This window comes from Streptomyces sp. NPDC017448, from assembly GCF_044330565.1.
Lineage (GTDB): Bacteria > Actinomycetota > Actinomycetes > Streptomycetales > Streptomycetaceae > Streptomyces.
On sequence record NZ_JBIRLM010000002.1, the window covers coordinates 213,832 to 269,768 of the forward strand.

Annotated in this window: 49 protein-coding genes and 1 pseudogene (2 of these 50 only partly in view); 22 read left to right on the forward strand and 28 right to left on the reverse strand. The window is 73.9% G+C overall.

The window, feature by feature from the left end:
* The 4 genes and pseudogenes from mgt to ACH4K1_RS05700 all read right to left on the reverse strand — a co-directional run.
* Positions 1–69, reverse strand: a pseudogene (gene mgt, locus ACH4K1_RS05685) (macrolide-inactivating glycosyltransferase) (it extends 1,186 nt beyond the left edge of the window).
* Complete coding sequence (locus tag ACH4K1_RS05690; protein ID WP_398086977.1) at positions 69–1,373, reverse strand: ABC transporter substrate-binding protein; 1,305 nt, start codon at positions 1,371–1,373, stop codon at positions 69–71. Before ACH4K1_RS05690 ends, mgt begins: the two are co-directional and overlap by 1 nt.
* Entirely contained in the window at positions 1,373–2,242 is an 870-nt protein-coding gene (locus ACH4K1_RS05695) for a carbohydrate ABC transporter permease (protein WP_398087441.1), read from the reverse strand. Before ACH4K1_RS05695 ends, ACH4K1_RS05690 begins: the two co-directional genes overlap by 1 nt.
* 11 nt (positions 2,243–2,253) lie before the next feature.
* On the reverse strand, positions 2,254–3,315 hold the full coding sequence (locus tag ACH4K1_RS05700) for a carbohydrate ABC transporter permease (protein WP_398086979.1): 1,062 nt from the start codon (positions 3,313–3,315) through the stop codon (positions 2,254–2,256).
* Positions 3,316–3,457: 142 nt separating this feature from the next.
* On the opposite strand from ACH4K1_RS05700, the gene ACH4K1_RS05705 reads away from it, so the two are divergent.
* Positions 3,458–4,324 (forward strand): phosphotransferase enzyme family protein, encoded by an 867-nt coding sequence (locus ACH4K1_RS05705; RefSeq protein WP_398086981.1) that lies wholly within the window; start codon positions 3,458–3,460, stop codon positions 4,322–4,324.
* Positions 4,325–4,565: 241 nt separating this feature from the next.
* On the opposite strand, the gene ACH4K1_RS05710 is transcribed toward ACH4K1_RS05705, so the two are convergent.
* Positions 4,566–5,279: a 3'-5' exonuclease gene (locus ACH4K1_RS05710; protein ID WP_398086983.1), complete on the reverse strand. Its 714-nt coding sequence runs from the start codon at positions 5,277–5,279 to the stop codon at positions 4,566–4,568.
* Between the two features lie 194 nt (positions 5,280–5,473).
* Positions 5,474–6,709, reverse strand: a complete 1,236-nt coding sequence (locus tag ACH4K1_RS05715; protein ID WP_398086985.1) for an SAV2148 family HEPN domain-containing protein — start codon at positions 6,707–6,709, stop codon at positions 5,474–5,476.
* A 416-nt stretch (positions 6,710–7,125) separates the two neighbouring features.
* On the opposite strand from ACH4K1_RS05715, the gene glgX reads away from it, so the two are divergent.
* Both glgX and treY read left to right on the forward strand, forming a co-directional pair.
* Positions 7,126–9,255: a glycogen debranching protein GlgX gene (gene glgX, locus ACH4K1_RS05720; RefSeq protein ID WP_228988921.1), complete on the forward strand. Its 2,130-nt coding sequence runs from the start codon at positions 7,126–7,128 to the stop codon at positions 9,253–9,255.
* A gap of 77 nt (positions 9,256–9,332) precedes the next feature.
* Positions 9,333–11,705, forward strand: coding sequence for a malto-oligosyltrehalose synthase (gene treY / locus ACH4K1_RS05725; protein ID WP_398086987.1), 2,373 nt, complete (start codon positions 9,333–9,335; stop codon positions 11,703–11,705).
* Between the two features lie 165 nt (positions 11,706–11,870).
* On the opposite strand, the gene ACH4K1_RS05730 is transcribed toward treY, so the two are convergent.
* A complete protein-coding gene (locus tag ACH4K1_RS05730) occupies positions 11,871–12,902 on the reverse strand; it encodes a cytochrome P450 (RefSeq protein ID WP_398086989.1) in 1,032 nt (343 codons plus the stop codon).
* Between the two features lie 118 nt (positions 12,903–13,020).
* Positions 13,021–13,992 (reverse strand): FHA domain-containing protein, encoded by a 972-nt coding sequence (locus tag ACH4K1_RS05735; RefSeq protein ID WP_398086991.1) that lies wholly within the window; start codon positions 13,990–13,992, stop codon positions 13,021–13,023.
* A 504-nt stretch (positions 13,993–14,496) separates the two neighbouring features.
* Here ACH4K1_RS05735 and ACH4K1_RS05740 point away from each other — a divergent pair.
* A complete protein-coding gene (locus ACH4K1_RS05740; RefSeq protein ID WP_398086992.1) occupies positions 14,497–15,408 on the forward strand; it encodes a GNAT family N-acetyltransferase in 912 nt (303 codons plus the stop codon).
* Here ACH4K1_RS05740 and ACH4K1_RS05745 read toward each other — a convergent pair.
* Both ACH4K1_RS05745 and ACH4K1_RS05750 read right to left on the reverse strand, forming a co-directional pair.
* A complete protein-coding gene (locus ACH4K1_RS05745; RefSeq protein WP_398086994.1) occupies positions 15,380–16,510 on the reverse strand; it encodes an alpha-L-fucosidase in 1,131 nt (376 codons plus the stop codon). The two genes, ACH4K1_RS05740 and ACH4K1_RS05745, sit on opposite strands and share 29 nt — an antisense overlap.
* Positions 16,511–16,525: 15 nt before the next feature.
* Positions 16,526–17,920 carry a GH1 family beta-glucosidase gene (locus ACH4K1_RS05750; protein WP_398086996.1) on the reverse strand — a complete coding sequence of 465 codons (1,395 nt, stop codon included), beginning with the start codon at positions 17,918–17,920 and terminating at the stop codon, positions 16,526–16,528.
* A 195-nt stretch (positions 17,921–18,115) separates the two neighbouring features.
* Here ACH4K1_RS05750 and treZ point away from each other — a divergent pair, with 195 nt between their 5' ends.
* Both treZ and ACH4K1_RS05760 read left to right on the forward strand, forming a co-directional pair.
* Positions 18,116–19,876 (forward strand): malto-oligosyltrehalose trehalohydrolase, encoded by a 1,761-nt coding sequence (treZ, locus tag ACH4K1_RS05755; protein ID WP_398086998.1) that lies wholly within the window; start codon positions 18,116–18,118, stop codon positions 19,874–19,876.
* Between the two features lie 209 nt (positions 19,877–20,085).
* Positions 20,086–20,724 (forward strand): SMI1/KNR4 family protein, encoded by a 639-nt coding sequence (locus ACH4K1_RS05760; RefSeq protein ID WP_398086999.1) that lies wholly within the window; start codon positions 20,086–20,088, stop codon positions 20,722–20,724.
* Positions 20,725–20,866: 142 nt separating this feature from the next.
* Here ACH4K1_RS05760 and ACH4K1_RS05765 read toward each other — a convergent pair whose 3' ends face one another.
* Positions 20,867–22,012, reverse strand: a complete 1,146-nt coding sequence (locus ACH4K1_RS05765) for a M24 family metallopeptidase (protein WP_398087000.1) — start codon at positions 22,010–22,012, stop codon at positions 20,867–20,869.
* A gap of 44 nt (positions 22,013–22,056) precedes the next feature.
* On the reverse strand, positions 22,057–22,794 hold the full coding sequence (locus ACH4K1_RS05770; RefSeq protein ID WP_398087002.1) for a nucleoside/nucleotide kinase family protein: 738 nt from the start codon (positions 22,792–22,794) through the stop codon (positions 22,057–22,059).
* Between the two features lie 142 nt (positions 22,795–22,936).
* Between ACH4K1_RS05770 and ACH4K1_RS05775 the strand changes: the two genes are divergently transcribed.
* A complete protein-coding gene (locus ACH4K1_RS05775) occupies positions 22,937–23,329 on the forward strand; it encodes a VOC family protein (protein ID WP_398087003.1) in 393 nt (130 codons plus the stop codon).
* A gap of 113 nt (positions 23,330–23,442) precedes the next feature.
* Here the strand turns inward: ACH4K1_RS05775 and ACH4K1_RS05780 are convergent, their stop codons facing one another.
* The 6 genes from ACH4K1_RS05780 to ACH4K1_RS05805 all read right to left on the reverse strand — a co-directional run bounded on the left by ACH4K1_RS05780 (position 23,443) and on the right by ACH4K1_RS05805 (position 32,586).
* Positions 23,443–24,369: a LysR family transcriptional regulator gene (locus ACH4K1_RS05780; RefSeq protein WP_398087004.1), complete on the reverse strand. Its 927-nt coding sequence runs from the start codon at positions 24,367–24,369 to the stop codon at positions 23,443–23,445.
* 83 nt (positions 24,370–24,452) lie between these two features.
* The gene (locus ACH4K1_RS05785; protein ID WP_398087006.1) at positions 24,453–25,652 is read right to left on the reverse strand and encodes a glycine C-acetyltransferase; all 1,200 of its coding nucleotides are present in this window, start codon (positions 25,650–25,652) and stop codon (positions 24,453–24,455) included.
* A gap of 30 nt (positions 25,653–25,682) precedes the next feature.
* A complete protein-coding gene (gene tdh / locus ACH4K1_RS05790) occupies positions 25,683–26,711 on the reverse strand; it encodes an L-threonine 3-dehydrogenase (protein ID WP_398087008.1) in 1,029 nt (342 codons plus the stop codon).
* 375 nt (positions 26,712–27,086) lie between these two features.
* The gene (locus ACH4K1_RS05795; protein ID WP_398087010.1) at positions 27,087–29,366 is read right to left on the reverse strand and encodes an ABC transporter substrate-binding protein; all 2,280 of its coding nucleotides are present in this window, start codon (positions 29,364–29,366) and stop codon (positions 27,087–27,089) included.
* Position 29,367: 1 nt separating this feature from the next.
* On the reverse strand, positions 29,368–31,758 hold the full coding sequence (locus tag ACH4K1_RS05800; protein ID WP_398087011.1) for a bifunctional serine/threonine-protein kinase/ABC transporter substrate-binding protein: 2,391 nt from the start codon (positions 31,756–31,758) through the stop codon (positions 29,368–29,370).
* A gap of 9 nt (positions 31,759–31,767) precedes the next feature.
* Positions 31,768–32,586: a hypothetical protein gene (locus tag ACH4K1_RS05805; protein ID WP_398087442.1), complete on the reverse strand. Its 819-nt coding sequence runs from the start codon at positions 32,584–32,586 to the stop codon at positions 31,768–31,770.
* Positions 32,587–33,041: 455 nt separating this feature from the next.
* Here ACH4K1_RS05805 and ACH4K1_RS05810 point away from each other — a divergent pair, with 455 nt between their 5' ends.
* The 6 genes from ACH4K1_RS05810 to ACH4K1_RS05835 all read left to right on the forward strand — a co-directional run bounded on the left by ACH4K1_RS05810 (position 33,042) and on the right by ACH4K1_RS05835 (position 40,778).
* Entirely contained in the window at positions 33,042–35,537 is a 2,496-nt protein-coding gene (locus ACH4K1_RS05810; protein WP_398087013.1) for a GTPase-associated protein 1-related protein, read from the forward strand.
* Positions 35,538–35,971: 434 nt separating this feature from the next.
* Entirely contained in the window at positions 35,972–37,063 is a 1,092-nt protein-coding gene (locus tag ACH4K1_RS05815) for a PP2C family protein-serine/threonine phosphatase (RefSeq protein ID WP_398087015.1), read from the forward strand.
* A gap of 420 nt (positions 37,064–37,483) precedes the next feature.
* Positions 37,484–37,906 (forward strand): hypothetical protein, encoded by a 423-nt coding sequence (locus tag ACH4K1_RS05820; protein WP_398087017.1) that lies wholly within the window; start codon positions 37,484–37,486, stop codon positions 37,904–37,906.
* 409 nt (positions 37,907–38,315) lie between these two features.
* A complete protein-coding gene (locus tag ACH4K1_RS05825) occupies positions 38,316–38,606 on the forward strand; it encodes an STAS domain-containing protein (RefSeq protein ID WP_398087443.1) in 291 nt (96 codons plus the stop codon).
* Positions 38,603–39,538, forward strand: coding sequence for an anti-sigma factor RsbA family regulatory protein (locus ACH4K1_RS05830; RefSeq protein ID WP_398087019.1), 936 nt, complete (start codon positions 38,603–38,605; stop codon positions 39,536–39,538). The genes ACH4K1_RS05825 and ACH4K1_RS05830 overlap by 4 nt, the downstream gene beginning before the upstream one ends.
* Before the next feature lie 475 nt (positions 39,539–40,013).
* The gene (locus ACH4K1_RS05835; RefSeq protein WP_398087445.1) at positions 40,014–40,778 is read left to right on the forward strand and encodes a GNAT family N-acetyltransferase; all 765 of its coding nucleotides are present in this window, start codon (positions 40,014–40,016) and stop codon (positions 40,776–40,778) included.
* Positions 40,779–40,885: 107 nt separating this feature from the next.
* Here the strand turns inward: ACH4K1_RS05835 and ACH4K1_RS05840 are convergent, their stop codons facing one another.
* On the reverse strand, positions 40,886–41,347 hold the full coding sequence (locus tag ACH4K1_RS05840; protein WP_398087020.1) for an ATP-binding protein: 462 nt from the start codon (positions 41,345–41,347) through the stop codon (positions 40,886–40,888).
* Between the two features lie 154 nt (positions 41,348–41,501).
* Here ACH4K1_RS05840 and ACH4K1_RS05845 point away from each other — a divergent pair, with 154 nt between their 5' ends.
* Complete coding sequence (locus tag ACH4K1_RS05845; RefSeq protein WP_398087022.1) at positions 41,502–42,389, forward strand: Scr1 family TA system antitoxin-like transcriptional regulator; 888 nt, start codon at positions 41,502–41,504, stop codon at positions 42,387–42,389.
* Positions 42,386–42,637: a DUF397 domain-containing protein gene (locus tag ACH4K1_RS05850; protein WP_398087024.1), complete on the forward strand. Its 252-nt coding sequence runs from the start codon at positions 42,386–42,388 to the stop codon at positions 42,635–42,637. The genes ACH4K1_RS05845 and ACH4K1_RS05850 overlap by 4 nt, the downstream gene beginning before the upstream one ends.
* Before the next feature lie 40 nt (positions 42,638–42,677).
* Here ACH4K1_RS05850 and ACH4K1_RS05855 read toward each other — a convergent pair whose 3' ends face one another.
* On the reverse strand, positions 42,678–43,271 hold the full coding sequence (locus ACH4K1_RS05855; protein ID WP_398087025.1) for a 1,4-alpha-glucan branching protein: 594 nt from the start codon (positions 43,269–43,271) through the stop codon (positions 42,678–42,680).
* Positions 43,272–43,558: 287 nt separating this feature from the next.
* Here ACH4K1_RS05855 and ACH4K1_RS05860 point away from each other — a divergent pair, with 287 nt between their 5' ends.
* Positions 43,559–44,017: a hypothetical protein gene (locus tag ACH4K1_RS05860; RefSeq protein ID WP_398087027.1), complete on the forward strand. Its 459-nt coding sequence runs from the start codon at positions 43,559–43,561 to the stop codon at positions 44,015–44,017.
* A 38-nt stretch (positions 44,018–44,055) separates the two neighbouring features.
* Here the strand turns inward: ACH4K1_RS05860 and ACH4K1_RS05865 are convergent, their stop codons facing one another.
* The 5 genes from ACH4K1_RS05865 to ACH4K1_RS05885 form a co-directional block, all read right to left on the reverse strand.
* Positions 44,056–44,535: a hypothetical protein gene (locus ACH4K1_RS05865; protein WP_398087029.1), complete on the reverse strand. Its 480-nt coding sequence runs from the start codon at positions 44,533–44,535 to the stop codon at positions 44,056–44,058.
* A gap of 184 nt (positions 44,536–44,719) precedes the next feature.
* Complete coding sequence (gene msrB, locus ACH4K1_RS05870; RefSeq protein ID WP_398087031.1) at positions 44,720–45,127, reverse strand: peptide-methionine (R)-S-oxide reductase MsrB; 408 nt, start codon at positions 45,125–45,127, stop codon at positions 44,720–44,722.
* Positions 45,128–45,137: 10 nt separating this feature from the next.
* Positions 45,138–46,532 (reverse strand): UDP-N-acetylmuramate--L-alanine ligase, encoded by a 1,395-nt coding sequence (gene murC / locus ACH4K1_RS05875; RefSeq protein ID WP_398087033.1) that lies wholly within the window; start codon positions 46,530–46,532, stop codon positions 45,138–45,140.
* A gap of 76 nt (positions 46,533–46,608) precedes the next feature.
* Positions 46,609–47,061 carry an indole-3-glycerol phosphate synthase gene (locus tag ACH4K1_RS05880; protein WP_398087035.1) on the reverse strand — a complete coding sequence of 151 codons (453 nt, stop codon included), beginning with the start codon at positions 47,059–47,061 and terminating at the stop codon, positions 46,609–46,611.
* Between the two features lie 163 nt (positions 47,062–47,224).
* Positions 47,225–48,061 (reverse strand): pyrimidine reductase family protein, encoded by an 837-nt coding sequence (locus tag ACH4K1_RS05885; RefSeq protein ID WP_398087036.1) that lies wholly within the window; start codon positions 48,059–48,061, stop codon positions 47,225–47,227.
* Positions 48,062–48,098: 37 nt separating this feature from the next.
* On the opposite strand from ACH4K1_RS05885, the gene zapE reads away from it, so the two are divergent.
* The 4 genes from zapE (at position 48,099) to ACH4K1_RS05905 (ending at position 52,348) form a co-directional block, all read left to right on the forward strand.
* A complete protein-coding gene (gene zapE, locus ACH4K1_RS05890; RefSeq protein WP_398087038.1) occupies positions 48,099–49,193 on the forward strand; it encodes a cell division protein ZapE in 1,095 nt (364 codons plus the stop codon).
* Positions 49,194–49,285: 92 nt separating this feature from the next.
* Positions 49,286–49,711: an OsmC family protein gene (locus ACH4K1_RS05895; protein ID WP_398087039.1), complete on the forward strand. Its 426-nt coding sequence runs from the start codon at positions 49,286–49,288 to the stop codon at positions 49,709–49,711.
* 302 nt (positions 49,712–50,013) lie between these two features.
* Positions 50,014–51,387: an alkaline phosphatase PhoX gene (locus tag ACH4K1_RS05900; RefSeq protein ID WP_398087041.1), complete on the forward strand. Its 1,374-nt coding sequence runs from the start codon at positions 50,014–50,016 to the stop codon at positions 51,385–51,387.
* 241 nt (positions 51,388–51,628) lie between these two features.
* Positions 51,629–52,348 carry a polysaccharide deacetylase family protein gene (locus ACH4K1_RS05905; protein ID WP_398087447.1) on the forward strand — a complete coding sequence of 240 codons (720 nt, stop codon included), beginning with the start codon at positions 51,629–51,631 and terminating at the stop codon, positions 52,346–52,348.
* Positions 52,349–52,394: 46 nt separating this feature from the next.
* Here the strand turns inward: ACH4K1_RS05905 and ACH4K1_RS05910 are convergent, their stop codons facing one another.
* The 3 genes from ACH4K1_RS05910 to ACH4K1_RS05920 all read right to left on the reverse strand — a co-directional run bounded on the left by ACH4K1_RS05910 (position 52,395) and on the right by ACH4K1_RS05920 (position 54,897).
* Positions 52,395–53,489, reverse strand: a complete 1,095-nt coding sequence (locus ACH4K1_RS05910; RefSeq protein WP_398087043.1) for a hypothetical protein — start codon at positions 53,487–53,489, stop codon at positions 52,395–52,397.
* 336 nt (positions 53,490–53,825) lie between these two features.
* The gene (locus ACH4K1_RS05915; protein WP_398087045.1) at positions 53,826–54,062 is read right to left on the reverse strand and encodes a hypothetical protein; all 237 of its coding nucleotides are present in this window, start codon (positions 54,060–54,062) and stop codon (positions 53,826–53,828) included.
* A gap of 160 nt (positions 54,063–54,222) precedes the next feature.
* Positions 54,223–54,897, reverse strand: coding sequence for an AIM24 family protein (locus ACH4K1_RS05920; RefSeq protein ID WP_398087046.1), 675 nt, complete (start codon positions 54,895–54,897; stop codon positions 54,223–54,225).
* A 71-nt stretch (positions 54,898–54,968) separates the two neighbouring features.
* On the opposite strand from ACH4K1_RS05920, the gene ACH4K1_RS05925 reads away from it, so the two are divergent.
* Together ACH4K1_RS05925 and ACH4K1_RS05930 are read left to right on the forward strand one after the other, a co-directional pair.
* Positions 54,969–55,718: a peptidyl-tRNA hydrolase gene (locus ACH4K1_RS05925; protein ID WP_398087047.1), complete on the forward strand. Its 750-nt coding sequence runs from the start codon at positions 54,969–54,971 to the stop codon at positions 55,716–55,718.
* Positions 55,719–55,902: 184 nt separating this feature from the next.
* Positions 55,903–55,937: the 5' portion of a DUF692 domain-containing protein gene (locus tag ACH4K1_RS05930; protein ID WP_398087448.1), read on the forward strand. It continues 1,330 nt past the right edge of the window; 35 of the gene's 1,365 nt are visible here — the first part of the coding sequence; the start codon lies at positions 55,903–55,905; its stop codon lies beyond the right edge, outside the window.

Genomic DNA, 55,937 nt, shown 5'->3' on the forward strand with positions numbered 1-55,937 from the left:
GGGGATTCCGTCATGCCGGCGACCCTAAGCGAGACGAGACGTCTCGTGCAATCTTTTTCCTCTCCGGATCAGCGTTGGTAGCGGGCCAGCACCCGGTTCCCGTCCTCCACCAGCCGCCGGCCCAGCTCGTCGGCGTCGATCGCGCCGCTGTAGAACTCCTGGTACGCGGGGGTCGCCACCTTGTCCTTCCACTCGGGGTAGCCGCGCACCGACTGCGCGGGCGCGGGCCGCAGCCCCTTCGCCAGGGCGGCGCCCACGGCCCAGCCGTGCTCGGCGGAGCGGAGCGACGGGTCGGCCAGCGCCCGCGTCCCGGTGGGCAGCATCCAGTCGCCGCGCGCCAGGCGCACCATGTTCGGGGGCCGCAGCAGGAAGTCGATGAACGCGACGGCCTCCTCCTTGTGCGGGCTCTGCTCCGCCACCGACAGCGTCTGCGGGCTCACGCCCTGGACCGCGCCGCCGGCCCCGGCGGGCATCGGCAGGACCGTCCAGTCGAACCCTTCGGGGGCCTGCTGGATGATCTGCTGACGGTAGGAGAAGCCGAGCGGGAGCATCGCGTACTTGCCGCCGAAGAAGCCGGGCAGGGCGTCGGAGCCGCCCATGCCCAGCGCGCTGCGCGCCGCGCTGCGGTCGGTGTTGACCTGGTCGTGGATGGTGCCGGGCACCACGCCGTCGCCCCGCCGGAAACGCAGGACCGCCTTGCCGTCGCCGTCCCGGTGGAAGAGGCGACCGCCGCCGGACAGGCCCAGGTTGAGGGTGACGGAGACCGGTTCCTTGAGCGGCCAGGCGACCCCGTACCGCCCCTTCCCGGTCAGCGCCTTCGTCACCCGGCGGAACTCCTGCCAGCTCCAGGGGCGCTCCGGGGTCGGGAACCGCGCGCCCGACGCCTTCAGCAGCTCGGTGTTGGCGATCAGGACCCGGGGCTCCTGGAGGAAGGGCACCCCGTGGACGCCCTCGCCGAACGTGGTGGTGCGCCAGGACCGCTCGGGGATGTCGGCCTTGAGCCGGGCGGGCAGGTAGGGGCGGAGATCGGCGAGGTAGCCCCCGTACGCGAAGTCGGCCAGGTCGTCCGAGGCGTCGTGGATGACGTCGGGGGCCTCCCCGCCCTCGAACGAGGTGAGCAGCTGGTCGTGGACGCTGTCCCAGCTGCCCTGGACGTACTCCACCTGGACGTCGGGGTGGGTGGCGTTCCACTCCTTCACCAGGCGTTTGTTGGCGTCGACGGACTCCTTCTGCCAGGCCAGAGACTGGAACCGGAGCCGGATCGTGCCGTCCGCGTCCCGTCCGCCGCCGCCGCCGCCGTCACCGGAGCAGCCGGTGAGCAGCAGAGCCAGGACGGCGACGGCGGCAGCCGCCCGCCGGACCGCGGCGCGCATCAGTTCTTCACCGCCCCGGCCGCCATCCCGCCGGTGATCCGCCGCTGGATGAAGGCGAAGAGGACGAGGGAGGGCAGGGTGGCGAGGAACGCGGCGGCGGCGAGCGGGCCGAGGTCGGCCACGCCCTCCGCGCCGAGGAAGTGGGTGAGGACGACCGGCAACGTCTGCTTCTCCGGGGTCTTGAGCAGGACGAGCGCGAAGAAGAACTCGTTCCATGCGGTGATGAACGCGAACAGCGCGGTGGCGACGAGGCCGGGGGCGAGCAGCGGGGCGACGACCGAGACGAGGGTCCGCACCCGCCCCGCCCCGTCGACGGCGGCCGCCTCTTCCAGCTCGGCCGGCACGGCCCGTACGTATCCGGCGAGCATCCACAGGGCGAAGGGCAGCGACCAGACGACGTAGACGAGGACCAGGCCCCCCAGGGTGTTGATCAGATGCAGGTTCTTCAGGACCAGGAAGAGCGGAATGATCACCAGGACGAACGGGAACGCCTGGCTGACCACGACCCAGCCGGTCGCCGCGGTGGCGAGGCGGCCCCGGTGGCGGGCCATCGCATAGGCCATCGGGGTGGCGATCACGACCGTGATCAGGGCCGCGCCGACGGCGGCGATCAGGGAGTTGGCGGCGGCCTGGAGCAGCGGCTGCTCGTCGAACGCCTGCCGGAAGTTGTCCAGGGTGGGCTGCTCAGGGATCCAGGTGGGATGGAGCGAACCCAGTTCACGGGCGGGTTTGAAGGCGGTCGAGATCAGCCACACGAAGGGGAACGCGAGGAAGACCAGGTAGGCCAGGAGGGCCAGGTACTGCCCGGCCCGGGCGGTCCTGCCGGTACGCAGCCCGGTGGGCTCCCGCCTTCCGGAGCCGCGCTTCATCGGTCCTCGTCTCATCGGTCCTCCCCTCCCCCGAGGCGGCCGACGAGATAGAGGGCGAGGAGCACGGAGATCACCGCGACCATCACACAGCCCATCGCGGCGGCGTAGCCGAACTGCCCGTAGCGGAACGCCTCCTCGTACGCGAAGAGCATCGGCAGCCGGGTCCGGCCGCCGGGCCCGCCGCTGGTCAGCACGTAGACGAGGGCGAAGGAGTTGAAGTTCCAGATCAGGTTCAGCGCGGAGACAGCGAGGGCGATGGGCCTCAGGGCGGGCCAGGTGACGGTACGGAACCGGCGCCAGGCGCCCGCCCCGTCCAGGGCCGCCGCCTCGTGGAGTTCGCGCGGGGTGTTCTGGAGCCCGGCGAGCAGGGCCACCGTGGTCTGCGGCATCCCCGCCCAGATGCCGACGAGGATCACGGCGGGCAGCGCGGTGGCGAGGCCGGTCAGCCAGTCCCGCCCGTCGCCGAGGCCCAGGTCGCGGACGGTCTCGTTGAGGATGCCGGCGTCCGGGTTGTAGACGAGCCGCCACATGATGCCGACGACGACCTCGGGCATCGCCCAGGGGATGATCGCCAGCGCGCGGGCCAGCCAGCGCATCCGCAGGTTCTGGTTGAGCAGCAGGGCCAGGCCGAGCGCCAGGAGGAACTGCGGGACGGTGACGCCCACCGCCCAGATCAGACCGATCCGGAACGAGTCCCAGAACAGGGTGTCGTGCAGCAGGTCCTGGAAGTTGAGCGCGCCGATCCACTGGGTGGAGCGGGTGCGGCCGGACTGGGCGTCGGTGAAGGAGAGCGCGATGCCGTAGAGGAGCGGCCCGACGCTGAGGACCAGGATCGGGAGGAGCGCGGGCAGCACCAGGAACCAGGCGGCCCGGTCCCCGAAGACCTTGCCCTGCGGCGGCCCGGGCCGCCCGGCACTCCCGGCGCGCCCGCCGCCCCGCCCGCCCGGCCCGTCGCGCCCGCCCGGTCCTTTGCGCCCGCCGTGTCCGCCCGGGCCGCCGTCTCCGCCCGGGCCGCCGTCTCCGCCGTGCGGGCCGCCCGGTCCGGGCTGCTTCGCCGCAGTCGCCGATGTCACGAAGAAGACCCCTCTGTCCGGTGAGTCACTGATGCGCCTGAGGCGGACTTCGTCCCGTTCCGGCTGCCCGGAAGGCCCCCGTCATGGTGCTGACGGGCCGTCGCTTCGTCAAGGCGGCCTGCGCGGATGCGAAAATCGCACCATGGACGAGATGCGTGCGCGCGAGGTACTGACGGCCGCCGGGCTGCCCGGCGCGGCGGAGCTGCTCGCGCTGGGCGAGAACGCGGTGTTCGTTGCCGGCGACCTGGTGATCAAGGTCGGGCGGGACGCCGCCCGCCACCCGGAGCTGCGGCAGCGGGCCGAGCGGGAGGTGGCCCTGGCCGACTGGCTCGCCGCCTCCGGCGTCCCGGCCGTCCGCGCCGCCGAGAGCGGGGTCCGGCTGGTCGAGGGCCACCCGGTGACGCTGTGGCACCGGCTCCCCGACCCCGTACGCCCCGCCGAGCCGCGCGACCTGGCGCCGCTGCTCTCGCTGGTGCACGCGCTGCCGGTCCCGGCGGAGTTCACCCTGCCGCGCCGCGAACTGCTGGGCGGCGTCGAGCGGTGGCTGACCCTGGCGGGGGACGCGATCGATCCGGCGGACGCCGACTACCTCCGCGAGCGCCGCGACGGCTTCGCGGCGGCGGCGGCCGCCCTCGTCCCCCACCTCCCGCCGGGGCCGATCCACGGCGACGCGCTCCCCCGCAACGTCCACGTCGGCCCGGACGGCCCGGTCCTGGTCGACCTGGAGACGTTCTCCGCCGATCTGCGGGAGCACGACCTGGTCGTCCTCGCCCTCTCCCGCGACCGCTACGGACTCGACCCCGCGGCCTACGACGCCTTCACCGCCGCGTACGGCTGGGACGTCCGGGAGTGGGAGGGGTGCGCGGTCCTGCGCGGCGCCCGCGAGACGGCCAGCTGCGCCTGGGTCTCCCAGCACGCCCCGGCCAACCCGAAGGCGCTGACGGAGTTCCGCCGCCGGGTGGCGTCCCTGCGCGAGGACGACCCGGAAGTCCGCTGGTATCCGTTCTGAACGAGTCGGAGGGGCGGTTCCGGCGCCTGCCGGGCCCCGGCGGCACGGGGCCGCGTACGCTCCCGCTCCCGACGCGCGTCAGCCGCGAGGGGGCCCTCCGCACTCCGCTCGTCCGCGCGGCATGGCGCCCCTCGGCCGGGACCGGTCCGCGCCGGACTGCCGCCCGGCCCCCTCCGCCGCGGCGACGTCGTCGGGGCGGACCGCGACGCGCGGTCGGCCCGGCATCCCGGACGGGACACCGTCAGGGCAGCCGCGGGATGAGCGGCCAGGCCGGCTCGACGACCGCCGCCGGGTCCGCGGTGCGGCGCAGATACGCCTGCAGGGACAGCGACTGCTCGGCCGCCGCGTGCACCTGGAGGCTGTGCAGGTCCTCCAGGGACGTCGCGCCGACCGGCTGGTGCTTCTCCCCCATGCGCCGCACCACCCGCGCGGCGGCGACGGCGTCCGCCCGGGCGTCGTGCGCGTCGTCGAGGGGGACCCCGTAGTGGGTGCACAGGGCGTGGAGGGTTCGCTTCCCCTTCCGGTACTTGTCGACGTGCTTGTCGATGACCAGCGGGTCGATGACGGGCGAGGGGTCGGCGCCCAGCCGTTCGCTGACCGACGCGATCCCGTACCGCCGGCACTCGCGGTCGAGCAGGGACAGGTCGTAGCGCGCGTTCATCACGACCAGCGGGATCCCCGAGCGCAGTCCTTCGGCGACCGCTCCCGCGATCTCCTCGATCGCCGGGGCGGCCGGGAGTCCGTGCTCACGGGCGCGTTCGGTCGAGATGCCGTGGATGGCCGACGCCTCCTCCGGTATGGCCACGCCGGGGTTGAGCAGCCAGGTCCGCTCCTCGGACAGGGAGCCGTCCGCCTCCAGCCGGACGACCGCCGCCGTCACGATGCGGTCGGCCTCCACGTCCGTCCCCGTCGTCTCCAGGTCGAACGCCGTCAACGTCCCGCTGAGCCAGCTCATCCCGTACCTCCGTCTGCGTGCTTCCCCCATGTGACGACCAGCCTCGCACGCGCCACTGACAGCGACGGACGGGGCCCTGCGCCGCACGGCCCGTCAGGGGGCGGCCGGGGCGCGCGAGCGGGCCGGCGCCCGGCCGGGCGCGCCGCCCCTCCCCACCCGGACCGCCCTACCCCGCCCGGGGGCGCGCACACCCGTCAGGAGACCGGCCGGGAGTCCGTCCAGACCGATTCGAACTCCTCCCGGTACGTCTCGAACAGGCCGTGTTCGCTGTCCTGGCCCGCCCGCACCACCGTGCGCCTGCCCCCGCCGCGCAGCACCAGCACCGGCGCCTCCATCCCCCGGGCCCGCCGCAGGTAGGGCTGGACGACGCCCACCGCGTCCGGGCCGTCGCCGTCCACCAGGTAGGCGGTGAAGCGCGGGGTCTCGTCGAAGACCTGGATCTCGAACGCGCCCGGGTCGCGGAGCCGGGAGCGCACCCGGCGCATGTGGAGGATGTTCATCTCCACCGAACGGCTCAGCTCGCCCTTCTTGAGGCCCAGCTCCCGCTCCCGGCGTTTGACCGCGCTGCTGGCCGGGTTGATGAACAGCAGCCGGACCCGGCAGCCGGACTCGGCGAGCCGCACGAGGCGGCGGCCGGAGAAGTTCTGCACGAGCAGGTTGAGCCCTATCCCGATGGCGTCGAGCCGCCGCGCCCCGCCGAACAGGTCCTCGGCCGGCAGCTGGCGCTGGAGCCGCACCCGGTCGGCGTGGACGGAGACCACGTCCGCGTACCGGTCGCCGACCAGCTCCTCCACCGCGTCCACCGGCAGCCGGTCGGCGGAGGGCACGCCCGCCCCGCTGCCGAGGATGTCCAGGAGGCGGGCGGAGGCGCGCTCCGCCTGGGCCAGCACCGCTTCGTTCAGCGCCCGGTTGCGGGAGACCACGTTGCGCGCGACCTCCAGCTCGTCCAGGGCCAGCTCGACCTCGCGGCGGTCGTCGAAGTACGGCTCGAAGCACGGCCAGTGCTGGACCATCAGCTCGCGCAGCTGCGGCAGCGTCAGGAAGCTGAGGACGTTGTCGTCGGCCGGGTCCAGCAGGTAGCCCTTGCGGCGCGACACCTCGCGCACGGCGACGGCGCGCTGCACCCACTCCTGCCCGGCCGGTCCGGCGGCGGCCACCACCCACTCCTCGCCGTGCACCGGCTCGTAGACCGGCCGGAGCACCGCGGCGACGACGGCCCGCAAACGCTGTTCGACCAGATTCAGCCAGATATAGGCGCGCCCCGCCCGCTGGGCCCGGGTCCGCACCTCGTTCCAGGAGTCCGCTCCCCAGTCCAGCTCGGCGCCGATCTCCATGGGCTGCGCGAGGGACACCGCCCCGGGCGGGGCATCGGTCGGTTCCCCCTCGTGACCTGCGTCACCTGGAGGTAGCTCGAACCCTCCCGAGCTCACCCGCGTACCGCCTTCCACTCCCCCACCCAACGATCAAGGAAGGGTACTCCGCGAGCGTGATCCGACGCAGCCCGATGCGCAGGCGACTTTCTCAACTGCCCGGCCCGTGCGGCTTGTTCCCTGTGGCGAGATCGGGTGGAGTGAGCGGATTCATAGTGATTGCGCCCCCCGCCCCGGGGCGGGATCCGGACTCCTGCCGGGTGACGGTGTCCGGAAGCACGTCCGGGGCGGCGGGGATGTGTCCGAAGTTGACCGGTACGGCGCGTCGTGGACGACGGACCCGGCCGCACCGCGTGACCTCCTAGGTGAGCGCCCCGTTTTCGGGGAAGATTCCGGACGTATTCGGGAAATGTTCGAGGAGCCATCGGGCCGAGGAAAGCCGCAGCCCCCGGATCAGAAGTGGAAGAGTCTTCATCATGCAGGTCTGGCCGGGACACGCTTACCCGCTCGGCGCCACGTACGACGGCGCCGGGACCAACTTCGCGGTCTTCTCGGAGGCCGCCCACCGGATCGAGTTGTGCCTGCTGCACGACGACGGGTCCGAGACGGCGGTGGAACTCCGCGAGACCGACGCCTTCGTGCGCCACGCCTATCTGCCCGGGGTGATGCCGGGCCAGCGGTACGGCTTCCGGGTGCACGGGCCGTACGAACCCCAGAACGGGCAGCGGTGCAACTCCGCGAAGCTGCTGCTGGACCCGTACGCCCGTGCGATCGCCGGGAAGATCGACTGGGGTGAGGCGGTGTACGGCTACCCGTTCGGGAAGCCGGACGCGCGCAACGACCTCGACTCGGCGCCGCACACCATGAGCGCGGTGGTGGTCAACCCGTACTTCGACTGGGGCGACGACCGCCGCCCCCGTACCGACTACCACCGCACGGTGATCTACGAGGCCCATGTGAAGGGCCTGACGATGCTGCACCCGGGGCTCCCGCCCGAGCTGCGCGGCACGTACGCGGGGCTGGCGCACCCGGAGGTGATCGCCCATCTGACCGAACTGGGCGTCACCGCGATCGAGCTGATGCCCGTCCACCAGTTCGTGCAGGACCACCGGCTGGCGGACATGGGGCTCGCCAACTACTGGGGCTACAACACCATCGGCTTCTTCGCCCCGCACAACACGTACGCCTCCTGGGGCGACCGCGGCGAGCAGGTGCTGGAGTTCAAGCAGGCGGTGAAGGCGCTGCACCAGGCGGGCATCGAGGTCATCCTCGACGTGGTCTACAACCACACCGCCGAAGGCAACCACCTGGGGCCCACCCTCTCCTTCCGCGGTCTCGACAACGCCTCCTACTACCGGCTCACCGACGACCAGCGGTACTACATGGACACCACGGGCACCGGGAACTCCCTGCTCATGCGGTCCCCGCACGTGCTCCAGATGATCATGGACTCGCTGCGGTACTGGGTGACCGAGATGCATGTGGACGGATTCCGCTTCGACCTGGCGGCCACGCTCGCCCGCCAGTTCCACGAGGTGGACCGGCTCTCCTCGTTCTTCGACCTGGTGCAGCAGGACCCGGTGGTCAGCCAGGTGAAACTGATCGCGGAGCCGTGGGACGTCGGCGAGGGCGGCTACCAGGTGGGCAACTTCCCGCCGCTGTGGACCGAGTGGAACGGCAAGTACCGCGACACCGTCCGCGACCTGTGGCGGGGCGAGCCGCGCACGCTGGCGGAGTTCGCCGGACGGCTCACCGGCTCCTCCGACCTCTACCAGGACGACGGCCGCCGCCCGCTCGCCTCGATCAACTTCACCACCTGCCACGACGGCTTCACCCTGCACGACCTCGTCTCGTACAACGACAAGCACAACGACGCCAACGGCGAGGAGAACCGGGACGGCGAGAGCCACAACCGGTCCTGGAACTGCGGGGCCGAGGGCGAGACGGACGATCCGGAGATCCTGGAGCTGCGGGCCCGCCAGATGCGGAACTTCATCGCCACGCTGATGCTCTCGCAGGGCGTGCCGATGCTCTCCCACGGCGACGAGTTCGCCCGTACGCAGCACGGCAACAACAACGCCTACTGCCAGGACAACGAACTGGCCTGGGTGCACTGGCCCGACCCGGACGAGCCCGCCGACGCCCCCGCCTCCACGCTGCTGGAGTTCACCCGGGCCATGGTGTGGCTGCGCCGCGACCACCCGGTCTTCCGGCGCCGCCGCTTCTTCCACGGGCGGCCGATGGAGGGCACCCACGACGAGCTGTCCGACATCGCCTGGTTCACCCCCGACGGCGAGGAGATGACGCAGCAGGACTGGCAGGCGGCGCACGCCAAGGCGATGACCGTCTTCCTGAACGGGCACGCGATCTCCGAGCCGGGGCCGCGCGGCGAACGGATCTCCGACGACTCGTTCCTGCTGATGTTCAACGCGAGCGCCGAGACACTGGAGTTCGCCGTCCCGGTCGGCCACGGCGAGCAGTGGCAGGTCGTCGTGGACACCGCGCGGCCGGAAGGCGTCCCGCCCGGGACCGGCCCGAAGGTGGCCGAGGGCGAGCGGATCACGCTGATCGGGCGCAGCCTGGCGGTGCTGAAGCGGCCCGCCTGAGAGCCGCCGGGGGCGCGGCGGGGTGAGGTTCCGCCCGGGGTGACACGGATCGCCCCGGGCGGGGTACGTAGGAACCCATGACGCCCACCGCCACGTACCGGCTTCAGCTCCAGCCCGACTTCCCGTTCGCCGCCGCCGAGAAGGCCGTGCCGTATCTCGCCGCGCTCGGCGTCTCGCACCTGCACCTCTCCCCCGTCCTGGAGGCGGTCCCCGGCTCCACCCACGGCTACGACGTGGTCGACCACGGCCGGGTCCGGGCGGAGCTGGGCGGCGAGGAGGGGTTGCGCTCGCTCGCCTCGGCCGCCCGGGAGCACGGTCTCGGGCTCGTCCTGGACATCGTGCCCAACCACATGGCGGCCTCGCCCCGGCACAACCGCCGGCTGTGGGAGGTCCTGCGCGAGGGTCCGGGCTCGCCGTACGCCCGCTGGTTCGACATCGACTGGGCGGCGGGCGGCGGGAAGGTGCTGCTGCCGGTGCTCGCCGGGCCGCTCGGCGGGGAGCTGGAGCACCTGGTCGTGGACGGGGAGGCGCTGCGCTACCACGACCACGCGTTCCCGCTGCGGGCCGGCACGGCGGACCTTCCGCTGCCCGAGCTGCTGGACGCCCAGCACTACCGGCTCGGCTGGTGGCGCCTGGCCCGCACCGAGCTGAACTACCGGCGGTTCTTCACGGTCCCGGAGCTGATCGGGGTGCGCGTGGAGCATCCGGAGGTCTTCGAGGACACCCACGCCAAGGTCCTCGAACTGCTCCGCGACGGCGTCCTCGACGGGCTGCGCGTCGACCACCCCGACGGTCTCGCCGCCCCCGCCGCCTACCTGGAACGGCTCCACGACGCCACCGGGGGGCGGTGGACGGTGGTGGAGAAGATCCTCACCGGCGACGAGCGCCTGCCCGCGGAGTGGGCGGTCGCGGGCACCACCGGGTACGACGCGCTGCGCCGGATCGACGGCCTGTTCACCGATCCGGACGGAGCAGCCGAACTGCTGGGGCACTACCGGGAGTTCGCGGACCCGCCCGCCGACCGGGGCGGCGACTGGACGGAAACGGTGCGCCGGGCCGCGTACCGGGTGGTGACCCACGAGCTGGCCGCCGAGACCGCCTGGCTGACCCGGCTCGCGACCGCCGTCTGCGACCAGGACCCCGCCCTGCGCGACCATGCGCCGTGGGCGCTGCGGACGGCGGTCCGGGAGCTGTTGGTACGGGTGCCGGTCTACCGGCCCTACGTCACGGCGGGCGAGCCGCCGTCCCGGATCGCCGAGGACACCCTGTCCGACCAGGCGGTACGGGACGCGAAGGCGGTGTTCGCCGTCCCCGAGGAGGCGGCAGCCGTGGACGTCGTACGGGAGTTGGCGCTCGGGCGGCTCGGCGGGGGCGAGGAACAGACCGCTTTCTGCGCCCGGTTCGCGCAGACGGCGTCGGCGCTGCACGCCAAGTCGGTGGAGGACACGGCGTTCTACCGGTACGTCCCGCTGCTGTCGGCCACCGAGGTGGGCGGCGACCCGGGGCGGCCCGCGGTCTCGCCGGAGGAGTTCCACGCGTTCGCCGCCCGGATCGCCCGCGACTGGCCCGCCACGGGCACGGTCCTGACCACCCACGACACCAAGCGCAGTGCGGACGTACGGGCCCGGATCGCGGTGCTGTCCCAGTGCCCGGGGCGGTGGGCGGCGCTGGTGGCGGAGGTGACGGCGGAGGCGCCGGTCGCCGCCCCGGACCGCCAACTCGCCTGGGAGGCCTGGCAGTCGGCGTACGGCTGCGCGGAGCTTCCGGTCGAGGAGCTGGGCGGCAGGTTGGAGCCGGCGCTGCTGAAGGCGGTGCGCGAGGCGGGGTTGTCCACCAGCTGGACGGAGTCGGACCCGGTCTACGAGCGGGCGGTGGCGGACTTCGTCGCCGCCGGTCCGGGGCACGCGCCGGGCCCGTTCCGGGCCCGGATCGCGGAGTTCGCGGACGCGCTCGCCCCGCATGTGCGCGCCCACGTGCTGGGAGCGGCGCTGACGCACCTGACGATGCCGGGGGTGCCGGACCTCTACCAGGGGACGGAGAGCGAGTACCTGGCCTTGGTCGACCCGGACAACCGGCGGCCCTTCCGGCGGCCGGAGGCCCCGGACGAGAAGCGGGAGCTGACGTCGGTCGCGCTGGGGCTGCGGCGGGAGCTGCCGGACGTGTTCGGGGCGCGGGGGACGTACGAACCGTTGACGGCCTCCGGTCCGGCCGCCTCCCACCTGGTGGCGTTCTGCCGCTCGGGCGAGGTGGTCACGGCGGTGACCCGGCTGTCGCTGCGGCTGGCCGAGAGCGGCGGCTGGAGGGACACGGTGCTGGAGCTGCCGGCCGGGGACGGCTGGGAGGATCTGCTGTCGGCGTCGCCGGGCCGCGTGTTCCCGGGCGGGGCGGTAGGGGCGGGCGAGCTGTTCGCCGAGCGGCCGGTGGCGTTGCTGCGGCGGGTGCGGGGGTGAGCGGGCGGGGCGGGACCGTCCGCGGCGGTCGCCGCGGTCGCGGCGCGAGGTCAGGGGCGGGGACGGCACGGGGCGGCCCGCGACAGGCGGGGACCGGCGGAACCGTCAGGACGGGCGGACGAGCAGGGCGCCGGGGCCCCCGGTAGGCGGGGACCGGCGAGGCCGTCAGGACGGGCTGACGAGCAGGGCGCGGGGGCCCCGGGTGAGCAGCCCGCCCGCCACCGGTCGGAAGCCGTCGGCCCACCGGATGCCGGGCATCGCCGTCAGCAGGGCGCGCAGGCCGTGTTCGGCTTCCAGTCGGCCGAGACGGGCGGCGGGGCAGTTCGCCGGGCCGATGAGCAGGGTGTCCGCGTCGGCGCGCAACGGGTCGAACCGGTCGGGCGCGCCGAACCGGGCCGGGTCGCGGCCCGCCGCGCCGATGAGGCAGGCGACGGGCGCGTCCGCGGGGAGCGTGCCGCCGCTGACGGCCACCTCCGTGCGGGTGCGGCGCAGCACGATCTGGACCGGCGGATCACGGCGCAGGGTCTCGGCCCAGGCCCGCCCGAGCAGCGTCCCGGAGCCGTGGCCGACCGGCTCGCCGGCTGTCGCCGCGGCTCGCAGGTCGGGGTCGTCCAGCATGTTCGCGAGGAACGAGGCGAGGGCGTGCTCGCGCAGGGCGGTCGAGCCGGCGCAGTCGTCGGCTCCGCCGGGCTCCCGGCGGGGCCCGCCCCGGCGCCCGCCCTTCAGACCCGGGTAGGAGCGCCCGGCCGCCGCGGCGGCGGCCCCGGTGGGCAGCCAGCGGCAGAAGTCGGCGACCAGGTCGGCCCGGTCGCGTCCGGCGATCCGGCGGGCCAGGACGTACGCGGTCCGCTCGACGGCCGGTTCGAGGGTGCGGTAGGGCACGGCGGGCGGGGTGCACACCGGGCCGCCCCGGCAGAGGCCGAGCGGCACGGGGGCCGGACCGCGCGGGGCCCCGTCGTGCGGATAGCCGGTGAACCGGGGGTCGGTGAGGGCCAGGGCCACGTCCGCGTACCGGCTCAGCAGCCAGGCGTCGAGGACCGGGTCGTAGCCGAGGGGGTACTCGGTGCGCAGCAGGCGGTAGAGGCGCAGCCGGTACGGGTCCGTCGTGGCCCCCGGGGCGAGGAGTCCGGGCTGCCCGCCCGCGATCCGGTGCGGGCGCCGGGCCTCGGGCAGGGCGTCGGGGCGGTCGACAGGCATCCCCGGCCCCCTGGAGTCGGTGCGCCGGTGGTCGGCGCGCGTCCTCTCAGGGGACCACCGGCCGAGGCGGGCCGCAGTCGGCGGACGGCCGTTCGGGTGAGAGAGAACGCGACAGGGCTCAGGCGCGCGGAGGCGGCGGGGGCCCCGGCTGCGGGGCCTCGGCACCGGGCGGCGGGACGCCGGCGCCGGGCGGCGGGGCTCCCACGCCGGGCGGCGGAACCTCCGCGCCGGACGACGGGGCTCCCCCGCCGGGCGGCGGAACCTCCGCGCCGGGCGGCGGGGCCTCGAACGAGGCGTGCGGCGGAGGCACGGCACCGGGCGGCGTCCCGCCCGGCCCGCGCGGCGGGAGGGTCGGGGAGTGCGCCGGGCGCCCCGGGCCGGGGTACGCCCGGTCCGAGGAGGGCGACGGAGGCACGGCCCCCTGGCGCGGTCCCTCCGGAGCCCTCGACGACAGCTCCGGCGCGGGGGGCCCCGGCAGTCCGGGCCGTCCGTCGGCCGAGGGGCGGGGCGCGGGCGGAGGCAGCGGTTCGAGCGGCCGGTGGGACGGGGCCGTGAGGCGGAAGCTCATGTGGCCGAAGCTCACCTGGTCCCCGTCCCGCACCGGGATGGAGCCGACGAGCCGCTGCCCGTTGACGCAGGTGCCGTTGGTGGAGCCGAGGTCGCGCAGCAGCCAGCGGCCGTTCAGCGCGTGGAGTTCGGCGTGCAGCCGGGAGACCGTCTCGTGGTTGAGCCGCAGTCCGTTCGCCGGGTCGCGGCCGATGAGCAGCGGATACGGTCCCGGCACGGGGAGCAGCAGCCTGGGGAGCCGTTCGGTCTGCCAGGCGCGGCGCAGCCGCCCGGGGAAGGCGGATATCCCGCCCACCGCCCGGACCAGTCCCTGGGACCAGCGGCCGCCGCCGTCCAGGTCGGAGGTGAGAACCGCCAGCTCCTCCGGTCGGCGGGCGGCGAGGGCGAGTTCCATGCGGCGCATGAAGGTGTCGTGCGACAGCTTGCCCTGTGCGGCACCCTCTCTGAGCACACCGAGGACACGGTCGCGCTGGGCGTCCGACAGCCGGGCGGGACTCATGGGGAACTCGGAGGAGGATGTCACGACGCCGATTGTCGGGCCGAAGGGCCCGGAGTGTCCAGACGAGCCCGTGTTCCTTCCCCCCTGACCTGCGCCGCTCCCCGCCCGGGGGCTCGTGGCGCGAGGCGTCGGGATCTGCCGTCGCCCGCCGCCGCGAGGAGGCCGTCCGCCCCCGGCGCTTCCCGTCTGACGGGCCGTCCCCCGGCCGGAGCCGGAGCCGTTCGGCACCGTACCGAGGGCAGGGTCCTCCGAGCGCCTGGGACACGTCGACTTCGAACGCGTCTTCACCACGGTCGGGGATCAGCCGCGTCGGCTCCGCCGTTTCTATCCGGTGGACGGCGGGAGCGGGGGCGACTACGGTCTCCCCCGACACCCGGTACCGGTCGTGGAAGGAGGCGGGAGAGATGCGCGAGGGCAACCGCACCACCCACCGCACCACCTCACTCCCGCGTTCCCGTTCCGCCCGCCGGACGGTGTCGGACCTCGTCTGACCGGGAACGCGGCATTCCGTCCCGGAGGACACCTTCCATGACCGGACTGGTCATCCGCGCGCTCACCGCGAGCGACGCCGCACTCTTCACCGCTTTCCAGGACAGCCCGCACGTCGGCCGGGCCGCCTTCGGCCACCGTTACACCTCGACCGCCGACGGCGGCGAGTACCGCCCCGCCTGGTCGTGGGTCGCCCTGCGCGGGGACACCGTGGTCGCCCGGGCCGCCTGGTGGGGCGGGCCCGAGGACACCGAGCCCGTCCTGCTCAACTGGTTCGACTTCGCGGACGGGGAGGCGGAGGCGGGCGCCGAGCTCCTGCGCCGAGCCCCGTTCGACAAGGAGTACGAGCTGATCGCGCCCGCCGCCTGGCGGGACGACCCGGCGGCGCGGACCGCCGTCGAGGGGCGGATCTCCGCCGCGCGGGCGGCCGGACTGGAGCCGCTGGTCGAGCGCTACCAGTACCGGTGGACCCCCGACCGCCCGCTGCCGGAGCGGACCGGGCGGCTCGTCCACCGCCCCGAGCCGGACGACGAGGTGGTCCTCGACGTGCTGCGCCGCGTGCACTCGTCCACCCTGGACGCCCACGCCCGCAAGGCCATCGAGGGCCCCGGCGGCCTGGAGGCGGCGGCGCGCGAGGAGTTGGACTTCTTCCACTGGTGCCCCTCGCCGCGGGAGTGGCTGCGGATCGCGTACACGCCGGACGGGGAGGTGGCGGGCATCCAGGTGCCGGCGCACAACCCCTCGGGCCCCTGCGTCGGCTTCATCGGGGTCGTTCCCGAGGCGCGCGGGCACGGCTACGGCTACGACCTGCTGGTGGAGTGCACGCGCTTCCTGGTCGAGGAGGGCGCCGGGTTCGTCGCGGCTGCGACGGACCGGGGCAATGTGCCGATGGCCGCCGCGTTCGCCCGCGCCGGGTACCCGGTCACCCAGGAACGGATCCATCTGGCGTGAGCGCACCGGCCTCCTCGGCCAGCCACTCCAGCCGGAGTCGCTGCTCGGCGGGGATCGTCGCGTCCTCGCCGCGCGGCCCCACGTTGAGCAGCACGTTCCCCCCGTCGGCCGCCGTGTCGCGGACCAGTGAGGTCAGCGCCGCCCGGTCGATGAAGGCGTCCGGGGCGGAGTTGCGGTTGTAGCCGAAGCTGTGGTCGACGCCCCGGGTGATCTCGTACGGGTCGGAGCCCTCGTAGCGGGCGTACTCCGGGGTGCGGAAGTCGAAGACCGGCGGTGTGCGCGGGACGAAGCCCTCGCCCCGCGCCACCGTCCGGCGGTCCCACCGGTTGTACAGCGCCTTCGCGCCCGGCAGCCGCAGCCCCCGCCAGTGCGGTGCGTAGGGCAGCAGGCGGTCGTTGACGACGCCGTGCGGGACGGTGAAGCGGTAGAAGTCGACGAGCGAACGGACCTCGGCGGTGGAGGCGGGCCAGGCGATGTCGTTCCAGAGGATGTCGGGGCGGTAGCGGCGGATCAGCTCCCGCATCTGCGCGTCGGCGTAGGCGGGGTAGCGTCCGCGCGGGACGGCGGAGAACATGTCGGCGGCGGTGCCGATGGGCCGGCCGTCGAAGGTCCAGTCGAGTCCGCCGGAGTAGTAGACGCCGAAGCGCAGTCCCTCGGCCCGTACGGCCTCGGCGAACTCGCCGACCACGTCCCGGGCGGTGTGCCAGCCGGCGCGGTGCGGGTTCTCCGTCCCGGAGGGCCAGAGGCAGAAGCCGTCGTGGTGCTTGGTGACCAGGACCGCGTACCCGGCTCCCGCCTCCCGGAAGCTCCGCGCCCACGCGGCCGGGTCCCAGGAGGCGAGCCCGTCCTCGAAGTCGCGGCCGAAGTCGGTGTAGGGGCGCTTCCCGTAGACGGCGCGGTGGTGGGCGGCGACCGGGGAGCCGGGGAAGCGGAGCGCGTTCTCGTACCACTCCGCGTACGGGGTCCAGCCCAGCGGCGCGCGCCGGCCCGCCGCCGGGAGTTCGGCGGCGGGGACGTGGGGCGGGGCCCAGCCGGGGACGGAGGCGGGTGTCCAGTGAACGAAGATCCCCAGCCGGGCCCGGGACCACCATGAAGCGACCATGGCGGGAAGTATCGATCACTCGGCGGGCATCGCGTAAGCCCTTTCGGCCGCCGGATCAGGCTGCCGCGTCTTCTGCGCGCGGATCAGGTCGCGGTACCAGGCGTACGACCGCTTGGGCGTGCGGGTCAGCGTCTCGTAGTCGATGTGGACCAGGCCGAACCGCTGGGACGCGCCCTCCGTCCACTCGATGTTGTCGGTGAGGGACCAGGTGAAGTAGCCGCGGACGTCCACCCCGGCGTCCATCGCCGCGCGCAGGGCGGTGAGGTGGCTCTCCAGGTAGGCGATGCGGCGGTCGTCGGCGTGGGGTTCCTCCAGGGCGCAGCCGTTCTCGGTGATGTAGAGCGGCGGGAGGCGGTCGCCGTAGCGGGCGTGCAGGGTGGTGGCGATCTCGGTGAGCCCTTCGGGGACCACGGGCCAGCCGAAGCCGGTCTTCTCGTACCCCTCGATCTCCCGTATACCGAAGGGGAGTTCGGCGGGCATGGTGAAACCGGAGAAGGTCTCCAGGGCCTCCGGGCGGGGCGCTCCGACGAGGGTGGGGTTGTAGTAGTTGACGCCGTACCAGTCGAGCGGGGTGGAGATGACCTTCAGGTCGTCCGCGACCGGGCCCGGCATCAGGGCGGCGAGGTTCTCGTCCGGGTAGCGGCCGGTGAGGACGGGGTCCGCGAAGAGCCAGTTGGTGAGCGTGTCGTACAGCTCGGCGCCGAAGCGGTCCTCGTCGGTGTCGCCGGCCGTCCAGACCGGGGCGTGCGAGAAGGCGGCGCCGATGTTGTCCGCGCCCGCCGCGCGCAGGGCGCGGACGGCGAGGCCGTGGGCGAGGAGCTGGTGGTGGGCGGCGGGCAGGGCGTCGAAGAGGAGGGTGCGGCCGGGGGCGTGCTCGCCGAGCGCGTAGCCGAGCAGGGTGACCTCGGCGGGCTCGTTGATGGTGATCCACATCGGAACCCGGTCGGCGAGGCGTTCGGCGACGATGCCCGCGTACTCGGCGAAGCGGTAGGCGGTGTCCCGGTCGAGCCAGCCGCCGGCCCGCTCCAGCGGGAGGGGGGTGTCCCAGTGGTAGAGGGTGGGGGCGGGGGTGATGCCGCGGGCGCACAGCTCATCGACGAGCCGGTCGTAGAAGTCGAGCCCGTCGGCGTTGACGGCTCCGCTGCCGCCCGGCACCACGCGGGGCCAGCTGACGGAGAACCGGAAGGCGTCGGCGCCGAGTCCGGCGAGCAGGGCGACGTCCTCGCGGTAGCGGGCGTGGAAGCCGGTGCCCCGGGCGGTGTCGGCGCCGTCCTTGATCCGGCCCGGCTGTGCGGCGAAGGCGTCCCATCCGGAGGGGCCCTTGCCGTCCGCGTCCACCGCCCCCTCGGTCTGGAAGGCGGAGGCGGAGGCGCCCCAGAGGAAGCCGGGCGGGAAGATCGGCAGGGTCATCGCGGCCTCCAGCAGCCGTACGTAGGGGCGGAACCAGGACGGGTGAACAGAACCTGTATGAGCGGGAACCTCGCCGGGCAATGATCAGGACCAGACCTTAATGGCCGGTGGCGGGCGGGAACAGGGTCCGTCGCGTGGATCGTGGAGCCCGTTCCCGGGCCGCCGCGCGCCCCGGCCGGCGACGAGGAGTGGTGGATGCAGTTCGAGGTGTGGGCCCCCGAGGCGGACGCGGTCGTGCTGGAGGCGGCGGACGTCCGGTCCCCGATGGAGCGCGATCCGGGGCGCGAGGGGTGGTGGACGGCCGAGGCGGAGTGCTCGGACGGGGACCGGTACGGCTTCCGGGTGGACGGCGGACCGCTGCTGCCGGACCCCCGCTCGCGGCGTCAGCCGGACGGGCCCGACGGGCCGAGCGCGGTCGTCGACCAGGCGGCGTACGCCTGGCGCAACGCGTGGAAGGGGCGGCGGCTGAACCGCGCCGTGCTCTACGAGCTGCACGTGGGGACGTACACCCCGGAGGGCACCTTCGACGCGGCGGCGGGCCGGTTGGGCCATCTGGCCGAGCTGGGCGTCACCCATGTGTCGCTGATGCCCGTCTGCCCGTTCCCGGGCGTCAACGGCTGGGGGTACGAGGGGGTCTCGCTGTGGGCGGTGCACGAGCCGTACGGCGGCCCCGAGGGGCTGAAGCGCTTCGTCGACACGGCGCACGGGCTGGGGCTCGGGGTGGTGCTGGACGTCGTCCACAACCATCTGGGCCCCTCCGGCAACCACCTGCCCGCCTTCGGCCCGTACTTCACCGACACCCACCACACCCCGTGGGGGGCGGCGGTCAACCTGGACGCGCCCGGCTCCGACGAGGTGCGGGCGTTCCTGCTGGGCAGCGCGCTGGCCTGGCTGCGCGACTACCGGCTCGACGGGCTGCGCCTGGACGCGGTGCACGCCCTGGCCGACACGCGGGCGCTCACCTTCCTGGAGGAGCTGTCGGCGGCGGTGGACGCGCTGGCCGTCGAGGTGGGCAGGCCGCTCGGGCTGATCGCCGAGTCCGACCTGTGCGACCCGCGCACCACGACGCCGCGTCCGGCGGGCGGCCTCGGGCTGCACGCCCAGTGGAACGACGACTTCCACCACGCGCTGCACACCGCGCTCACCGGCGAGTCCCAGGGCTACTACGCCGATTTCGCCCGCGCCCCGCTCGCCGCCCTCGCCAAGACGGTGACGTCGGCGTTCTTCCACGACGGGACCTTCTCCAGCTTCCGGGGCCGCACCCACGGCCGCCCGGTGGACGTGTCCCGCACCCCGGCGCACCGCTTCGTCGGGTACGCGCAGACGCACGACCAGATCGGCAACCGGGCGCTGGGCGACCGGCTGGCCTCCGCCCTCTCCCCCGGTCTCCAGGCGTGCGCCGCCGCCCTCGTGCTGACCGGGCCGTTCACCCCGATGCTGTTCATGGGCGAGGAGTGGGGGGCGCGCACCCCCTGGCAGTTCTTCACCGACCACACGGACCCGGAGCTGGCGGAGGCCGTACGCAACGGCAGGCGGCGGGAGTTCGGGGCGCACGGCTGGGCGGAGGAGGAGATCCCCGACCCGCAGGACCCCGCAACCCGGGACCGCTCCTGCCTCGACTGGGCCGAACCCGAGCGCGAGCCGCACGCACGGCTGCTCTCCTGGTACCGCGAACTGATCGCGCTGCGCCGCTCGTTGCCCGATCTGCACGATCCCGACCTGGCGTCGGTGAAGACCGCGTTCGACGAGGACGCCCGGTGGTTCGCGTACCGCAGGGGCGATCTGCGGGTGGTGGTGAACCTGGCCGACGAGCCCGCCGCGATCCCGCTCGGCCACGGCCGCCACCGGCGTTCGGGGGGGCGGGTGCTGGCGGCGTGGGAGCCGGTGGAGGCGCCGGGGCCGGACGGGGTGCTGCGCCTGCCGCCGGAGTCGTGCGTGGTGCTGGCGGACGACTGATCGCGCTCGGTCCCGCCACCGCCGCACCCCCACCGCCGCACCGCCTCCCGCGCGCCGTTCACCGGCTCGCGTTCGGCCCGGCGCACGTGACCCCGGACAGGTCGCACTGCGCCGGCCGCCGGGCCGGCACCCGGGCGCGGCTGCCCGGGGCAACGGTGTCAGCCCGCACGGCTAGGGTTGCCGTCCACTGATCTCAAGGGGGGCGCACCATGGGCGTACATTCCGACGTGGCCGTACTGCTCGACCTCGTACCAGCGGATTTCGCGGGCGGCGAGCAGATCGACTGGGCCGCCGCCGAAGCCGCGCTGGGCACCGGGCTGCCGAGCGACTACAGGGCCCTGCTGGACACGTACGGCATGGGCGACCTCGGCGAGCTCGTCATCCTGCCCCCGCTCCCGAGTGACGTGCGCGGGTGGGAAGGGTGCCACATCGGCGGCATGACGGAGGGGCTGCGCGGGCTCTGGGAGGACGGCGCGGGAATCCCGGGGGTGACGGCGGGCGCCGACGCGGTCCTGCCCTGGGGCACGGGGATGAACGCCAACGAGATGGCCTGGCTCAGGACCGGCCCGGACCCGGACGAGTGGCCCGTCATCGTCTGGCGTCGACAGCACGGGTGGGGCGAGTCGCCGTGGGCGCTGTTCGACTGCACCATGGTCCAGTTCATCACCCGCATGATGCTGGGCCGGTTCGACGCCTGCCCGCTCGGCGACGCGTCCCTCTGGAAGCGGACCGGCACATTCGTCAGCTGGCGGGAGCAGCATCGACGGCTCAGGGCCGGGCTGGACCCCGCTACGGGCGAGCCCGATCCCTACGCCCACATGTACCCCGTCGCCGAGGGCTGGTCCTGATCGCACCGGAGCCGGAGGGCCGGCCCGGCCGCCCTCGCCGTCGCCGTCGCCGTACCGAGGACGAGGCGACCGCGACCACGACCGCTGTGGCACGGGGCGACCGCCCGGGACTGCCCGGAGAGCCGGACCCCGGCGGGGGCCGCTACTCCACGACGGCCAGTTGGCGGGAGGTGGTGTTGAGCCGCCGCCCGCCGTCCTCGGTGACGGCCACGATGTCCTCGATCCGGACGCCGAAGCGGCCGGGGAGGTAGACGCCCGGCTCCACGGAGAAGCACATGCCGGGGACGAGCGGCTGCTCCTCGCCCTCGATCATGTAGGGCGGCTCGTGGGTGGTGACGCCGATGCCGTGGCCGGTGCGGTGGATGAACCGGTCGCCGTAGCCGAACTCGGTGATCACCGCACGGGCGGCGCGGTCGATCTCCTGGCAGGCGACGCCGGGCCGGACCGCCGCGCAGCCCGCCGCCTGGGCCTCGCGGACGATGTCGTGGACCCGCTGCTCCTCGGCGGTGGGCTCTCCGACGTGGACCGTACGGGAGGTGTCGGAGCCGTAACCGTGCTTGAGGCCGCCGAAGTCGAGGACGACCATGTCGCCGTGCTCGATGGTGCGTGTCCCGGCCTCGTGGTGCGGGTTGGCCCCGTTGGGGCCGGAGCCGACGACGGTGAAGTCCACCTGGGAGTGGCCGAACTCCCGCAGCAGCGCGGCCAGATCGGTGGCCACGTCGACCTCCCGGCGGCCGGAGAAGCGCACCTTGAGGATCTCCTCGTACGTGGCGTCGGCGGCGGCCCCGGCGGCGGCGAGCCGTTCCAGCTCGGCGGCGTCCTTCACCGCGCGGAGCATCGGCAGCGCCTCGGTGAGCGCGGTGTAGGAGGTGCCCGGCAACTCCCGCTGGAGGCCGAGCAGATGCATCGCCCAGGCGTTGTCGCTGACGCCGAAGCGGCCCTCGGCGTCCAGCAGGGGCGCGGTCACCGTGTACGGGTCGGTGCCGTCCCTCCAGTCCCGCAGGGTGAGGGCGGGGGCGCCGGTGGCGGCTGCCGCGTCCGGGGCCTCCAGGGTCGGGACCACCAGTACGGGGTCGTGTCCGGCCCGCAGTACGAGGAGGGTGAGGCGTTCCGTGCTGACCGGGCGGTAGCCGGTGAGGTGGACGAGGTCGGGCCCGGGCGCGACGATCACCCCGGCGAGTCCGGCCTCGGCGGCGGAGTCGGCGGCGCGCGCCATCCGGGCCCGGTAGTCGTCGGCGGTGAAGGGCTGCGGGGCGGAGTGCTCGGCGGACGGGCTGGGGCTGGGCATGGGGCCTCCTGACGGTGCGACACGGCAGGGAGCATCCTGCCCGATCACGCCCCGCCGCGGGGCGTACGCGGCCGGGCCTCCGCCCGCGCCCCCGCATGCGGGGCGGCCGGGCCCCGGTGATCGCCCCGGTTCCCGGCCGGGGTCAGCCGCACAATGAGGTCGGCACGGTCGCGGCCCCGCTCCACCAGCCGGGCGTTCGCCTCGTCGGAACGGGCCACCCACTCCTCGGCGCGGGACCGGGTCCGCCCGTGGCGCACGTGGCGGTCGACCAGTCGGCGCACCCGGACCGCCGGGTCGAGGTCCAGGAACCACACCTCGTCGAGCAGCCCGCGCACCTCGGCCCAGGGGCCGTCGTCGAGCAGCAGGTAGTTGCCCTCGGTGATGACGAGGGGGACGTCCGGCCCCACCGGCAGCGCGCCCGCCACCGGTTCCTCCAGGGACCGGTCGAAGGCCGGCGCGTAGACCACGTGCACCGGGTCCGGCACGCGCAGCCGCCTCAGCAGGGCCGCGTACCCGGCCGCGTCGAAGGTGTCGGGCGCGCCCTTGCGGTCGGCGCGGCCGAGGCGGTCCAGTTCGGCGGCGGCGAGGTGGAATCCGTCCATCGGGACGAGGGCGGCGCGCCCGTCCAGGGCGGCGACCAGCCGTGCGGCCAGGGTGGACTTCCCGGCTCCGGGCGGGCCCGCGATCCCGAGGATGCCGCGCCGACCGCCGGCCGCGAGGGCGCGGGCCCGCTCGGTCAGCGCGGCGGGGCCGGCGGTGCTCGTAGCGTCCACGGTGTCCATGCAGCGCATTGTGCCCGGCGACCGGGGGCCGAAGCGTCGGCCTGCGGGGCCCCCGGCCGGGGTCCGGGCGTCGGCTCTCGCCCCCCCGGCCGTTAGTGTTACGTATGACGTCACCGCTCCACCACCTCCGGAGGACCCCGTCATGCCGCACATCGCCCTGGTCGCCCTGGTCGTCCGCGACTACGACGAGGCGATCGCGTTCTACCGCGACGCGCTCGGCTTCACGCTGGTGGAGGACACCGACCGGGGGGACGGCTCCCGCTGGGTGGTGGTGCGCCCGCGCGGCGCAGCGGAGGGCACGGGGCTGCTGCTGGCCCGCGCGAAGGACGAGGCGCAGGGCGCTGCGGTGGGGGCGCAGACGGGCGGCCGGGTCGGTTTCTTCCTGTACACCGAGGATTTCGCGGCCGACCACGAGCGGATGCGCGCGGCCGGGGTGCGCTTCCTGGAGGAGCCGCGCCATGAGGCGTACGGCTCGGTCGCGGTCTTCGAGGACCTCTACGGCAACCGGTGGGACCTGCTCCAGCCGGCCGTCTGAACCCCCGCTCGCGGCCCCGGGGCCGGTCCGAGCGGCCTCCGCGTGGGCCCCGGAGACGACGGGCCGGGGCGGCTCCGGCGCACGACGGTCCGCCGACCCGGGCTCGGGGGCGTTCAGGCGCGGCCCGCCAGGTCCCCCTCCCGTACGGCCACCGCCTCCATCGCCTCCAGCACCGGCCGGATCAGCGGATGGCCCTCGGCCCCCTGGCGTACGGCGGCGAAGACGCGGCGGGTGGGGGCGCTGCCCTCGACCGGGCGGACCACCACCCCGGCCAGCTCCATCCCGCGCAGCGCGGAGCGCGGCACCAGGGCCACCCCCGCGTCCGCCCCGGCCAGGGCGACGACGGCGCGGAAGTCGTCCGACGAGTGCTCCAGGCGCGGGGCGAATCCGGCGAACTCGCAGGCCAGGACCACCACGTCGTGGCAGGGGTTGCCCGGGTACGGTCCGATCCACGGGTCCTTCGCCAGGTCGGAGACCGCCACCTGGGCCTGGTCCGCGAGCCGGTGGCCCACCGGCAGCACCGCGTCGAACGGCTCCGAGTACAGGGGGACGCGGGTGAGGCGGCGGTCGTCCTCGGCGGGCGCGCCCCGGTACTCGACGGCCACCGCCACGTCGACCTGCCGGTCCAGCACCATCGGCACGCTCGCGTCGCCCTCCGCGTCCTGCACCTTGACCCGGACGCCGGGCGCGGTGCGGGCCAGCTCGGTGAGGGCGGGGGCGAGGACGAGGCCGATGCCGGTGGCGAACGCGGCGACCGTGACCGTACCGGCGACGCCCGCGCTGTAGTCGGCCAGCTCCGCCTCGGCCCGCTCCAGCTGGGCCAGGACCAGGTTGGTGTGGCCGAGCAGGATCTCCCCGGCGGCGGTGAGCCGGGCCCCGCGCGCCCCGCGTTCGACGAGGCGGTGACCGGTCTCCTGCTCCAGGGCGGCGAGCTGCTGGGAGACGGCGGAGGGCGTCAGGTACAACGCGGCGGCGGCCGCGGTCACCGTGCGGTGGTCGGCCACCGCACGGAGGATTCGCAGCCGCCGCGCATCGATCATGCCCCCATTGTCCCAGGTCGCGGCGGAGCGCCCGACCCGGCGAGCGGCGTCACCCGGCAGGGGGACGACGCCCGGTCAGCGGGTCACGCCTCCGCGTCCAGGGCGGCCCGCGCGTCGACGAAGGCGTCCACGGCGCGGTTCACGTCGGCGGTGGAGTGCGCGGCCGAGAGCTGGACGCGGATGCGGGCCGCGCCCTGCGGGACGACGGGGTAGGAGAACCCGATCACGTACACCCCGCGCTCCAGGAGCAGTTCCGCCAACCGGCCGGCCCTGCCCGCGTCGCCGATCATGACGGGGGCGATGGCGTGGTCGCCGGGGAGGATGTCGAAGCCCTCCTCGGTCATCCGGGTGCGGAACAGCTCGGTGTTGGCTGCCAGCTGCTCGCGCAGGTCGCCGGCGGACTCCAGCAGGTCGATGACCTTGAGGGAGGCGGCGGCGATGACGGGGGCGAGGGTGTTGGAGAAGAGGTACGGGCGCGAGCGCTGGCGCAGCAGGGCGACGATCTCGGCGCGGGCCGCGACGTAACCGCCGGAGGCCCCGCCGAGCGCCTTGCCGAGGGTGCCGGTGATGATGTCGACCCGGTCCATGACCCCGTGCAGTTCGGGGGTGCCGCGTCCGCCGGGGCCGACGAAGCCGACGGCGTGCGAGTCGTCGACCATGACCATGGCGTCGTAGCGGTCGGCCAGGTCGCAGATCTCCTGGAGCGGGGCGACGTACCCGTCCATGGAGAACACGCCGTCGGTGACGATCAGGCGGCGGCGGGCCCCGGACGCCTCCTTGAGCTGCGTCTCCAGGTCGGCCATGTCGCGGTTGGCGTAGCGGTGGCGCTTGGCCTTGGAGAGCCGGATGCCGTCGATGATGGAGGCGTGGTTGAGGGCGTCGGAGATGACCGCGTCCTCGGGGCCGAGAAGGGTCTCGAAGACGCCGCCGTTGGCATCGAAGCAGGAGGAGTAGAGGATCGTGTCCTCCTGGCCGAGGAAGGCCGAGAGCCGCTGCTCCAGCTCCTTGTGGACCTCCTGGGTGCCGCAGATGAAGCGGACCGAGGCCATGCCGTAGCCCCAGCGGTCCAGCGCCTGGTGGGCGGCGGCGACGACCTCGGGGTGGTCGGCGAGGCCCAGGTAGTTGTTGGCGCAGAAGTTGAGGACCTCGCCGGGGCGCCCGCCGGAGGTGACCTCGACGGTCGCGGACTGCGGGGTGCCGATCACGCGCTCGGGCTTGTGCAGCCCGGCGGCGCGGATCTCGTCGAGGGTGGTGCGCAGGTCGTCGCGTACGGAGTCGAACATGCGGGTTCCTTAGGGGGTGCGGTCGGAGGGTCAGGCGGTCCAGTCGAGGATGACCTTGCCGCCGAGGCCGCTCGCGGCGTCGTCGAAGGCCGCCTCGAAGTCGCGGAAGCCGTACCGGCCGGTGATCACGGGGGCGAGGTCGAGGCCGCCCTCCAGCAGGACGGACATGGCGTACCAGGTCTCGAACATCTCGCGGCCGTAGATCCCCTTGATGGTGATCATCGAGGTGACGATGCGGGCCCAGTCGACGGCGAACTCCTCGGCGGGCAGGCCGAGCACGGCGATCCGGCCGCCGTGCGTCATGTTCGCGACCATCTCGCGCATCGCCTCGGGGCGGCCGGACATCTCCAGGCCGATGTCGAAGCCCTCGCGCAGCCCCAGCTTCTGCTGGCCGTCCGCGATGGTGTGCTCCGCGACGTTGAGGGCGAGGCTGACGCCGACCTTGCGGGCGAGGTCGAGGCGGGCCTCGCTGACGTCGGTGATGACGACGTTGCGGGCCCCGGCGTGCCGGGCGACGGCGGCGGCCATGATGCCGATCGGCCCGGCGCCGGTGATCAGGACGTCCTCGCCGACCAGCGGGAAGGAGAGCGCGGTGTGCACGGCGTTGCCGAACGGGTCGAAGATCGCCGCGATGTCGAGGTCGACGGGAACCCGGTGCACCCACACGTTGGAGGCGGGCAGGACCACGTACTCCGCGAACGCCCCGTCCCGCCCGACGCCGAGGCCGACGGTGGAGCGGCAGAGGTGGCGGCGGCCGGCGAGGCAGTTGCGGCACTTGCCGCAGACGAGGTGGCCCTCGCCGCTGACCAGGTCGCCGACCGCGATGTCGGAGACGTCGGAGCCGATCGCGGCGACCTCGCCGACGAACTCGTGGCCGAGGATCAGCGGGGTGGTGACCGCCTGCTGGGCCCAGCCGTCGTAGGCGCGGATGTGCAGGTCGGTGCCGCAGATGCCGGTGCGCAGGACCTTGATGAGGACGTCGGCGGGGCCGTGCTCCGGCTCCGGCACGTCCATCAGCCACAGTCCGGGCTCGGCCTTCTGCTTGACGAGTGCCTTCACGGCGGTGGCTCCCTGACGTCGGTACGCGAGTGGATGCCCCGGGCTCCGGGGCAGGTGGGAAGAGCCCCGCGGCCCGGGGCGGTCTTCGGCGGGTCGCCCCCGGTGGCGGGGGCGCGGCGGGCCGGGGCGGAGCACGGCGTACGGCTGCCCGTCGTCCGCACGCCGCGACGGCACGTCCTGCCTACGTCGTACGGGCCGCACGTCGTACGGCTCCACGCGCCATCCTCGGCCGTCACGGAGAAATCTGCCGTACGACGGGGCCCGGGTCCATCGAGGTTTTCTTAAGCGCGGCCGCAGAAGATCTTCACACCTGGCCGTGGCTTCACCGGCGGTGGCTTCCCGGACCGCCGCCGGACCCCGCCCCGGGCCGGCTTCTCAGCCCCCGGCCTCGCCGTAGGGGCCCAGGAAGCGGGGGCGGCCCCGCTCGACCCGGTGGAGGAAGACGCCGTCCGGGATGCGCACCTGGCGGGTCGAGGCGTCGAAGGCGAGGGTCCGCACGATCCCCCGGTGCTCGGTCCGCACGATCCGGCCGCCGACCCCGCTGCGCACCCGGTCCGAGGCGCTGGTGGTCCCGGCGGCCCGGGCGATCAGGCCGACCGCGTCGTACGCCTCGGCCGCCCAGGTCGCGGGGGGTGTGCCGAACCGCTCGCGGTGGGCGGCGGTGAACGCCCCGGCCGAGGGGAGGGCGGCGGGGTCGGCGTACGCCTCGGCGAAGACCCAGCCGTCGGCGGCCGCGCCCGCCCCGGCGAGGAAAGCGGGGCCCAGGGCGGGCCCGGCGGAGAGCCGGGCCCCGGTGAACCCCTCGGCCGCCAGGGCGGTGGCCAGCCGGGCGGCCCGGGCCGCGTCGCCGCCCGCGTACACCACCGCGTCGGCCCGGCCGCTCACGGCCGTGCGGGCGACCGCGCCGAAGCCCGCGCCGCCCCGGGCGAGGGGGTGTTCGAGGAGGGTGGCGCCGACGGGCGGGGCGCTGCGGAAGGTGCGCCCGATCTCGGCCCCGGGCCCGTCGCCGTCGGCCGCGTCCTCGACGAGCAGGACACGGCTCGCGGGGCGGGTGCGGGCGAGGTAGCCGATGAGGCCGGGCGCGAGCATACGGTCCAGGGGGCGGGTCAGGCACAGGTGCAGGGCCGCGCCGGTGTCGGCCGTGCTGGACCCCGCCGCGACGACGACGGTGGTCAGCCGCGCTTCCCCGTACCGCTGGACGACGTCCCGGCGCAGCACGTTTCCGGTCGGTCCGAGGACCGCGACGACGGAGGGGTCGGCGGCCAGCCGCCCGGCCGCGCGCAGCGCGGCCACCGGGTCGCCCGCGTCGTCCTCGGTGCGCAGGACGAGCCGGAACGCCTTGTCCCGGCGGGCGTTGTGGTCGGTGAGAGCGAGTTGGGCGCCGCGCTGGTGGGCCAGCCCGGCGGCCCGTCCCGGTCCGTGGAGGTCGGCGTGGAGCCCGAGGGTGTACGTGGGCGTCGCCCCGGGCCCCGCCGAGCGGCCGCCCGCCTCCCCGGTGCGCTCCCGCAGGGTGATCCAGGTCGCGGTGGACCCGCCGACCAGGGCGACGCCCCCGGCCGCCCCGGCGGTCAGCAGCCTCCGCCGCGTGGGGCCGCCGGGCCCGCCCCCGCCCTCGGCCGGGGCGGGTGTGGGGGCGGGGGCGGAGAGCGGTGGGGCGGGGGGCGGTTCGGGGTCCGGCAGGGCGAGGGCGGCGGCGGCCCGCTCGGCGATCGACGCGGAGAGCCCGGCGGGCATCGGCCAGGGGCCGAGGTCCGGGGCGGGGGCCGTTTCGGGGGCGCCGTGCGGGTCGGGGGCTCCCCATCGGGTCAGGGACTCGCGCGGGTCCTTCGCCCCGGCCGGGCGCACGGCGTGCGGCCCGCTCGCCGCCAGGGCCTCGCGGACCCGGAGCGCGGTGGGGCGGGCGGCCGGGTCCTTGGCCAGGCAGGCGGCGATCAGGGGGACCAGACCGGGCGGTACGCCCGTCAGCTCCGGCTCCTCGTGGACCGTGCGGAACAGGACCCCCGCCCCGCCGCCCTCGCCGAACGGGCCGCGCCCGGTCGCCGCGTGCACGAGGACGCAGCCGAGGGAGAACACGTCGCACGGCGGGCCCGGTGGCCGGGCCGACGCCTGCTCGGGGGCCAGGTAGCCGGGGGTGCCGATCACCGCGCCGGTGGCGGTCAGCGCGGTGGCGCCCTCCTGGCGGGCGATCCCGAAGTCGATGAGGCGGGGGCCGTCGAGGGCCAGCAGCACGTTGCCGGGTTTGACGTCGCGGTGGACCAGCCCGGCCGCGTGGACCGAGGCGAGGGCGTCGGCCAGCCGGCTCCCCAGCGCCCGGACGGTCGCCGGGGGCAGCGGGCCGCCGGCCCCCGCCACCTCGCCCAGGGAGGGGCCGGGGACGTACGCGGTCGCCAGCCACGGTTCGGCGGCCTCGGTGTCCGCGCCGAGCACCGGGACCACCCACGGCCCGGTGATCCGGGCGGCGGCCTCGGCCTCGCGCCGGAACCGGGCCCGGAAGCCGGGGTCGGCGGCGTGCTCGGCCCGGATCACCTTGACGGCGGCGAGCGCCCCGCCCGCCGAACGCGCCAGGTAGACCACGCCCATGCCGCCCGCGCCGAGCCGGACCAGCGTGCGGTAGGGGCCGACCGTGCGGGGGTCCTCGGAGGCGAGGGGCCGCACGTCAGCTCTTCGGTTTCGGGGCGGGGCCGGCGTAGCGGATGCGGCCGTTCTTCACCCGGTACAAGTGGGCGTCCTGACCGACGAGTTGCTGGCGCTCCTTGTCGAAGGCGTAGGTGCGCGCCACCCCTTCGTACCGGGCTGCGGCGATCGCGGCGGAGAGCGCGGAGCGGGTGGGCCGGCCGTCGCCGGAGGGCGTGGCGCCCGCCGTCGCCGGGGACGCCGTTCCCTTCGCCGGACCGGCCGTGCTCTTCGCGGCGGCCTCCGCCACGGCGGCCAGTTCGCGGGCGACGAGCCCCGCCGCGTCGTACGCCTCGGCCGACCAGGCGGCGGGCGCGGCGTCGAAGCGTTTGCGGTGGGCGGCGGCGAACGTCGCGGCGTCCGGGGCGGCCGCCTCGGTGAACGGGGCGACGAACTCCCAGCCCTCGGCCGCCGCTCCCGCCTGTTCCAGGAACTCGGGGCCCATGACGGTGTGCTGGGCCATGCGCGGTCCGTCGAAGGAGAGGTCGGCGAGGATGCGGGCGACCCGGGCGGCGCCGGTCGCGTCACCGGCGTAGAAGAGGGCGTCGCTCCGGTGGGACAGGATGTCGGTGAGGACCGGGTCGAAGACGGTGGTCCCGGCGGGCACCACGCGGGGGTGGGTGGTGCCGGTGGTGAGCTGGGGGGTCAGCAGGTTGGTCGCGTACCCCGCCTGGTACGCCGCCTGCCCGCCGGCCCGGTCGACCAGGATGCCCAGCCGCTCGACGTCGGGGCGGAGCAGCAGGCGGTGGACGACGGGGACGGCGAGCGCGGCGTAGGAGGGGGCGGCCTGGAAGAACGAGGCGTTGGCCCGCTTCGGGAAGGAGATCTGGAGGGCGGAGACCGTCAGGGCCGGCAGCCCGGCCTCGTCGTACGCGGGCAGGGCCGCCCCGGCGGCCTCGTCACCGGTGGGGCCGATGACGGCGATGACCTCCGGATCGCGGGCGAACTCCTCGGCCACCCGTGCGGAGCGGGCGGAGGCCCCCTGGTCGTCGAGGACTTTCACGGCGAGCCGGAAGGGCTGGTCGCCGAGGGCGTTGAAGCGGTCGACGGCGAGCCGGACGCCGCGTTCCTGGGCGCGTCCGGCGGCGCTGCGGGGTCCGGTGAGGTCGGCGTGCACCCCGATGATCCAGCGGCTTCCTCCGGGGGCTCCGTCAGCGCCGGTGGAGGGTTCGTCGCGGGTGAGGCGTACGGCTGCGAGGGCCCCGGCCCCGAGGGCGAGGGCGCCGCCGCCCGCGAGCAGGAGCGCCTTCCTGCGGGAGACGGCGGGACTCGGGGTGCCGGGTCCGCCGGGTCCGCCGGGTCCACCGGGTCCACCGGGGGCGGCGGGGGCGGCGACGGTGGCGTCGATGCCGGGCAGGGCCAGCAGGGCGGCGGACCGGTCCGCGATGATCCGGACGACGTCCTCGGGCAGCCAGCCCGCCGCGGCCCCGGCGGGGGCGTCCTCGGGGATCAGGGTGTCGAGTCCGGCGGCGGTCGGACGGTCGCCCGGGTCCTTGGCGAGGCACCGCTCCAGCAGCGCGCGCAGGGGGGCGTCGTGGATGCCGTCCAGGTCGGGTGCGTCGTGCACGGTGCGGTAGAGGACGGCGTCGACCGCGCCGCCGCCGAAGGGCGGCCGGCCGGTGGCCGCGTACGCCAGGAGGCAGCCGAGCGAGAAGACGTCCCCGGCGGCGCCGGACGGCGCGTCGGGGGGACCGGACGCGGTCCCGGCGGCCTGGGGGGCGGGGTCGGCGGCCCTGGACGGGGCCTCGGCGGCCCCGGCGGACGCGTCGGAGCCCTCCGGCGCCGACGAGGAGGTCCCGGACCCCCGCCCGTGATCGCCCGACGCCTCCTCGGGCGGGAGGAAGCCCGGCGTGCCGACGATCAGGCCGGTGGCGGTGAGGGCGGTGGCGTCGGCGGCGCGGGCGATTCCGAAGTCGATCAGCCGGGGGCCGCCGGTCGCCAGCAGGACGTTGCCCGGTTTCACGTCCCGGTGCACGAGCCCGGCCGCGTGCACGGCGGCCAACGCGCGGGCGAGCAGCCGTCCGAGGACCCGCACGCTGCGCACGGGCAGCGGTCCCCGCCGGGCGACGACCTCGTACAGCGTCGGGCCCGGAACGAACTCCGTTGCGAGCCAAGGACGTTCGGCCTCGGTGTCCGCGCCGGTGACGGAGACGGCCCAGGGGCTGTCGACCCGTCCGGCGGCTTCGGCCTCGCGGCGGAAGCGGGCCCGGAACCCCTCGTCCCCGGCGTGTTCGGGCAGGATCACCTTGATCGCGGCGAGCGCTCCGGCGTCGGTGCGCCCGAGGTAGACGACTCCCATGCCGCCCGCTCCGAGGCGGCCGAGGAGCCGGTGGCCGCCGATCCGGGCGGGGTCGGTGGGTCGCAGCTCGTCCATCGCCCGGCCTCAGCTCTGCTTCTCGACGGCGGACCGCAGCCGCACCAGCATGGCGGCCTGCGCCTGGACGACCAGGTCGTCGATCTCCCGCTCGGTGCGCCCCTTCGCCCCCTTGCCGGTGGTGGAGACGGTGAACTGGAGGGTCTGCGCCTGCTGCCAGGCGTAGTAGTGCGGTCCGCCGAGCTCGGAGCTCCGGTACTGCCCCGACTCGCTGAGGAAGTCCTCGGAGCTTCTCTGGTCGGCCTCGCCGCCGAAGAGGGCGCCCGCGACCAGACCGCCGATCAGCTCGCCGTCGCGCAACTGCTGCGTGGGGCAGCGCATCGACTCCTCGACCGACTCCGCCACCTCCCAGGCCGCGCCCTCGCGGGTGCGGTGGACGGTGACGGTCGCGCCGAGCCGCACCGGCCCCTTCCCCGCCGTGGCGGGCAGTTCGAACGACCGGCTCAGGGTGGCCAGGACGCCGTGGTCGGGCTTCCGCTGCCGCCAGACGCAGTCCTCGCCGAGGACGGGCCAGGTCGCCGGTCCGCTCTCGTACGGGTCCCGCTTCACCACTCCGGAGCCGAAGCTGTCGGGGACGGCGATGACGCGGGCGATGAGGTCGAGCGCCGCCGCCCGCGTCGTGGGGAGCCGGGCGGGGTCGGGGTCGAGGGTCTGCGGGGACTCGGCGGACGGTCCGGACCCGGTGGACGGTCCGGACCCGGCGCCCCCGCCGGAATCGGGAACCGGGCTGCCGCTCGCCCGTGCACCGGCACGCGTCGGGGCGTGGCGCTTCTCGGCGTTCCCCGGCTCGTCCGCCGCGCCGGAGCAACCGGCGAGCAGCACCGCCACCAGGGCCAGGGGCAGCGCGAGCCGCCCGCCTCTTGACGACACGTGACGGTTCACCGTGTTTCCCCGTTCCTTCTGGACGCCGCGTCGATCATAAGTTCGCCGCGCCGCCGCGGTGGCGGTGTCCGGGGACTGTTGCCTCATAGGGACATGGACGGTCGTCCCGTTACGGAGGCCGGCGACGACGCGGCCCTCGGAGCCCGCCCGGGGCGGCCCCGTGCCGGAGGACGCGACGGGCCTCCCGCCCCCGGCGCCGTGGCGGTCGCTCACGCCCGGGGAGAGCCCCGGCCCCCCTGCCCGCGACCTGACCCGGCAGCTCGGGCCAGCACCTGACGCAGCGTACGGAACATCTTCCCGTGCTTGATAACGTCGCCCCCGCGGCTGCGGACTTCCCCCCGGACCCAGCCGTACGGGGCGGGCACGGGGATCGGACGCGGCAGGACGAAGAGGGCCGGCAGATGAGCCTTGCACAGGTGCACTACACCTCCGCCGCGCCGGGGCGCGAGGGGGCGGCGGGCCGGTTCACGGCGGTCGGTCCCGGGGTGTCCGGGGCCCTGCTGGCCGAGATCGAGCCCTTGGTGCGCTACGAGTTTCCCGACGGGACGGCCGACCGCCCGTCGGACGGCGAACTCCGTGCGCTCCCCCAGGCTTTCACCTACGCCGCCCTCTCGGACGGCAGCCGGCTGGTGGCACGTTCGGCCCCGGTGCGGGAGGCGGGCGGCGGGCCGGGGGCGGGGTTCCACGCGCACGCGGTCCACCTGCCTCCGGGGGTGCCGCTGCCGGGCGACCGGCTGCCGGTGGAGGCGTGGCGGTCGCCGCACTGGGTGACGACGGCGCCCGGCGGCCCGGCGCCGGACCCGTTGGCGCTTCCGCCGGGCCCGGCGGCGGTCTCCGAGGGCCTGGACGACTTCGCGGTGTCGCGCGGCCCCTGGCTCGCGGCCGTGCTGGCGGACCTGCGCCGGGCGAGCGGGGTGGAGGCGGCCGGCGGTGGGCCGGTGGTGCTGGTGGAGCGGCAGTGCGCGGACGTGGCCCGGTGGCTGGGCCTCGCGGCCGTGACCCTGCCGAGGGAGAGCGCGGAGCGGCTGACGTTCACCACGTACACCCGGAGGCCGGGAAGCGCGGCGGTGCGGGTGGCGGGCGTACTGCCGGAGGACGCGGAGGCGGCACGGGGCGCGGGCCTGCGGGTCCACGTGTGCACGGGACAGGCCCCGGCGGACGGCGGTACGGGCGATGTGTGGGCGGCGACGGCGGCGCGGGTCTGGCGGAGCCGGTCGCCGGAACTGTTCCGGGAGGCCCGTGAGCTGCCCGGAGAGCCGTTCGCGGCGGGCCCGTTGGCGGTGACGGCGCTGTGCGCGGGGATCGCGCTCGGGCCGGACGGGCGTGCGGCCGCGGCCGATTGGGCCGCCGACCGCCCGTACGCGCTGGACGCGAAGCGTACCGGCCGGTTGGTGGAGGCCCTCACCGCTCCCTCCATCGACGACCGCACGGATGTCGAATTCGACGCGGCCGGGCGGCTGTTCGGCGCGCTGGAGGGCCGCTGCCCCGCTTCGCTGACCGCTCCGCTGGCGGCGATGCTGGTGACGGAGGCGGTACGGGGCGGGAACGGGTCGCTGGAGCTGCCGGGCCGGGACGCGTTCACGGGGCCGGAGGGGGCGGCGGTCGCGGAGCGGCTGGGCCCGGAGGTCCTGTCCGAGCTGGGCGGGGGCGCGGCGGGGTCGCTCCCGGTGGCGCGGATCGTTCAACTCCTTCGCGTGGCACGGCTGTTGGACGTGGACAGTACGGAGCTGCCGGCGGGGGTCGTGGACCGGCTGGCGTCCGCGCTGCTGTCGGAGTCAGGGGTACGGGACGGGGGCGGGGCGGAGGCAGGGGACGGGCAGGAGGCGGAAGGCCCGCCGGGCTTCGCCCCGGCGCTGCTGGAGCTGCTGGACGAACAGTTCGAGGTGCGGACGGCGTTGCTCGGCGCGTTGGACCGGCTCGCCCCGCGTGACCCCGGGGCGATGGCCCGGTTCCTGGAGCGGGTGGCGGTGCCGTTCACAGGGACGCAGGCGCTGCCGCATCTGCGGATGTGCGCCGAGGTCCCGGGGGCGATGGCGACGCTGGGCGGTGACCGGGCTGCGGTGTGGCACCGGGTGCTGCGGGCGGCCGGCCTCTCCCCGTTCGCCGAGCCGCTGGTCCTGCGCACGGGGGTCGGCCTGGTCTGGGAGGACCGGGCCCCCACGGTGGAGGAGGCCCGCCTGCTGCTGGACGCGGCCACCTCGGACGCGCACCGAGCGGCCGGTACGTGGGCCCGTCTGGTGGACGCGGCGCTCGACGCGTCCACCGCCGGTTCGCCCGCCGCGAGCGCCGACGAGGCGGCGGCCCTCGCCCACGACCTCCTGTGCGGCTTCCCCGAGGAGATCGGCGGCCGGGAACGCGCGGGCCTCCGGCTGCTGGTCCTGGTGCGCGACCTCCGTACCGGCGCGCCGGAACCGGGCTGGGCGGAGACCGTCCGCACCCTGTGCGCCCAGGCGGAACCGGTCGAACCGGCGCTCCGGGAGCGGGCCCACGCGGCCCTGGTGGAACGGCTGCTGGCCCCGGACCGCCCGGGGGCCGAGCTGTACGCCTTCGTCCACGGCGACGACGCCGAGCTGATCGCCGCGTACGACCGGGCGGCCCGATCGGAGCCCGTACGGTCCCGGCTCCGCACGCAGCCCGCCTACGCCGCGGACTGCTTCACCGTCTGGACGGCCCACCCGCACGCGGGCACGGCCTGGCCCCCGGTGGCCGCCGCCCTGCTCGACGAGGTCCTGCGCCCGGCCGTCCGCACCCTGTCGGCCGAGAAGGTCGCGGAGGTCGAGGCGACGGTGGGCCGCACGGGCAGCAGCGGCCGGGCGAACGCCTTCCGGGACTGGAACCGCTCGACTGCCCTGGGCCGCCTGGGCCGCCGGATCGCGGGCCGGGTGCGGCGGGGCTGAGCGGGCGGGGGCGGTGCCCTGGGGCCGGGCCCCGAACCCGGCTCCGGAACAATCGCACCCACGGTGCGCAGGCGGGGCGGCGCCGGTCGCGGCAGGATTCACCGAGGCTTTTCAGCGCCGCCCTTCTGTCCGAGGACGGCCCGGGGGAAACAGCGATCACGCGGCTCGGTCCCGTGAGAGGTCCGCGGCGACGATTCCGGCCGTGAACGCAGGGACAGTCCTTAGCCGACGAAGGCGGGTCGATGCCGTCTACAACGTGCTTGTCCGTGCATGATGTTTTCCCTATGAGTCGTGAGCCGGCAAAGCGAACGGAAAGGGATGTGGCGCCTGTGGGCATTGGACGGTCCGCTCAGGAGCGCCGGCGTCGGGAGAATGAAAACCCGTGGCCCCCTCGGTGGATCCGCTGGCTTCCCCCTGCACTGATCGCCGTATCCATGCTCCTCGATCAGGTGACACCGCCGTATTACTTCTTCGGAACGCTGCTCACGGCGTCGGTCGTGCTGGCCGTATTGGCCTACACTCCGCTCGGCGTCGCCTGCACCGGCGCGGTCGGGTGCCTCGTGTTGGCACTCACCGAAGCATTCAAGGACAACGTAGGCCCCCTGACCGTCACCACGTTGATCGTGCTGGCTGTCATCACGGCGCTCTCCGTTGCGCTGTGCGCGCTTCGCTTCCGGATAGAGAAGCGTTTCCGTCGCGTCCAGACAGTCGCCGAAGTAGTACAACTGGCCCTCTTGCGTCCGCTTCCCGCCCAAGTCGGCCCCGTGAGAATGGCCGGCTTCTACCGGGCCGCCGACGACGAGGCACTCATCGGTGGAGACCTCTACAGCGTCCGCCGGACCCCTTTCGGTATTCGCGTGATCGTCGGGGACGTCAGAGGCAAGGGCATCGATACCACCCACGCCCTGACCACGGTCCTTTCGACTTTCCGGGAAGCGGCCCTGCTCCAACCGACTCTTCCTCAACTCGCCGAACGCATCGACACGGCGCTGAAACTCGACCGCGAGAATTCCGACCTGTATTCGACCATCGGCGACGATCCTTCAGTTCCCGCCTCGCCGAAGGGCGCCGAAGACGCGGTGGCTCCAGAGGATGAGCTGTTCGTCACCGCCGTTCTGCTCGAATTCCCCCCGCACTCCCACGAAGTACGGGTTGTGGACCGGGGCCATCAACCCCTGCTTCTCGTCGGCTCCGGTGAGGCGACCGTCGTGGAGACCGAACACAGCCTCCCGCTGGGCATGGGAGACCTCCTCGTCGAACAGCCGCGCACGACCACCCACGCGATGAGGCCCGGCGACACTCTGATCGCCTACTCCGACGGTGTCACCGAAGCACGCGACCGCGCCGGGGCCTTCTACCCTCTCCGCACCCGTCTCCAGGCTCACTGCGACAGCAGCCCTCAGCCGTGCTCCCCCGACGACCTCATCGACTTCCTCCAGCGCGACCTCGCCCGGTGGTCGGCCGCTCTCACCGACGATGTCGTGGCCATCGCCCTCCAGCCCGTTCCGCCGGCCCAGGACATGTGACCCGTTGGACCCGAGGCGTCGAGGCCCGGGGCCCTGACCTCTCGCCGCCGGACCCGGAGCCGCGGGGCAGGGGGCGCGGGGCAGGGGGCGCGGGGCAAGGCGGGACGGATCGGCCGACGCGGGACGGGCAAGCACGCGAAGCTCCTGTGCGCGGGTCGCCGGCGACGGGGGCAGCGCTCCCTGGGCCGACCGGCTCAACGCGGGCCTCACGGCAGCCGTGTCGGTGGAGTTCGACCGCCCCGAACACCTCATCCGGAGAGCCACCGCCCCTCCCCCTGGAGCGGAAGGGGAAGGAGCTTCGGACGCCGTCCCGGCGCGAGACGCGGACGCGGCCCTCGGGGAGCCGGCCGGCGGTGCTCTCGATCGCGGGAGGGCTACCGGCGGTGTCGAGCGGCGGGGCCCGTTCCGTACAGTGGCCCGATGGACACGCGAAGGATCGTCGCGCTGCTGGTCGAGGAAGCCGAGCAGCTGATCCAGGACCAGGTGTGGAAGCTTGAGCCGGACGACCGTGCACTCGCCCTTGAGGCCGCGACCGGCCTGCGCGACGCGATCCGTCCGGCGGACGCCCAGGAGGCGCTGCCACAGGTCGACCGGCTCGCACACCTGCGGGAAACGCTCGCCGTCCTGGCCATCGCCCTCGCACGTACTCACGGCCGCATGGCCTGGTTCCTCTCCGGCGTCCTCCACGCGCTCGAACCGGTCCTGCGCTGGCGCGCCCTGCCGGCTGACGGTGGCGGAACCTTCGGCACCGTCCTTCCGACCCCTGAGGAATATGTGGAGGCGGAGGATGCCGTCCGCCGCCTCCAGGACGCCCTTGCGAAGATCGCCACCGAGCCCCACTGACCCGGCGCCCGCTCCGTGACCGGGCTGCGCTGAACTCGCCGCACCGAACAGTCCCCTCCGCAAGGGGGCCTGCACGGCGCGCGGGGTGCCGCCACCGGCCGGAGGCGTCACGGGCGACGTCGAGGCTGACTTCCACCACCGGCTCGGGTTCCACCAGCGTCACGTCCAGCTGTGGCATGTTCGGGATCCGCGGTCCCCGAGCGCTTTCCCCGACCGCCGTCGAACGTTGCCGGCTCCCCCTCACAGGACCCGGCGTCCTGCCGCCTGGATACACTGCCCCGTCGGGTGGGACTTTTCCTCCGCCCGCGCCGGGACGGCGGCAGGCGGCTTGATGTGAAGGAGTCCGAGCGTGGATGCCCCACATGCGGTGGGTGGGCCCCGGACGGTGCCCGGGAGGGCCGCGTTGGAGGTGAGCCCGTTGTCCGGTCGTGCCGGGATACGTGCCCGTGGTGAGATCAGCGCCCTCACTCGCCCGTCCTGGGAGCAGGCCCTGTCCGAGCTGGCCCGGCGGCACGCGGGTGTGTCGTACGTGGAGCTGGCGGATGTGGCCTTCGTCGACATGGCCGGGGTGACCGCGCTGGCGGTCACCGCCGTGAACCTGCCCGACGGTAGGATCGTGGTCGAGAATCCCCCGCCGCAGCTGCCGCGGGTTTTGGAGATGTTCTGGCCGGGCCTGGACCGGATTGAGGTGGCTCTGTGACGAGCACGGCGACCACCCATGAGGCGTTCGCGCACCCTGCCCTGTTCTACCGAACCGAGCAGGAGTACACGCAGCAGACGGTGGCCTTCCTGCGCGAGGGTCTGACCAGGGGCGAGCCGATGGCCGTGGCGGTTCCCGGCCCCAACCTGGAACTGATCAAGACAGGTCTGGGCGGGGACGCCGAGGACATCCTGTTCCTGGACATGACCGAGGCCGGACGCAACCCGGGGCGGATCATCCCCAAGGTGCTGCGCGGATTCGCCGACGCCCACTCGAAGGAGCGGGTGCGGATCATCGGCGAGCCGATCTGGGCCGGGCGCAGCGCGGTGGAGTACCCGGCGTGCGCGCAGCACGAGGCGCTGATCAACGCCGCGTTCGAGGGCCGGGCGGTGACGATCCTGTGCCCCTACGACGAGGTACGGCTGGACCCGCAGGTGATCGCCGATGCGCGGGTCACCCATCCGACCCTCATCAGCGGGGAGGGCCGTGAGTCGGTCAGCGACGCCTACGACTGGCAGGCGGTCGTCGACCGGTACAACCAGGCGCTGACGCCTGCACCGGACGCCGCAGCCTTCTCCTACAGCAGTGAGGACCTTCCGGCGGTCCGCCAGTTCGCTCTCGCTCAGTCGACGCGGCTGGGCCTGACCGGGGACCGGCTGATGGATGTGGAGCTGGCGGTCGCGGAACTGACGACCAACAGCGTGATCCACGGCGGAGGCCGCGGGACACTCGCCGTCTGGGCCGAGCAGGAGCAGCTGGTGTGCGAGGTCCGCGATGCGGGCCGGCTGACCGATCCGCTGGCCGGCCGCCGCCCGCCGGAGCCCGGCCAACTGGGCGGCCGGGGCCTGATGCTGGTCCACTACGTGGCCGACCTCGTGCGGCTGCACACCGGCGACGACGGCACGACCGTGCGCTTCTACCTCGGCTTGTGACAACACACGGGCGGCCACCCGCCCGGCCGGCCGCCCACCCGCCCGGCTCGTCCCGCGAACCTCGGCTGACGGGTGGAAGCGCGGGGCGGTGTGCCGAGTGCTTCGTGATCGGGCCCGCGCCGACCGGGTCAGCCGGGTGACGGCCGGCTCGTGGTCGTCGGCCGGGTCGCCGATCCGTTCGGTCCGGTACCGTCCCGTGACACCACGTCATCCCCCGCCCCCGGAGTGGGGGGCGGCAGGAATTCGGCCTCGACCGGCGGCTCCCCACAGCCGCGACCAGCGCGCCCCTACGCCGTCGCGGCGCCCCCGTTCGTCGCGTCAGCCGCCCTTGAACGGCACGGCGCCAGGGCGTGGATCGAGAGTGCTGGTCGTCGGCGTAGCACTGCCGGAAATGGCCTGCGATCTTCGTCCGGTCATGCTGGGATCAATCGCTATGAACGATTACTTTCTCGACCAAGCCGATGTGCTGGACAGGATGGAACGGAACCTGGCGGAACACGCCTGTCATCTGCACCGCGGTAGGGCCGGTACGACCGTCACAGAGGTCCATGACCTCCTGATCGCGGACAGCGGCCTGGATGACGACACGTTCAACATCGTCGCCGGCGCACGCTTCACCACCGACGACGCCACGGTCCGGATCACCGAGACCGTCGGGGCGCTGGCCCGCACCGGCCGCAGTTTCTCCTGGTGGGTGGGGCCCGCCTCGACACCGGCGGACCTCACCACCCGCCTTGCAGGGGCCGGTCTGCCGGTCTCCGAACGTGAGACGGCGATGTGGGCCGAACTGGACGACACCCTGCCGCCTCCCGCCAATCCGGGACTGGACATCCGGAGCGTGACCACACCCGGACAGCTCGCCGACTACGCCACGGTCCTCGCCGCGAACTGGAACCCGCCCGCCGAAACCGTCCGACGCTTCTTCGCCCAGTCCGCTTCGCGGGCACTGGCCGCGGCCTGCCCGGCCCGGTACCTGGTGGGGTACGTGGAGGGCCGCCCGGTCTGCTCCGCCGAGGTGTTCCACCATGCGGGAGTCGCCGGCATCTACAACATCTCCACCCTGGCCGCCCACCGCCGGCGCGGCTACGGCGGCGCCATCACGCTCGCGGCCCTCCGCACGGCCCGAGAGGGAGACCACCGCATCGCGGTCCTGCAGGCGTCGGCCGACGGCGAGCCCGTCTACCGCCGCCTGGGGTTCCGATCCTGCGGCCAGTTCACCGAACATGCCATCACCCCCTGAACGGTGAGCCCGGTCCTTGCGGGAGGCGTACGGCCGTCGCGGCCCCGGGCCCCGGCTCCACTCCTGTTCACGCCGGCCCGTACGAACGCGAGGCGACGCCGCACCCTTCAGCGCGGCAGGTCCAGCTCGGCACGGACCGTCTTGCCGGGGTCGCGGTCCAGGACCTCCCAGCGGTCCGCCAGGGCCTCCACGATCAGCAGCCCGCGCCCGCTGTCGGCGCCGTCCTCCGGTGCGATGATCTCGCCGGGGCCCGGCGGCCGGCGTTCGCCCCGGGCATCGGAGACCTCGATCCGCAGAAGGCCGGGGGTTTCCGGGTCTCCGGGCATGTACGACAGTCGCAGTTCGAAGTTGCGGTCAGGGACGCGGCCGTGGGTCACCGCGTTGGCCGCCAGCTCCCCGATGATCAGGGCCGCCGACTCCGAAGCGTCACCGAGGTACGCGATGCCCCAGGTGTGCAGCTTGTGCAGGCCGACGCGGCGAGCAAGCCGGGCCCCCTGCGGATTCGCCGGGTATTGGTGGTTGAACACACGTACGGTTACGGGGTACTGGGTCTTCACGGGTGCTTCCATGCCCCCAGATTCCGGGCTTTCGACCTCTCCTCACCAGGTCAGCAACTCGTACGCTGCGTCAGCGTACGGGTGCGAAGGGTAGACGGTACGGATCACGGTCCGTAAGCATGGGCGGGTTGTTCACCGGCACCAGGACACGGGGAGGTGGCCGTCCATGACGCACGGCACCGAAGGCATCGGCACCATCGCACAGGGCCCCTCGGGAGGCGGCGGCGCACGCGGACGCGGCGGCTCCGAGCCCGAACCGCAGTACAGCCTGAAGATGTTCGGGGAGGTGGTCAAGACCTTCCGCAAGCGGGCCCGGCTGACACAGGAGCAGTTCGCGCCGCTCGTGCGGTACTCGGTGGAGACCATCGCCTCCATCGAGCAGGGTCGCCGCTTCCCGCCCCCGGACTTCGCGGAGCGCGCCGAAGCGGTGCTCGACGCGTTCGGCGTGATCGAGGCCGCGGCCAAGCATCTGACGCGGCAGAAGGGGCTGGCGAGCTGGTTCCGGCTATGGGCGGATCTGGAGCTGTCGGCGCTGAGCCTGTACACGTACGAGTGCCGGTTGATCCCGGGGCTGTTGCAGACGCCCGCGTACGCGCGGACGCTGTTCACCGACCAGTTGCCGCCGCTCACCGACGAGCAGATCGAGGTTCAGCTGGCGGCACGGCAGGAGCGCCAGCAACTCCTGCGGAACCGGCCGAACACCGCGTTCAGCTTCATCCTCGAAGAGCACCTGTTCCTGCGGAACTTGGGAGGCGACGAGGTCACCAAGGAATTGCTCGACCACATCCTCAACCTGTCCGAGCTGCGTAATGTCACCATCCAGATCATGGAGGTGGTGCGCCCTCACCACTCCGGGCTCGACGGACCCATGCAGTTGCTGGAGACCCCGAAGCACCAGTGGCTGGGTTACCTGGAGGGACAGGAGCACGGGCAGCTCGTCACCGACCCCAAAGTGATCAGCGCGTTCCAGATGCGGTGTGCCAGTATGCGTTCACAGGCTCGTACAGCGGAGGACTCCAGGAGCCTGATGCAGCGGATGCGAGGAGCGACATGAGCACCACACCCCTGGCCTGGTTCAAGAGCAGCTACAGCGGCGGCTCCGGCGACTCCTGCGTGGAGGTAGCCATGGAGTGGCACAAGTCGAGCTACAGCAGCGCCGAAGGCGACTCCTGCGTCGAGGTCGCCGCCTGCCCCTCGACCGTCCACGTCCGCGACTCCAAGCTCGACGAGAGCCCCCAGCTCGCCCTCGCCCCGGCCTCCTGGACCAGCTTCCTCGGGTACGCGGTCCAGGGCCGGGGCTGAGCGACAGCCGGGCAGGCGAGCGGGCCGACAGACAGTTCCCCTACGGCGCCACGGCCGCGAAGACGCCTCGCGCGGCCGTTCCGTCCGGCCAGGTCCACCCGGCGACCAGGTGTGCCGCCGGGGGCTGCTCGGTCTCGGCCGCCGCCTCGGCCTCCCCCGGCGTCAGGACCCGGTTGATCCGGACGTCGAACCCGTCGTCGGGGCCGGTCCCCCGTACCGTGACGGACGGGTCGGGGATGTCGCTCTCGCTCTGGTGCTGCGGTTCCGCCTGGCCGCGCAGCAGTGCGCCCAACTGGGCCTGCACCACCGGGTCGTGGGTTCCGTCGTAGATCCAGCGGGTGCCGAGCACCCCGTGCTCCGAGGTGCCGAGCAGCGCCTCTTCGGGCACGTCCTCCAGCGCCGCCCCGCGATAGCTCAGCGGCACCAGGTACGCCACCGGCTCCTTCGCCGCGCTGTCCACCACGACCATGAACTCGATGCCGACCTCGCCCTCGGGGTCGTCCAGCCGGAACCCGCCGGCGTTGGTCAGATCGGGTGTTCCCGACCCGCCCGCGTACCACTTCTGCTGCGGCAGCCAGCCGGTGATCAACTCCAGTTTGCCGGGCGACAGGGTGGTGCGGTGCACGGTGGCCACGGAAGCTCCCTCATGGGTCGGTCTGCGGTCGGTCCGCCCCGCCCTCCGGCCGGCCGGGCCGCAGGGTGACGGGACGGTTCCGAACCTACCGTGACCGGCCGGAATACGGGGAGGGGCGGGGCCCCGGCCGAACCGTCCGGCCGGTGGCGGCGCCCGGGGCCCGGGCGCGTGCCGTCCCTCGCCCTCGCGGTCGGGCACGTGCGGGCCGGACCGGTACCGTAAGGGGGGTACCGGTACGACTCGTGAGCCTCCCGACGGGCTGCGTGACCCAGGAGGAGCCCACCACCATGACGACCAACCGCGGACGCAAGGACGTCATCCGCGACCGGATGGCCGCCACCGGCGAGTCGTACAACGTCGCCGCCCGCAACCTCAAGGCCATGAAGGACACCGCCGCCACCCGCGACGCCGTCCTGGTGCAGCGCTGGACGCCCGCCGACTCCTTCGACGTGCCCTGCCCCTGCGGCGGGACGTGCGAGCCGGGCGAGACCTGCGACCACTGCCACGCCCGCCACCGGCACGTGAAGCGCTACCCCGGCTCCACCACCGACGTCGAGACCTGGGCCGACCGCTACGAGTGCACCGGTTGCTCCTCCTCGTACACCCTGACCGTCCACCTCGCCGGGCGCCCCTGGGGCATCGCGGAGACGGTCGTCCAGGGCGGCTCGGGCGAGGAGGTCGTGCAGGCGACAGTCTTCCCGGGCGTGATCCACCCGCTGCTGCGCTCGGAGACGGACGCGGGCTGAGACGGGGCGGGGGCACCCGACGGGCACCCGGGCCCCACTCACACGGGTACGACGTGCACGTCCTGGGGTCGCAGAACCGCCGGATACGCCAGCAGGTCTTCCGGATCACTGGTGGAGATCACCGCCCTGCCGTGCCGGGCGGCGACCCGGGCGTCCACGGCGTCCGGCCTCTTCTTCACCGGCAGCACCGCCTGCCCGAGCGCCGTCCCGACACGTCGCCAGTCGGTGAGGTCCGGGCCGGTCGCACAGGCCAGCCACGCCGGATGGCCCGCCTTCGTCTCCCGCATCGGCGGCTCGGACGAACGGGCCTGCGGAACCGTGCACTCCTTCAACACGCCGGCCAGCGCATGGACCGGCGACAAACGGGGCGCCAGACCTGGGCCAGAACGGGTCCGAGCACCGGCTTCCGCCTCCGCCCGCGTGATGGCGGCGTCGACCTCCGCGAACTGCTCCTCTATGGCATCGCTTTCCGCCATCTGGCGCGTCGCCGCGTGCACCAGATACGCGGAGAGGTCCATTCCGGCCCGCTCCGCGTGCTGCCTGATTCTCTCCGCCTGCTGCTGGTCGAGGCTGATACTGACCCGGGTCTTCGCTACACCTTGAGCGTAAGACGCGTATTACGGCAGATCGAGCCGCCTGTACGTCGGCCGGGGCGGCGCGGTCCGTCCGACCGCCCCGCCCCGGTCGCCCCGGCCGGTCCGCTCAGCCCGCGTCAGGCGTCAGGTTCAGCGAGATCGAGTTGATGCAGTAGCGCTGGTCCGTCGGGGTCGGGTACCCCTCGCCCTGGAAGACGTGGCCCAGGTGGGAGCCGCAGCGAGCGCAGCGCACCTCCGTGCGGACCATGCCGTGGCTGCGGTCCTCGATCAGCTCGACCGCGTCGGTGTCCTTCGGGTCGTAGAAGGACGGCCAGCCGCAGTGCGACTCGAACTTGGTGTCGGAGCGGAACAGCTCCGCCCCGCAGGCCCGGCAGGAGTAGACGCCCGCCGTCTTGGTGTCGGTGTACTCCCCGCGGAAAGCGGGCTCGGTGCCGGCCTGGCGCAGCACCGCGTACTCGGCGGGGGTCAGCTCTTCCCGCCACTGCTCGTCCGGCTTCTCGACGTCGTACGGCACGGCTCGCTCCTCAGCTCGACAGGTGGTCCAGGATGCGCGGGCCGAGGTCGGTGACGTCGCCCGCTCCCATGGTGAGAACGAGATCGCCGGGCTTGGCCATTCCCGCGATCGCGGCGGGGACCTCCGCCTGGTCGTGGACGGCGGTGACCTCGGCCCCGGCCGCCTTCGCCGCGTCGATGATCAGGGCGCTGGTGATGCCGGGGATCGGGTCCTCGCGGGCCGGGTAGATGTCCAGGACCACGGAGGCGTCGGCCAGGGCGAGCGCCTGGCCCATCTCGGTGCCCAGCTCCTGGGTGCGGGAGAACAGGTGCGGCTGGAAGACGACCAGGATGCGGGCGTCGGACGCCGCGCCGCGCATGGCCTCCAGGTCGGCGGTCATCTCGGTCGGGTGGTGCGCGTACGAGTCGACGACCTGCACACCCCCCGCCTCGCCCTTGAGCTGGAGGCGGCGCTTGACCCCGGTGTAGCTGCCGAGCGCGGAGGCCAGGTTGTGCGCCGGGATGCCGAGGGCGACCCCGGCGGCGAGCGCGGCGACCGCGTTGTGGGCGTAGTGGCTGCCGGGGACGGAGACGGTGAAGGTGAGGAACTTACCCCTGAGCAGGACCGTGGCCTCGCTGGTCAGGCCGCGCGGGGTGACCTTGTGGACCCGTACGTCGGCGTCCTCGGCGGAGCCGTAGGTGACCACCTTGAGGTCGGAGAGGTCGCGGACCCGGCGGGTCAGCTCGACCGCGCCGGGCTGGTCGGCGGAGATCACCAGGGTGCCGCCGGGGACGACCTTGCCGACGAAGGTCTCGAAGGAGTCGTAGATCTCGTCCATCGAGGCGTAGTTCGCGTGGTGGTCCAGCTCGACGTTGAGGACGATCGCGACCTCGGGGTCGTACTTCTGGAAGCTGCGGTCGCTCTCGTCCGCCTCCGCGACGAAGATGTCCCCTTCGCCGTGCGTGGCGTTGGTGCCGGGGCCCTCCAGGTCGCCGCCGATGGCGTACGAGGGGGCCAGGCCCAGCGAGGAGAGGGCGACGGCCAGCATCGAGGTGGTGGTCGTCTTGCCGTGGGTGCCGGCCACCGCGATGGCGCGCACCCCGTTCATCAGGGAGGCCAGCGCGTCGGAGCGGTGGACGACCGGAACGCCCAGCTCGCCCGCCCGCAGCAGCTCCGGGTTGTCGGCGCGGATGGCGCTGGAGACGACCACGCAGGACGCGTCGTCGGCCAGGTGGTCCGCCGCGTGCCCGATGTGGACGGTCGCCCCCAGCGCCCGCAGGGACTCGGCGGTGGCGGACTCCTTGGAGTCGCTGCCCGCCACCTTCGCGCCGCGCTGGGCGAGGATCTTGGCGATGCCCGACATTCCGGCGCCGCCGATGCCGATGAAGTGGGGTCGTTCCATGGCGGCGGGAATGCCGGGTGCCATCGTTGCCTCCGAGGTGTTCCTGGTGAGAGTCCTACGCGGTTCCGGGTTGCCCTCCGGACCCCGCGCGGCCCTCAGCCTATTCGCTGTGCGCGAAGAGCTTGAGCACCGGGACGCCGACCTTGTGGCGGGCGCGGGAGGCCCAGTCGCGGTGGAAGAACTCCTCCACGTAGTGCGGGGCGGTCAGGACGATCACCTCGTCGGCGCCCGCCTCCTCGACGACGGTCTTCAGCTTGTCGAGGGGGTGGTCCTCGATCACCTGTCCGACCGCTTCGGCGCCTGCCTGGCGCAGGGCGCGCAGGGAGTACTCCAGTCCGATCTCGGCGGGCTCGCGGGCCTCGCCGCCCTCCGGCTCCTCCCCCTCGCGCACCGCTTCCTTCAGCTCCCCCATCGCCACGTCGTCGATCGCGCGCAGCAGAACATCGGCCTGGTCGCCGCGCGGCTGCAACAGAACGACGAACGAGATCCGCTCCTCACCGTGGAGCGTGGTGACGAAGTCCACGTCCTCGGGAGTGAGCGGCTTCTCGATCATCAAAACGCTTGTGAACACGACAGGCGCCCTTCCGGCTCTTCGTCTCGTCCCCGGCGCTCTCGGCCGTGGACGGTCGTTTGCTGAAACCATCCTTCCCCGTGGTGCCACGGGGACTGCAGGGGTAAGTGTGCCCATCCGGGGCTAAGCGGAACGGCAAATTCCGCTAACTGTCAGTCCGACGGTACCGAGAGAAGAGGAAACCGGCCTCTTCCAGCAGCGATGCCAGGAAAAAACGTTCCGGCACGGCGACCCCGGGCCCTCCGGCAATGCGCTGAGCGTCACCCGCTGTGAGCATCGGGGAGATCGTGAGGCACAGTTCGTCCAGCACCCCGGCCGCCACGAACTGGCCGAGCAGCCGGGGGCCGCCCTCGGTGAGCTGCCGGCGCAGCCCCCGGTCCGCCAGTTCGCGCACGGCACGGGCCGGGTCCACCCCGGCGCCGTCGCCCGCGATCACCACCTCCGCGCCCGCCCTCCGGGCCGCCTCCATCCGGTCGGCCGGCGCTCCGGCGCCGGTCAGGACGAGGGTGGGGACCAGCGGCTCGGTGAACAGCGGCAGCGAGAAGTCCAGGTCCAGGGAGCCGCTCACCACCGCCACGGCGGGCGCGGGCCCCTGCCCGGCGGCGGCCCGCCGGGCCGCGAACGCCTCGCGGGCGCGGGCGGGGCGGTACCCCTCCTGCCGTACGGTCTCGGCCCCGGCGATCACCACGTCGGCCAGGGCCCGCAGGGTCCCGAAGATCCGCATGTCGGCGGCGCAGGAGATGGGCTGCGAGCGGCCGTCGTGCTGGGCGGCCCCGTCGAGGGTGGAGACCATGTTGGCGCGCAGCCAGGGGGCGCCGGGCGTTCCGGTTCCTCCGGGCGCTCCACCGTGCGGGTGGGCGGGGTAGGCGTACACCCCCGCCAGCTCGTCGAGGCTCCACTCGCGGTCGGCGGGCGGCCCGGCCGGGTCCTCACCTCCCGAGCTGCTCGTTGTCAGGTCCGTCACAGGGAACAGGCTTCGCATGGGGTGCAGTCTGGCACGGGCCTTAGGGTGGAGAGTTGTGTCGTCATCCACCGCGTTTCCGGGGCAGAGCCCCCTCTCCGAAACGGCCCCGCTGTCCCTGTGCGCCCGCGAGCCGCACGTCCCCGCCGACCGCCTGGTCGCCGAGATGGTGCCGCCGCCGCGCTTCGACGCGGTGCGTTTCGACACCTACGTGCCCGATCCGAACCAGCCCAGCCAGAGCGAGGCGGTCACGGTCCTGGAGGGGTTCGCCGCCGGGCTCGGCGGGGCGCACGCGACGGGCTCCGGCCGCCGCAAGTGGTTCGGGAGCAGGAAGCCGGCCGCCCCGACCGGGCCGCGCGGGGTCTACCTCGACGGCGGCTACGGCGTCGGCAAGACCCACCTGCTGGCCTCCCTGTGGCACGCCACGCCGGCCGAGCCGTCGCTGAAGGCGTTCGGCACGTTCGTGGAGCTGACCAACCTGGTGGGCGCGCTGGGCTTCCAGCAGACCGTCCGGACGCTCAGCGGCCACCGGCTCCTGTGCATCGACGAGTTCGAACTGGACGACCCGGGCGACACCGTGCTGGTCTCCTCGCTGCTCAGCCGGCTCGTGGAGGCCGGGGTGGCGCTGGCCGCGACCTCGAACACGCTGCCGGGCAAGCTCGGGGAGGGCCGGTTCGCCGCCGCCGACTTCCTGCGCGAGATCCAGGGCCTGTCGGCGCACTTCCGCCCGCTGCGCATCGACGGCGAGGACTACCGGCACCGGGGGCTGCCCGAGGCTCCGCCGCCGTACACCGACGAGCAGGTGACCCGGGCCGCGTACGCCACGCCGGGCGCGTCGCTGGACGACTTCCCCGGGCTGCTGGAGCATCTGGCCAAGGTGCACCCGAGCCGGTACGGGGCGCTCACCGACGAGCTGGGCGCGGTGTGCCTGACCGGGGTGACGGCGGTGCCCGACCAGTCGACCGCGCTGCGCCTGGTGGTGCTGGCCGACCGGCTGTACGACCGGGAGGTCCCGGTCCTGGCGTCGGGGCTGCCGTTCGACCGGCTGTTCAGCGACGAGATGCTGAACGGCGGGTACCGGAAGAAGTACTTCCGGGCGATCTCCCGGCTGACGGCGCTGGCGCGTGACGCGAAGGGGCTGGTGGCGCAGTAGGTTCGGGGGCGTAACGCGACGGGGAGCGGCGCACCACGGGCGCACTTCGCCCTGGCCCGTACAACCGCGCACACCGTTCGAAGGGATGCAGTATGGCTACCACGCGTCAGGCGCACACGGTCTGGGAAGGCAACCTCATCGAGGGCGAGGGGGTCGTCTCCCTCGACTCCTCCGGCATCGGCGAGTACCCCGTCTCCTGGCCCGCCCGCTCGGAGCAGGCGAACGGCAAGACCAGCCCGGAGGAGCTGATCGCGGCCGCGCACTCCAGCTGCTTCTCGATGGCGCTCTCGCACGGGCTGGCCGGGGCCGGCACCCCGCCCGCCAAGCTGGAGACGAAGGCCGAGGTGACCTTCCAGCCCGGCACCGGCATCACCGGCATCCACCTCACGGTCGAGGGCACGGTCCCCGGTCTCGACGAGGACGCCTTCGTGAAGGCGGCCGAGGACGCCAAGGCGAACTGCCCGGTCAGCCAGGCCCTTTCGGGCACGACGATCACCCTGTCTGCGTCGCTGGCCTGACCGGCCGGGCCCGCCGGGACGGCCTGTCCGTCCCGGCCGCCCGACCCCTCGGGTCCGCCGGGACGGCCTGTGCGGCTCGGCGCCCGACCCCTCGGGTCCGCCGGGACGACCTGTGCGGCTCGGCGCCCGACCCCTCGCGGACGGTCCTCCCCACCGGGGCCGGCCGTCCGCGGACGGCCCTTTCCACGGGGATCGTCCCAGCAGCACCACAAGGCGCGGGGGCGCGCATGGTTCCCCCGCGCCTCTGTGCGTGCTACACACGTGCGGGTCACTTCACCTGTCCGCCAACAGGGAGTCACCTCATGTCAACCGCACCTCGCTCCACCGCAACGCGACGACAGGTCCTGGCCGGCAGCGGCGCGGCCGCCGCGATCGCCTTCACGGGGGCCTTCTCCGAACTCTTCGCGGGCACGGCCGCCGCGCGTGGCCACGGCGGCTACGGCCCCCTCGTCCCCGACCCGGACGGTCTGCTCGATCTGCCGAAAGGATTCCGCTACCGGGTGCTTTCCCGGCAGGGCGAACCGCTGCGCTCCGGCGAAGGCCCGGTGCCGGGCAACCACGACGGCATGACTGCGCTCCGGGGCCGCAACGGGCGGGTCCACCTCGTCCGCAACCACGAGAACCGGCACACCGCCAAGATCGGCGTACCGACCGTCGAGGGGCTGACCTACGACCCGGCGGCCAAGGGCGGCTGTACGGCGCTGGAGCTGGACGGCCGCAACAAGGTGCTGGGCGAGCGCGTGGCCATCGCCGGCACGGCGGTCAACTGCGCGGGCGGACCCACCCCGTGGCACACCTGGCTGACCTGCGAGGAGAACGAGGACAGGGCCGGGACCAACGGGTACACCAAGGACCACGGCTTCATCTTCGAGGTGGACGGCGCCGATCCGCGCCGCACCGGAGCCGTCCCCCTGACCGCGATGGGCCGCTTCCAGCACGAGGCGGTCGCCGTGGACCCGAAGTCCGGGATCGTGTACGAGACGGAGGACGCGTTCGACAGGCCGTTCGGGCTGTTCTACCGCTTCCTGCCCGAGAAGCCGCTCGGCGGCACCGGTTCGCTGCGAGCGGGCGGGGAGCTGGAGGCGATGCGGGTGCCGGGCGTGCCCGACCTCTCCGCCGTCCAGGAGACCGGCACGAGCTTCGACCGGATCGAGTGGGTTCCCGTGCCGGATCCGCTGGCCAGGGAGACGGCGATCCGCTTCCAGGACTTCGGTCCGAAGGGCATCACGCACGCCCAGAAGCTGGAGGGCTGCTACTGGGGCGGCTCCTCGGTCTACTTCGTCTCCAGCTTCGCCCGCAGCGACGAGGGCTCGGCCGCCGACCACTACGGGCAGGTGTGGCGCTACGAGCCGAAGAAGCGTCGGCTCACCCTGGTCGTGCTCTTCGGCCCGGACTCCGATATCCAGCTGCCCGGGGAGTCCCCCGACAACATCTGCCTGGCATCGGACGGCGGGCTGATGGTCTGCGAGGACGGCGGCGGCGCCCAGTACGTGCTCGGGGTGACCCGGCGCGGCGAGGTGTACACGATGGCGCGCGGGCGGCAGAACATCGGGACGCCGGAGGAGCCGGAGTGGGGCGAGTTCGCGGGGGTCGCGTTCTCGCCGGACGGTTCGACGATGTACGTGAACTGCTACACGCCGGGAACGACGTTCGCGGTGACGGGGCCGTGGTGCTGAGGTAGCCGTCGCCCATCGGGTTCACCCTCGGAGCGCCGTCAAACAATATGACCGTATTGTCGGATATTTTCCGTGAGTGATCACTACTGCGCGGACGACGACGGCTCTGACGGCGGCGGGGGTGCTGGCCTGCGCCGCCCTGACGGGGTGCGGGAGCGGAGGGCCCGCTCCCGCACCCCCGCCGAAAGCCGCCGCTTCGGCGCCCGCCTCCGTTCCCGCCGGGCCGAAGAAGCCGCCCACCATGGCCCCCGGCCCGGCGGGCCGCACCCCGGTCTTCGAGCGGAGGGCGACGGAGGGGGGCGGGGCCGGACGGTCGGCGGAGAAGGTCGTGGCGCTGACGTTCGACGCCGACATGACGGCCGATCAGGGCCCCCGGGCCGCCGCCGGTGAACGCTTCGACAACCCGGGGCTGGTCGCGCTGCTGCGCCGATCGAACGTGCCCTCCACCGTGTTCATGACCGGGCGCTGGGCGGAGGAGTACCCGGAGCAGGCGAAGGCCATCGGGGCGGACCCCCTGTTCGAGGTCGCCAACCACTCGTACAGCCACCACGCCTTCAGCTCCCCCTGCTACGGACTGCCGGTGGTCGAGAAGGCCGCGATGACCGCCGATGTGGAGCGCGCCTTCACCGCGTTCCGGAAGGCGGGGGTGCGGAACGTGGTGCCGTACTTCCGTTTCCCCGGCGGCTGCTACGACGACGCGGCGCTGCGCGCCCTGGCCCCGGCGAACGTGACGGCCGTGCAGTGGGACGTGGTCGGCGGCGACGCCTTCGCCACGGACGCGGACGCGGTGGCCGACCAGGTGCTGGACGGGGTGCGGCCGGGCTCCCTCGTGGTGCTGCACTGCACCCGCAGCGCGGCCCCGGCCACGGAGGCCGCCGTACGGCGGATCGTGCCGGAACTCCGCGCGCGCGGCTACCGCTTCGTGAAGGTGTCGGAGCTGATGGAGGACGGCGGCCGGTAGCCCCGGCGCGGCGGCCGGCCCTGCCGACAGCGCCGCGAGGCGGGCGTCAGGCCAGGCGCGTGGCCCTCAGCCCGTCGAGCGGATACTCGTGCGGAAGCCTGGCGGGATCGCCCGGCACCGTGATCTGCACCGCGACGGGCCGCGAGCCGCCCGCCTCCAGCAGCTGATCCGTCTGGGAGTAGAGGTACGCCTTGCCGTCCTCGTGCGTGATGTCGACACCGGACGCCACCACCTGTGCTCCGGGCGCCGTTCGCAGGTCGAACGAGATCCGGAACTTGCGCGTCTCCTTCCCCCCGCCTCCGGCCTTGCCGACGGCGGTGACGGTCAGTTCGACGCTGTAGACCCGGCCCTGCGGATCGTAGCTCTGCCACGAACCGACGGCCTTCTTCGTCACGACGATCTCGTCGTAGCTGGGAGGGATCGGCATCGGGGTGATGCGTCCGGCTCCGTTCACGACCTCCAGGCCGTCGACGGGGATCTTCCCCTTCCCGATCCGCTCGGCGCGGTCGGGAACGGCGTCGCCGCTGAGGTCGAGGTGGTTGACGTTGCCCGCCGAGTCGACCGCGTAGAAGTGACCGGCGGAGTCGAAGAACGTGGCCGAGTAGGACTTCCGGGAACCGCTGGACCCGCTGGCCTCGGCAGGCGGGAACACCCCCCTCTTCAGCACGGTCTTCATAGGGTTCTTCCCGGGGTCCACGTGGAGCAGGTCGCCGTTGTCGCCCTCGACCGAGATCAGCCGGCCGTCCTTGGGGTGGTGAGCGAAGTCGTCCCACCGCCCCGGGCCCGGACAGGGTCCGGCGGTCGCCGTCCGGGTCACCACGTCGATCGTGTAGCTGGGCACATCGGGACCGCTCGCGACGAGCAGCTTCTTCCCGTCGTCGTCCATGTCGCCGTCGTACCACTTCAGTCCGTCCGGCAGCCCTTCGACCACCGCGTCCGAGACGGTGCCGGCCTCCACGTCGACGGTGACGAGCCTGTCGCCGCTGACGGCGAAGAGCAGCGGCTCCTTGTCGTCCCCCCTGTACTGCGCGCCCATGGCGGTGTAGCCGCCCCGGTACGCCGGCACGTTCTCGACCACCCGGGTGTCCCCGTCGATGGGGTCGAAGCGGTAGATCCGCGTGTTCGTCCTGCCTACCGCCAAATACACTTTACGGTGCGTCACGAGGTGGCTTCTTTCAGTGATGGGCGAAGTGCCGCCTCAGCATCACGTCACCGCACATTCCTCCGCAAGGCCATGAAGCGGTCAACCGGCGAGAAAAGGTCATTCCCGACCTCCGTGCGCGCTACCGGCACGGCTGCTTGACAACTCCTCGCCCACCCCGGCGGACGGAAGCCGCGGTACCACCGTTCCGCTCGGTGCGCGGAGGGGTCGTCGCGCCGACGCGTCCGGCGACGGCGCGGGCCGGGCGGCGGGGCAGGCCGGCACCACCGCGCCCGTGGCCGGAGAAACCCCCCACCACGGCCTGCCGCGAAACGCTCAGCCGGAACAGGCCGTGCGGCCCGCCTCCTGCCACGCGCAGACCGGGCAGAGCGTGGCGCCCCGGGTCGACTCCGGGTACTCGGTCGGCTCGCGGCACAGCACGCACTCGGCGTACGGAGGGCCTGCGACGCTCTCGTCCGGCGCTGCCGGGGCGCCCGGCCCGGAGGGCGCGCAGTACGTGCCGTCGTCGTGCGCGCCGTCCCCGCCCGTTCCCCCGTGCCTGCCCATGTCCATGCTCACGAGCCTACTCGTCCGCGCCGGGCGGCGGTCCGGCCGACGAGGAACGCGACCGGTACGACGAGGGCCCGCCCGGGCGGGGAGGGCCGGTCCCCGCCCGGGCGGGCCCGGACGCCGCACAGACCGTGCCGGCGTCTCGCGCTCCGTGCCCCGGCGCTCAGCTGGAGGCCTTCTCCGGCTTCGTCTCGCTCGGGCGGACGATGACGAAACCCTCGCCCTGGAGCATCAGCTGGACCGCCTCGCCGGAGCCGCCGCGCACCATCGAGCCGACGCTCTGGGAGCGGTGCAGGCTCGTCGTGAGCTGCTGGCTCCAGCCGACGACCGCGTCCGTGTCCACGTACACCGGCTGGGCGGAGGTCACGGGGATCACGATCGGGGAGCCCTCGCACATCAGGCCGAGCTTGCCGTAGCCCGTGAAGACGCTGTTGAAGAGGCCGCCGCCGACCATGCCGGCCCCCTTCACCGTCTTGATCTCGTAGGAGAGGGTGGGGTCGAAGCACAGGACGTTGCGGCCGTTGATGGTGATGGCGTCGCCCTGGTCCAGCTCCACGATGAAGCAGTTGGCCGCCTCGTGCGCGAACCACGCCTCGCCCTGGCCCCGGACGGCCATCAGCGCCAGGCCCTCGCCGGTGACCGCGCGCTTGAGCATGCCGCCGATGCCCTGGCCCTTGCGCTCGAACTGGAGGTTGCCGCGGAAGGCGATCATCGAGCCCTGCCGGGCGTGCATCTCCCCGTTGACGGCGTACTTGATCGACTTGGCGTTCTGCAGGGTCATGCCGGGGGCGGTGGCCGGTTGGGCCAGGTGCTCGCTGGAAAAGAGATCGCTCTTCATGCGGAGCATCCTCACCCGGACCAGGTCGTTCCGCCAAGCAGGTGGCCCGCCCCACCTGGCAGACTGGGACGGTGAGCAGCGACGACACCCCCTCCTCCGCCTCCGGGAGCCCCTCCCCCGCCTCCGAGAGCCCGTTCCGCGCCGGCACGGCCGACCGCGACCGGGCGCCGCAGTTCGTGCTGCCCCTGGTGCTCCACCTGGAGAAGACGGACCCGCCCGCCCGCACCGACGCGCTGCGGGCCGCCGCCCGCGCGGTCCTGGCGATCCTCTCCGACGAGCGGTCCCTCGGCGACGGCGCGTGGGCGGAGGCGATGCGGGACTGGCAGGACGCCCGCATCCGCAAGGTCGTACGCCGTGCGCGCGGCGCGGAGTGGCGCAAGGCGGCGGCGCTGGACGGCATCACGGTGACGGGCGAGGGCGGCGCGGAGGTACGGGTGTTCCCGCCGATCCCGCTGGACGGCTGGCCCAAGGAGTTGGCCAAGCTCCAGGTGTCGGGCACCGAGCTGGAAGACCCCGAGCCGCCCGCCGCCCCCGGCCCGGAGGAGCCGGTGCTCTGGCTCAACCCCGATGTCGACATGTCGGCCGGCAAGACCATGGCCCAGGTCGGGCACGGGGCACAGCTCGCCTGGTGGGAGCTGTCCGACACCGAGCGCAAGGCGTGGCGCGAGGCCGGGTTCCCGCTCTCCGTGGCCACCCCCGGGGCGGCGCGCTGGCGGGAGCTGACGGAGAGCGGGCTGCCGGTCGTGCGCGACGCGGGCTTCACCGAGATCGCCCCGGGCTCCCGCACCGTGATCGCCGACCACCCGGCGCTGCGCCGCTGAGCTCCCCGGGGCGGCCACGCCCCCTGAGGCTGCCCGCCCCCGAAGATGCCGATGCCATAACGGGGCAGCCGCCGCGGAACCTCAAATCCTCCTCTGAACGTCCCTCCGATCGGGTTCATCGCCGCGCGACGGGGCCATGACCCCGGCACAGGACGAGGTGAACGAGCAGGGGGACGGGGGCGCCGTGGAACTGGGCATCGGCATCGGCTGGCGGCCGGA

What these genes read in the sequence shown, in the direction of transcription:
- treY (WP_398086987.1), top strand. Translation starts at nt 9,333, where the DNA reads ATGACGCCCACCGCCACGTACCGGCTTCAGCTCCAGCCCGACTTCCCG.
- ACH4K1_RS05900 (WP_398087041.1), top strand. Translation starts at nt 50,014, where the DNA reads ATGTCAACCGCACCTCGCTCCACCGCAACGCGACGACAGGTCCTGGCC.
- ACH4K1_RS05705 (WP_398086981.1), top strand. Translation starts at nt 3,458, where the DNA reads ATGGACGAGATGCGTGCGCGCGAGGTACTGACGGCCGCCGGGCTGCCC.
- murC (WP_398087033.1), bottom strand. Translation starts at nt 46,532, where the DNA reads ATGGCACCCGGCATTCCCGCCGCCATGGAACGACCCCACTTCATCGGC.
- ACH4K1_RS05880 (WP_398087035.1), bottom strand. Translation starts at nt 47,061, where the DNA reads ATGATCGAGAAGCCGCTCACTCCCGAGGACGTGGACTTCGTCACCACG.
- ACH4K1_RS05815 (WP_398087015.1), top strand. Translation starts at nt 35,972, where the DNA reads ATGCTCCTCGATCAGGTGACACCGCCGTATTACTTCTTCGGAACGCTG.
- ACH4K1_RS05920 (WP_398087046.1), bottom strand. Translation starts at nt 54,897, where the DNA reads ATGAAGAGCGATCTCTTTTCCAGCGAGCACCTGGCCCAACCGGCCACC.
- ACH4K1_RS05740 (WP_398086992.1), top strand. Translation starts at nt 14,497, where the DNA reads ATGACCGGACTGGTCATCCGCGCGCTCACCGCGAGCGACGCCGCACTC.
- ACH4K1_RS05775 (WP_398087003.1), top strand. Translation starts at nt 22,937, where the DNA reads ATGCCGCACATCGCCCTGGTCGCCCTGGTCGTCCGCGACTACGACGAG.
- ACH4K1_RS05690 (WP_398086977.1), bottom strand. Translation starts at nt 1,373, where the DNA reads ATGCGCGCCGCGGTCCGGCGGGCGGCTGCCGCCGTCGCCGTCCTGGCT.
- ACH4K1_RS05780 (WP_398087004.1), bottom strand. Translation starts at nt 24,369, where the DNA reads ATGATCGATGCGCGGCGGCTGCGAATCCTCCGTGCGGTGGCCGACCAC.
- ACH4K1_RS05730 (WP_398086989.1), bottom strand. Translation starts at nt 12,902, where the DNA reads ATGCCTGTCGACCGCCCCGACGCCCTGCCCGAGGCCCGGCGCCCGCAC.
- ACH4K1_RS05745 (WP_398086994.1), bottom strand. Translation starts at nt 16,510, where the DNA reads ATGGTCGCTTCATGGTGGTCCCGGGCCCGGCTGGGGATCTTCGTTCAC.
- ACH4K1_RS05850 (WP_398087024.1), top strand. Translation starts at nt 42,386, where the DNA reads ATGAGCACCACACCCCTGGCCTGGTTCAAGAGCAGCTACAGCGGCGGC.
- ACH4K1_RS05820 (WP_398087017.1), top strand. Translation starts at nt 37,484, where the DNA reads ATGGACACGCGAAGGATCGTCGCGCTGCTGGTCGAGGAAGCCGAGCAG.
- glgX (WP_228988921.1), top strand. Translation starts at nt 7,126, where the DNA reads ATGCAGGTCTGGCCGGGACACGCTTACCCGCTCGGCGCCACGTACGAC.
- ACH4K1_RS05810 (WP_398087013.1), top strand. Translation starts at nt 33,042, where the DNA reads ATGAGCCTTGCACAGGTGCACTACACCTCCGCCGCGCCGGGGCGCGAG.
- ACH4K1_RS05765 (WP_398087000.1), bottom strand. Translation starts at nt 22,012, where the DNA reads ATGCCCAGCCCCAGCCCGTCCGCCGAGCACTCCGCCCCGCAGCCCTTC.
- ACH4K1_RS05785 (WP_398087006.1), bottom strand. Translation starts at nt 25,652, where the DNA reads ATGTTCGACTCCGTACGCGACGACCTGCGCACCACCCTCGACGAGATC.
- ACH4K1_RS05885 (WP_398087036.1), bottom strand. Translation starts at nt 48,061, where the DNA reads ATGCGAAGCCTGTTCCCTGTGACGGACCTGACAACGAGCAGCTCGGGA.
- ACH4K1_RS05895 (WP_398087039.1), top strand. Translation starts at nt 49,286, where the DNA reads ATGGCTACCACGCGTCAGGCGCACACGGTCTGGGAAGGCAACCTCATC.
- ACH4K1_RS05905 (WP_398087447.1), top strand. Translation starts at nt 51,629, where the DNA reads ATGGCCCCCGGCCCGGCGGGCCGCACCCCGGTCTTCGAGCGGAGGGCG.
- ACH4K1_RS05770 (WP_398087002.1), bottom strand. Translation starts at nt 22,794, where the DNA reads ATGGACACCGTGGACGCTACGAGCACCGCCGGCCCCGCCGCGCTGACC.
- ACH4K1_RS05710 (WP_398086983.1), bottom strand. Translation starts at nt 5,279, where the DNA reads ATGAGCTGGCTCAGCGGGACGTTGACGGCGTTCGACCTGGAGACGACG.
- ACH4K1_RS05865 (WP_398087029.1), bottom strand. Translation starts at nt 44,535, where the DNA reads ATGGACCTCTCCGCGTATCTGGTGCACGCGGCGACGCGCCAGATGGCG.
- ACH4K1_RS05800 (WP_398087011.1), bottom strand. Translation starts at nt 31,758, where the DNA reads ATGGACGAGCTGCGACCCACCGACCCCGCCCGGATCGGCGGCCACCGG.
- ACH4K1_RS05845 (WP_398087022.1), top strand. Translation starts at nt 41,502, where the DNA reads ATGACGCACGGCACCGAAGGCATCGGCACCATCGCACAGGGCCCCTCG.
- treZ (WP_398086998.1), top strand. Translation starts at nt 18,116, where the DNA reads ATGCAGTTCGAGGTGTGGGCCCCCGAGGCGGACGCGGTCGTGCTGGAG.
- ACH4K1_RS05760 (WP_398086999.1), top strand. Translation starts at nt 20,086, where the DNA reads ATGGGCGTACATTCCGACGTGGCCGTACTGCTCGACCTCGTACCAGCG.
- ACH4K1_RS05840 (WP_398087020.1), bottom strand. Translation starts at nt 41,347, where the DNA reads ATGGAAGCACCCGTGAAGACCCAGTACCCCGTAACCGTACGTGTGTTC.
- ACH4K1_RS05695 (WP_398087441.1), bottom strand. Translation starts at nt 2,242, where the DNA reads ATGAAGCGCGGCTCCGGAAGGCGGGAGCCCACCGGGCTGCGTACCGGC.
- ACH4K1_RS05750 (WP_398086996.1), bottom strand. Translation starts at nt 17,920, where the DNA reads ATGACCCTGCCGATCTTCCCGCCCGGCTTCCTCTGGGGCGCCTCCGCC.
- ACH4K1_RS05835 (WP_398087445.1), top strand. Translation starts at nt 40,014, where the DNA reads ATGGAACGGAACCTGGCGGAACACGCCTGTCATCTGCACCGCGGTAGG.
- ACH4K1_RS05915 (WP_398087045.1), bottom strand. Translation starts at nt 54,062, where the DNA reads ATGGACATGGGCAGGCACGGGGGAACGGGCGGGGACGGCGCGCACGAC.
- ACH4K1_RS05860 (WP_398087027.1), top strand. Translation starts at nt 43,559, where the DNA reads ATGACGACCAACCGCGGACGCAAGGACGTCATCCGCGACCGGATGGCC.